Origin of the sequence: Micromonospora sp. DT228 (genome assembly GCF_049841595.1) — a bacterium.
GTDB lineage: Bacteria > Actinomycetota > Actinomycetes > Mycobacteriales > Micromonosporaceae > Micromonospora.
This window is the reverse complement of record NZ_JBNCKO010000001.1, coordinates 522,376-578,828: the sequence shown is the minus strand read 5'-3', so window position 1 is coordinate 578,828 and position 56,453 is coordinate 522,376. Positions and strand designations below refer to the sequence as shown.

Genomic DNA, 56,453 nt, shown 5'->3' with positions numbered 1-56,453 from the left:
CGGCGTTGGTGCCGGCCAGGCCGGTCAGCTCACCGACCGACTCACCACGGCGGGCAGCGGCCCGGCGACCAGGCGCCTGGGCGGGCGTGCTGACCCGAGAGCTGAGGGCGCTGACCAGCGCCTCACAGCCCGCGTCGCAGGCTCGTACGGAAGCGACGGCCTGGCGGACCGTCTCGGCCACCGCGGACGTGAGAGCCCGGTTGACCGCCGCGCGGCGCGGCGTCTCGGAGATGGCGACCCGCAGTGCGGTGACCGCCTCGTTGATTTCCTCGGCGTCGGCGACCCCGTCGGCGGCGAGATGTGCGGCGATCGCATCCGCCGCGACCGACACCTCACGGCCCCGGGCGACGGTGCCGCCGAGCATGCCCGGCTCGGGCAGCGCGTCCAGCACCGCAAGCGAGACCGGCTCGGCCGGGTCCGGATACGCCCGCAGGGCCGCCGGGTAGAGCTCACGCAGCACCTCACGCAGCGCCACGGCGGCGGAGTGTCGACCGCTGGCCAGGGCGGCGTGCGCGGCGAGCACCTGCTTGTAGCCGGCGAGGTCCCGGGGCGCCGGCAGGGTGACCGCGGAGAGCGCGCCCGCCTGCAACGCGCGGGCCAGGCCGACGGCCCGTCGTTCGGCCGGAGGGGACTGCATCTCCTCCAGCGAGTCGTCGTCGGCGAACCGCTCGGCGAAGTCGTCCACCGAGTCGTCGTCGGCAATGGCCAACGGTCGCCCCGCCGCGCTCAGCAGCGAGGTGACCGTGTGGTCGTCACTGTCGGCGGCGATGGCCGCTCCGCTCGGCCCGCCCGACCGCTCCACGAGCAGCGCGACGAGCTGGGCGTAGCCAGCGGCGTCGTCGCTGATCTCGCAGACATGCAGCAGACGGCCTGCGTCGTCGACCACAGCGGACGTCAGCGTCGAACCGGCGGAGGCCGGTCGGTCAGCCGGATCCGCCGAGGCCAGACCGCAGTAAACGCGCACGAGCGCCACGGCGTCGTCCTCCTCCCGGGACAGGTCTTTCCTCTGCCAGCAACTGATGCTCCCCGGTACGGGTCAGTCGCGCCAGTCCACCACCGCAGAGATCTTGCCGACAATGGTGCGCCAACCCAAACTCGCGGTCTGTGCTCCGATCTTCTTCAGCCGTCGTCGACCCATGAAAGCACCGATCCCACCGTTGGCGGTGGCCCGCAGCGCCTCGTCCAGGTCGTCGAGGCTGGAGCCGGCGGAGAGCATGTCCAGGACCGCAGGCAGCCGCAATGCGTACGAGATGTCGCGGGCGATCTCGCCGGCCTCGATCAGCAGGGTCGAATCCCAGGTGTCGTGGCCGCCGCGCAGGTTCTCCACGACCAGGTCGAGTTCGTAGTTGTCCTCGTCGAGCGGAGCGATATCGGCCGGCTCCACCCGTTCGGCCAATTCATTCCAGCTGTCCAGTTGAGACAGATCGTTTGGCGCACCGGACCGGATGAAACTGACCAACGACTCGGGGGTCTTGAACAGCAGCAGCTTGCCCCGGTGGCTGAGGAAGACCGGCACCTCCTCGTCGTCCGCCTCGTCCGGGACGTCCTCGTCCGCCTCGTCGCCCTCGGCCTCGTCCTCGGCCTTGCTGTCGGCGCGGCGGCGCGTCGACTCGTCCTCGTCGCTGTCGGCGAACTCCTCGGCCAGGTCCTCGTCGAGGATGACGACTGTCTCGTCGTCCTCCTCCTCCTCGACGACCTGGCGGCGGGCGAGGAACGGGTCGTCCTGGTCGCGTTCGGTCACATCGGTCGGGGTCAGTGCGCTGGCCGGCCGGTACGCCCGCAGCGTGAAACCGGTGCCGGCGGGCAGGGAGATCTCCACCGGATCGATGCGCAGCTCGTCCCAGAGCGACCTGTCGATCGAAGCCGACGGGCCGTCGGTCTCCGCGGCCTCCTCTGGCTCGGCCGCGTTCGTGGTGTCGTCGAGCTCGGGCTCGTCGGCGTCGGGCCGTTGGGGCGACTGGCGGGCCACGCTGACCTCCGTGTGCTTCGGGTTGCCCACCCGCCGGGGTCTCTGTCCGACGAGTGACTCTGGGCACATACCCTAGTCGGCGGCGCTGGGTGACCGATGCCCGCACCCCGGTGGCCGGTTGGCGCACGGGTTCGACCTGCTGGTGGCCGGCGCTGGCGAACGGGCCGCTCGACAAGTAGCGTAGCTACGTATGAAGGCCCAGTCGCTGCACGGCCATCTCGACGCTCTGCTGCTCGCCGTGCTGGAGCAGGGCGAGCAGCACGGCTACGCCATCATCGAGGCGCTGCGGGAGCGCAGTGATGGCAGCCTGGATCTGCCCACCGGCACCATCTATCCCGCGCTCCGTCGCCTGGAACGCGCGGGGCACGTGGCGAGCACCTGGAGCACCGTCAACGGTCGGGAGCGGCGGACGTACCAGCTCACCGACTCCGGCCGCCGCGCGCTGGCCGGAGAGCGCGCCGGTTGGCACGAGTTCCAACTGACGGTCGGCCGGTTCCTCGACCCCGGCAGCCCGCCCACCCCGGCCTGACCCGGCCGGACCGTGCCCGCCCGCGCCCGACCGCGAGCGGGCGTGAAGGACGTGGGTCAGCGCCGGAGCGGGTCAGAGCGGGCGGGCACGCCGCGGCGCAGAGCAGGCGGCGCGGGTCAGCGGGCGATGGCCAGCAGCCAGCCGCGCGTCGCGCGGGTCAGCGAGAAGTACGCGCCGCCCACCAACACCCCGCCGATGATCATCGGCGGCCAGCTCAGCGCCGCGTCCCAGAGGTTGAGGGACCAGGTGAAGAGGGCGCATCCGGTCACCATGGCGAGGGCCAGCAGGCCGGTCAGGCCGGCGCCCACCGCGCGTTGCGCCATGACCAGGCCCCGTCGTGTCGAACGGGCGCTCGCCGCCACCACAAGCAGACCGGCCACCGCGAGCAGCAGCGTGCTCATCCAGATCAGGTCGACCGAGTTGGAGAGCAGCAGGTAGCCGGCCGGCGGGCGAGGGCCGTCACTCCAGCTCGCCCCACGCCAGGTCAGGTCGCCGGCGGCCATCCCCACCCCGGCGACGGCCAGCATCCGCAGGGACAGGCCCCGCAGCGCGCCCACCGCCAGCTCGGCCTGCCAGGAGGGAAGCAACTGCGCCGGTGAGCCGAACTCGACCACCGCGCGGCGCTGCGCCTCCGTGGGCGGCACACCGCTCTCCTGGTACGCCTCGACGGCGTCCAGCAGCCCGTGCCGGGCCTCGATCAGCAGGTCGGACTTGAGTCGCGCCGGCCCCTGCAACCGGGCGGCCAGGTCCCGCAGGTGCTCGTCGACCAACACATCCTCACAGCGCGGCATGCCACCACCCTGCCACGGACTCCGGAGCCCCGACGTCGGGGAGAACCCTGGTCCGTCCCCGAGCCAGGTCAGGGCGCGAGCGCCAGGTAACCCCGTTCGGCAGCCGCCTGGAGCAGCCACTGGTCGCGGTACCAGCCGTCGGTGGCGACAAGCTCGGCGTGCCGACCGCGCTGGATCACCCGACCGCCGTCGAGGACGATGATCTCGTCCAGCTCGGCGAGCCCGCTGAGCCGGTGGGTGATCAGCAGCACCGAGTGCCCGGTAGGGGTGGCGGCGAGGGCGGACGCGAGCACCGCGTCCGCGGCGGCCGGGTCCAGCCCCTCGGTGGGTTCGTCGAGCACCAGCACCGCCGGCGCGGCGAGCAGGGCCCGAGCGAGCGCCAGCCGTTGCCGCTGGCCGCCGGAGAGCTGTCCGCCCTCCTCGCCGACGAGCGTGTCCCAGCCTGCCGGCTGGGCGTGTACCCACTCCAACAGGCCGGCCGCCGCGGTGGCCGCGGTCAGCTCGTCCTCGCCGGCACCGGCCCGCCCGAGCAGCAGGTTCTCCCGCACCGTGGCATGGAAGACGTACGCCTCGGCGAGCAGCCCGCCGACCGTGCGGGGCAGGGCCTCCTCGGCGTACGCCGACAGGTCTCGACCGTTGAGGGTGACCCGGCCGGACACCGGCCGGACGGTGCCGGTCAGCACAGCGGCCAGGGTGCTCTTGCCGGCGCCGCTCGGGCCGACCACCGCGATCCTCCGCCCGGCCGGCAGGTCCAGGCTGATGCCGTCCAGGGCGGGGGCCGCGCCGGCCCGGTACCGCACGGTCACGTCGTCGAAGCGCAGCGCGGACGGGCCGGTCAGGTCGGTGCTGCCGTCCGTGGCCGGGCGGACCGGCGGGCCGGCGTCGAGCAGGGTGGCCACCCGGGCCAGACCGGGCCGCAGTTGTGTCCACTGTCGGGCCGCCGCGACAAGCGCCAGGGTCACCTCGACGGCGGCCAGCGCGCCGACGGCCAGGACGCCCACCAGCACGCCGGGGACGTCGGCGGACAGCGCGGCCAGCACCACCGCCGCGGCGGTCAACCCGGCGGTCAGCACCCCGGCCGCGTCCACGGCGAACCCGGTGGCGGCCAGCCGGCGTTCGAGTCGGGCCAGCCGTCGGGCACGCTCCTCGGCGGCGTGCAGCGCACCGGCGGTCGCGCCGAACGCGGCCAGGTCGGCGGCGCCGTGGGTGAGGTCGATCGCGTCGGTGGCCAGCGCGCCGCGCAGCGGGGCCACCTCGGCCGCGCTGCGGCGGGTGACCGCTGTCGCCAGCCCGGGCAGCGCCACGCCGGCGACCAGCAGCCCGACGGCGAGCGCTCCGGCGGCCGGCGGCGAGATCAGCGCGGCCCCGGCGACCGCCAGGACACCGACCAGGCCCGCCGCCGAGCCCGGGACCAGCACCCGCAGCAGCAGGTCCTGGACCGCCTCGACGTCGGAGACCAGCCGACTCAGCACGTCTCCCGAGCGGTGTACGGCGTCGCGACGGGCCGCGAGGGTGGCGAAGACCTGGGCCCGGACGTCGGTGATCATGCGGAGCACCGCGTCGTGCCCGGCGAGCCGTTCGGTGTAGCGCAACACGCCCCGACTGATCGCCAGCGCCCGGACCGCGACGATCGCCACGGTGAGCCGGTCCAGTGGGGGTTGACCGGCGGCGCTCATCAACAGCCAGGTGGCCGTGGCCATCAGGGCCAGCCCGGCGAACTCGGTGGCGGCCGCGAGCAGCCCGGCACCGACCAGGCGGCCCAGGTAGGGCCGGGCCAGTCGCAGCACGGCCCGTTCGGCGGTGACCCGCCCATGCGGTGCCGCGTCGACCGGCCCCGCGTCGACCGGCCCCGCGCCTGCCAGGCCCGCTTCGACCGGCCGCGGGTCGACCGGGCCCGACCCGTTTGCCGCGCTCATCGGGGTGCCTTTCCGGTCGGCTCGGGTGTCAGCTCGGTGACGCGACCGTCCTCGACGCGCAGGATCCGGTCGGCGTCGGCGAGCAGCGCCGGCCGGTGTGCGACAAGCACCGCGGTCCGGCCGGCGACAAGCCGGCGGGTGGCGTCGAGCACCACCGCCTCGGCCGCGGTGTCCAGTCGGGCGGTGGGTTCGTCGAGCAGCACCACAGGTGCGGCGCGCAGGAAGGCTCGGGCCAGGGCGACCCGCTGCCGCTGCCCGCTGGACAGTCCGTGGCCGCGTTCGCCGAGCAGGGTGTCCAGGCCGTCCGGCAGACCGGCCACCACGTCGTCCAGGGCGGCGTCGCGCACCGCCGCGGCCAGTACGTCGCGCGGGGTGTCCGGAGCGCCCAGCCGGATGTTGTCGGCGAGCGAGGCGGCGAAGAGGTGGGCCCGCTGCGGCACCCAGGCGAGTTGCCGGCGCCAGGCGTCCGGGTCGGCGGTGGCGAGGTCGACCCCGTCCACGGTGACCCGGCCACTTGTCGGGGTCACGAAGCCGAGCAGCAGGCCGAGCAGTGTGCTCTTCCCGGCGCCGCTGGGCCCGATGACGGCGATCCGTTCGCCGGGCCGGATGGTCAGGGTCACGTCCCGCAGCGCGGTGGTCCGCTCGTACGCCACGGTCACCCCCTCGAACCGGATCTCGCGCCGAGCGTCCGGGGTGGTGGCGCCCTCGGCGGCGCGGGGTGCGACGGGCGCGGCCGAGATGGTCAGCGCCTCGTCCAGCGCGGCGAGCCCCTCCATGCTGGCGTGGAAGCGGCTGCCGGCGGACCGCAGCGGCAGGTACGCCTCCGGGGTGAGCAGCAGCACCAGCAGCGCGGTCTGCAGGGCCAGCCCGCCGCCGAGCAGCCGGATGCCGACCGGCACCGCGACCAGGGCCACCGAGAGGGTGGCGACAAGTTCCAGCACCAGCGCGGAGAGGAACGCGATGCGCAGCGTCTTCATGGTGGCGACGCGGTGTCCGTCGGCCATCCGGCGTACCACGTCGGTCTGTGCTCGGGCTCGTCCGAACGCGCGCAGCGTGGGCAGCCCGGCGACCATGTCCAGGAAGTGACCGCCGAGCAGCGACAGCCGCCGCCACTGTCGTTCGGTGGCGGCCTGCGCCTGCCAGCCCAGCAGCGCGCCGAAGACCGGGATCAGCGGCAGGGTCAGCGCGATGATCACCGCCGAGCTCCAGTCGGCGAAGACGACCCGGGCCAGCACCGCCAGCGGCACCGTCACGCTCAGCACCAACTGCGGCAGGTACCCGGTGAAGTAGGCGTCCAGCGCGTCCAACCCGCGCCCGGCCAGGGTGGCGAGCTGACCGGCGCGCTGCCCGGCCACCCAGCCAGGGCCGTGCCGGCCCACCGCGCCGAGCAGGTCGGCCCGCAGCGTGGCCTTGACCGTGGCGGCCACCCGCGCGGAGACCGTGCCCTGCGCCCAGACCAACGCCGAGCGGGCGGCGACAGCGAGCACGAAGCCGGCCAGCGCCTGTCGATCGAGTCGTCCGTCGACGGCGGTGGCCAGCACGGCCGCGAGCGCCGTGGCCTGCGCCACGATCAATCCGGCGGCGAGCACACCCAGCAGCGCGAGCACGGCAAGATCGCGCCGGGCCGCAGGGACCCGGCGCGGCAGACGCCTGTCGAACGGACGGCGGCTCACCAGTACACCGGTGCCCTACCGTCGGTTCGTCCTCGGAAAACCCACCAGCACATCGCCTGGAAGCCTAGTAGGGCCGGAAGCAGCGGCATCGCCACCCAGCCGAGCAGCCGCAGGGTCGGTGCGCTTGCGGCGGCGTCCGCCACCGCGAGCGAGGCGCCCGGGTCGGTCGTGGACACCAGCACATAGGGCCAGAGGGCGGCGCCGACAAGCACCACCGGCAGCGCCAGGGCCGCGCCGGTGGCGACCAGAGCCCACCCCGGCCGCCGCCGCCTCAGCGCCGCGCGGGCCACCAGCAACGCCGCCACCAGGAGCACCGGCAGGAGTACGGCCACCGCCGGCCGCTGGACCGCGTCGCGTACCCGGGCGGAGAGCAGGCCCACGACGGTGGCCAGCGCGACCGCGGTGAGCGCTACCGGCACCAGCCGGCGGGCCGTGCGGCCGACCACGGCGGCCTCGGCGCTCGGCAGTCGCAGGGTGAGGAAGGTCGCACCGTGCACCGCGACCAGGGCGACCATGGCCAGCCCGGCGGCGGCAGCGAACGGGGTGGCGAGGTGCGACAACCCGGCGACGTGCCCGTCGGCCTGACGGGGTACGCCCTGGAGCAGCGCGGCGAGCACCACACCCCAGCCCAGTGCGGCGAGCGCGCTGCCGATCGTCACGATGCGGTCCCAGCGGGCGCGGATCCGCTCGTCGGCGTGCCGGCTGCGCAGTTGCACGCCCGCGGTGACCAGGATGACGCCGACCAGGGCGCCGGCGACGGCCGGATAGCAGCCGGACAGCAGCTCACCCTCCAGCACCGGAAACGCGCCGAACAGGATGCCCACGGCGGCCACCAGCCACACCTCGTTGCCGAGGAAGAACGGGCCGAGCGCGGTGAGCGAGGCCCGCCGCCCGGCGGGACTTCCGCCGCGCGCGAGCAGCAGGCCGACGCCGTAGTCGTAGCCGGCGAGCACCAGGTAGCTGGCGAAGAAGAGGCCGAGCAGGGCGTACCAGGCGAGGTCCACGGTCTTCTCCTCAGATCCTCAGACGAGTGCGGGTTCGGGACGGGCCGGCTCGCCGGGCGGCGTCGGCGGGCGGCCGAGCGCCGGGTCGAGCGCGCCGCGTTTCGCGTACCGGGCGAGCAGCACCCAGTTGGTGCCGGCGAGGGCGCCCAGCAGCAGGCTGAAGCCGACGAGCGAGGCCAGCATCACCGGGGCGCCGACCGGGGAGACCGCCTGCTCGGTGGGGAGCAGCCCGTACGCCACCCAGGGTTGCCGGCCGACCTCCCGGGAGATCCAGCCGAGGATCACCGCGACGAACGGCAGCGGCAGGGCCAGCAGAATCAGCCAGAGCGGGAAGCGCAGTCGGACGATCCAGTCGCGAAAGAGCAGGGGCAGCAGCAACCAGAGGCAGCCGAGTGTGAGTCCGGTCAGGATCATGAAGCCGAGCCCGACGCTGGCCAGCACCGGTGGGGTGTAGTCGCCGGGGCCGAAGCGCGCGGTCCACTCCGCGATCAGCGCCTGAGCCTCCGGCCCGTTGCCGCCGAACTTGGTCGGCTGCACGCTGCCCACCGGGCCGAACTGGGCGAAACCGAAGCCCTGCACCATGCTGATCGCCAACGCCGAGGTGACCAGACCGACCCGCAACGACGTGCGGAAGAACGCGAAGTCAGGGGTACGCCGGATCAGGTGCCACGCGCTGACCGCCGCCATCAGCATCCCGCCGATCAGCAGCGCCGCCGACACCACGTGCCCGAACGCCATCCCGAAGGTGGGGTTGGTGAGCAGCGCGCCGAAGTCGGTGAGGTGGGCGATCCCGTCGCGGACCTCGTATCCGACCGGGTTCTGCAACCAGGAGTTGGCCACCATGATCCAGAAAGCCGACGCGTACGCGGTGATCGCCACGCCCCACAGAAGGGCGAGGTGGACGCCCTTGCGGAGTCGGTGCCAGCCGAAGATCCACATCCCGAGGAACGTGGACTCCAGGAAGAACGCCACAAGCGTCTCCAGGGCCAGTGGCGCGCCGAAGACGTTGCCGACGTAGCGCGACAGGCCACTCCAGTTCAGCCCGAACTGGAACTCCATCACGATGCCGGTGGCGATGCCGAGCACGTAATTGATCACGTAGAGCTGGCCCCAGTAACGGGTCAGCCGCTCCCACTTCGGGTTGCCGGTGAGGACCCAGGCGGTCTGCATCCCGACCAGCAGGGTGACCAGCCCGAGCGTGACGACCACGAACAGGAAGTGGATCGAGGTGGTGGTGGCGAACTGCAGGCGGGCGAGGAGCAGGGTGTCCATGGCCGGCTCTCCGTAGTGTTGGCTCCCTTGTCGTAGCCACCCTACACGTAGTTTATCTACACGTCTGTCTACTACGCGACGTCGTAAGCAAGTCTACGACATCGCGTAGTAGTTGAGGGTGTCGGCGTAATCGCGCTGCCGGACAGGGTTGCGGGCGCGGCGGCCGGATGGGGTGGCGGGAGGCGCGCGGGTGGGTGCGCGGTGCAGGCGGGGGCGCGCGTGCGTGGGGTGCTGGGGGTTAGCTCAGGAAGAGGGTGACCGGAAGGGCGACAAGCGTGGTGGCGACCGCGAGGGCGGTGGCACCGAGCACCCGGGGCGGCCGGTCGCTGACCAGGAGGCGCTGGACCCGTACATCAAGATCACGGTCGCCCATGCCCAGCGCACCCGCTGGGGTGATGCGGTGGCCAGCGGCGGCGAACCGGCGCAGCGCTCCCGCCAACGGCGCCTCGGCGTGCAGCTCGCGGGCCTTGTCGTCGGCCCGCATCTCGACCAGCAGGGCGACCCGCTCGTGCGCGTCGCGGACCCAGGCGAACCACGGCAACGCGCGGCACAGCGCGGTGAACGGCAGCAGCACCAGGTCGTGCCGCTCGTGGGCGTGCGCGCGCTCGTGACTGAGCACGGCGGCCAGCTCGGCCCGATCCAGCAGGCTCAGCGTGCCGGCGCTGACCACCACCTGCGGTTTCACCCCCGGCAGGCAGTACGCGGCGGCACTCGGATGGTCGAGCACCAGCGCGCCGGGGGCGGCCGGATCGTCCCGGGCGACAAGGGAGAGCAGGTCCCGGTGCCGACGCTGGGCGCGTACGGTGCCGTGGATGCTGCGCACGGTCGTGGTGACCAACACCGCGCCGATGCCGAAGCCCACCCCGACACCGGCCAGGTGGAAGGTGCTCATCCCGGCCGGCAGGGTGCCGTGGCCGAGGTCGTTGGCGAGGGCGAGCAGTGCGCTTCCGGTCGGCAGGTCGTACGTGCTCAGGCCGAGCGCCATCGGCAGGCCCATCGCGGAGAGGCCCAGCGCCAACCCGACGGCCTGCCAGCAGATGATCGCCACTCGGGGGCTGCGCCACGTCCAGGTGGAGCGGGCCAGCACCTGAGCCGTCAGATAGCAGGCCAGCATGGTGGCGGCGAAGTGCACGGCGTAGGCCATGGCGCGCGCCCTACCGCTCCGCTGTCTCGCCGGCAGGTCGCCGGCCCGCCGGCCCGTCCACCCGATCGGTCAGTTCGGCGCCCGACCCGGCCAGGCTCGGCCCGTCTGGTCCGGCGACACCCGTGCCGCCGCCTGTGGTGTCCGGCCCGGTCAGGCTGGCCTCGCTGCCCAGCGCCGCGCGCAGCACCTCGGCCTCGGTGCCGGTGACCGAGCGGGCGAAGCGCACCAGCGCGGCGTCCCGGCTGCCGCCCAGGTCGAGGGCGTCGAGCATGAGTTGGGCGATGTGCGCCTCGCGGCTGGCCGTTGGCCGGTATCGCCAGGCCCGACCTTCCCGCTCGCGCTGCACCATGCCCTTGCCGGCGAGCCGGTCCAGCACGGTCATCACCGTCGTGTACGCCAGCTCACGGCCGTCGAGCGCGTCGGCCACCTCGCGCACGGTCACACCGTCCGACGTGCCGGGGACCACGTCCCACAACACGTCCATCACCGCACGCTCAAGATCGCCCAACCGAGTCACAGCCCAATCCTACCCCCGGTAGTAGACCCCCCACCCACCGCGCCAGTCCACCCACCCCGAACCCCACCCACCCCGAACCCCACCCACCCCGAACCCCACCCACCCCGGATCCCGCTCACCCCGAGTTGATCATGAGGTTGGCCGGCCCCAACGAGGCCAGCTGTCCGGCTAACCCCATGATCACCGGCCGAGGTCGGCGAGAGGTGCAAGATCCGCACAAGAGCAGGGATGTTGCTGCCTCCAGCGCCCCGGAGGCGGCAACATCCCTGAAGTTGCGCAGATCTTGGCCACAACGGCCACAACGGCGGCGCGGCGGCGCGGCGGCACGGCGACACGGTGGGTAGGTGGATCTTGGGTGGTCGGAGGCATGGCAGGGCGCGGCGGGGCCACCCCGCTGGTCGGCAACTCGGCGTCAGGCAGGAGTCGCGAGACGGAACCCCCGTACGGACCCGGCCCAGGTCAGGTTTTCCGGGGGAGCCCGCCCACGCAGGGATCAAGCCTGACCGCCCGGAGTGGGCGGGCTCCCCCGGAAAACCTCAAAGGCCGCGCAAAAACCAAAGGCCGAGAACCGAATCACACCCCCTTGGGGTGCCACACCGTCTTCGTCTCCAGCAGAACTGTCATCCGGGCCAGACCCGGGTCGGCCGACCAGTCGTGGTCGGCCGGGGCGGGGCGGAGCACCCGCTTGAGGTTCTCCGCGGCCTTGACCTCGAGGTCGGTGGCGAACGCGGTGTCGGTCACCCCGGTCAGGTCGATGGCGTTGACGTCCATGTGGGCGGCCAGCGCCGGCGCGGTTTCGGTGATCGCGCCGGTGAGGATGTTGACCACACCGCCGGGCAGGTCGGAGGTCGCCAGCACCTCGGCCAGCGTCACCGCCGCCAGTGGCTCCGACGGGGACGCCGCCACCACCACCGTGTTTCCGCTGACGATCGCCGGGGCGATGACGCTGACCAGGCCGAGCAGCGCCGGGCGCTCGGGGGCGACCACCGCGACCACGCCTGTCGGTTCGGGCGCGGAGAGGTTGAAGTACGGGCCGGCGACCGGGTTGGCCCCGCCGCACACCTGGGCGAGCTTGTCGGCCCAGCCGGCGTACCAGACCCAGCGGTCCACCGCGGCGTCCACCTCGTCGCCGGGGATGCCCAGGGCGACGAACTGTTCGCGGCGGCCCTCCAGCATCTCGGCGGCCCGGTAGAGGATCTGACCCCGGTTGTACGCGGTCGCGCCGGCCCAGCCCTTGACGGCGGCGCGGGCGGCGACCACCGCGTCCCGGGCGTCCTTGCGGGAGGCCAGTGACACATTCGAGGACTGCACGAGATACGACCGTCCCGACTCGCTGCGCGGGAACTTCCCGCCGATGAAGAGCTTGTACGTCTTGCGTACCGCGACCCGCTCAGACATTGAGGTAGCCCTCCAGCCCGTGCCGGCCGCCCTCGCGACCGTAACCCGACTCCTTGTAACCACCGAACGGCGAGGTGGGGTCGAACTTGTTGAACGTGTTGGCCCAGACGACGCCGGCGCGCAGCCGGTCGGCCGTCCACAGGATCCGGGAGCCCTTGTCGGTCCAGATCCCGGCCGACAGCCCGTACGGCGTGTTGTTGGCCTTCTCCACGGCCTCGGCCGGGGTGCGGAAGGTGAGCACCGACAACACCGGGCCGAAGATCTCCTCGCGGGCGATGCGGTGGGCCTGGGTGACGCCTGTGAAGATCGTCGGCGCGAACCAGAAGCCACGGTCGGGCAGCTCGCACGGCGGTGACCAGCGTTCGGCGCCCTCGGCGGAGCCGGCGTCGGACAGCTCGCGGATCCGCTCCAACTGGGCGGCCGAGTTGATCGCGCCGACGTCGGTGTTCTTGTCCAGTGGGTCGCCGACCCGGAGTTGGGCCATCCGCCGCTTCAGCGACTCCAGCACCCGGTCGGCCACGTTCTCCTGGACGAGCAGTCGGGAGCCGGCGCAGCAGACGTGCCCCTGGTTGAAGAAGATGCCGTTGACGATGCCCTCGACGGCCTGGTCGATCGGCGCGTCGTCGAAGACGATGTTGGCAGCCTTGCCGCCCAGCTCCAGGGTGAGCTTCTTGCGGGTGCCGGCGACGGAGCGGGCGATGGCCCGGCCGACCTCGGTGGAGCCGGTGAAGGCGACCTTGTCGACGCCGGGGTGCTCGACCAGGGCGCGGCCGGTGTCGCCGGCCCCGGTGACGATGTTGACCACGCCGGCCGGCAGGTCGGCCTGCTGGCAGATCTCGGCGAAGAGCAGCGCGGTCAGCGGGGTGGTCTCGGCGGGCTTCAGCACCACCGTGTTGCCCGCGGCGAGCGCCGGGGCGATCTTCCAGGCCAGCATGAGCAGCGGGAAGTTCCACGGGATGACCTGCGCGGCCACGCCGATCGGCTGCGGGTTCGACCCGAAGCCGGCATGACCCAGCTTGTCGGCCCAGCCCGCGTAGTAGAAGAAGTGCGCGGCGACAAGCGGCAGGTCGACGTCGCGGGACTCGCGGATCGGCTTGCCGTTGTCCAGCGACTCGAGGACGGCCAGCTCGCGGGAGCGCTCCTGGACGAGCCGGGCGATGCGGTACAGGTACTTCGCCCGGTCGCGGCCCGGCATCGGACCCCAGACCTTGTCGTACGCCTTGCGGGCGGCGCGTACCGCGCGCTCCACGTCGGCAGTGCCGGCCTCGGCGATCTCGGCCAGCACCTCCTCGGAGGCGGGGTTGATCGACTTGAAGCTGCCGCCGTCGGTCGGGTCGACGAACGTGCCGTCGATGAACAGCCCGTACGAGGGCTTGAGGTCCACCACCGAGCGGGACTCGGGGGCGGGGGCGTATTCGAACATCGGCTATCAGTCCAGGGTGAAGTAGTCGGGACCGGAGTAGACGCCGGTCGTCAGCTTGGTGCGCTGCATCAGCAGGTCGTTGAGCAGACTGGACGCGCCGAAGCGGAACCAGTCCGGGTCGAGCCAGTCCGGGCCGACGGTCTCGTTGACCATCACCAGGTACTTGATGGCATCCTTGGTGGTCTTGATGCCACCGGCGGGCTTCACGCCCACCTGCCGCCCGGTCGCCTCGCGGAAGTCGCGGACCGCTTCCAGCATCACAAGCGTCACCGGCATCGTCGCCGCGACCGGGACCTTGCCGGTGGAGGTCTTGATGAAGTCGCCGCCGGCAAGCATGGCCAGCCAGGAGGCCCGTCGCACGTTGTCGTAGGTGGCCAGCTCGCCGGTCTCCAGGATCACCTTGAGGTGGGCGTCCCCGCAGGCATCCTTGGTGGCCACGATCTCGTCGTAGACCTCGGAGTACCGCCCGGCCAGGAACGCGCCCCGGTTGATCACCATGTCGATCTCGTCGGCGCCGGCCGTCACGGCGGCCCGGGTGTCGGCCAGCTTGATCTCCAACGGCGCCTGGCCGGACGGAAATGCCGTCGCCACGCTGGCCAGGTGCACGATGCCGGGTCCGGCCGGCGCGGCGCCGGCCGCCTCAACGGGTCCGCCGGCTGGCCGCCCGGCCCCGGCGGCGCTGCCGCGCAGCACCTCGGCGACGTACGGAACCATCGCCGGGTAGACGCACACCGCGCCGACGTGCGGGCACGTCGGGTCGGCCGGGTCGGGGCGCAGCGCCTTCGCGGCCAGCGCGCGCACCTTGCCCGGGGTGTCCGCGCCTTCCAGGGTGGTCAGGTCGACCATCCGGATCGCCAGGTCGATCGCCTGGGCCTTGGCGGTGGTCTTGATGGATCGGGTGCCGAGCTGTGCCGCCCGCTGCTCCGCGCCGACCTGGTCCACGCCCGGTAGGCCGTGCAGGAAGGTCCGCAGAGCGGTCTCGGATCGTCCCAGCTCGGAGAGCTCCGACCGGGCCGACGTCGTTGTCGCCGTCATGCCCCGAAGTCTACGCACCGGAACGCCAAGTGATCTTGCTCACAGCGGGCCGCCGGACGTGAGCGGCGTCGCTGGTCCGACCGCACCCGCACCGGCGCGCCGTGGGGACCGGTAGGTTGAGCGATCGTGGACGTACACGTCATTGACCACCCGCTGGCGCAGTCGAGACTGACCGCCATGCGGGACACGCGCACCGATTCCTCGACGTTCCGGGCCGCGCTGCACGAACTGACCACCATGTTGGTGTACGAGGCGGCGCGCACCTTCCCCGTCGAGCGGTACCCGGTGCAGACGCCGGTGACCGGCACCGAGGGCACCCGGCTGGCCAACCCGCCGCTGCTGGTCCCAGTGCTGCGGGCCGGCCTGGGCATGGCGGACGCCGCGCTCGGCCTGCTGCCGGAGTCCTCGATGGGCTTCGTCGGCCTGGCCCGCGACGAGGAGACCTACGAGCCACGCGCGTACATGGAGTCGCTGCCCCGCGACCTGGCCGGGCTGCCGGTGCTGGTGCTCGACCCGATGCTGGCCACCGGTGGCTCGCTGGAGCACTCCTGTCGGCTGCTGGCCGACCGCGGCTGCACCGACATCACGGTGCTCTGCGTGCTCGCCGCGCCGGTCGGCATCGAGCGACTGGAGCGCTCGGGCCTGCCGCTGCGCCTGGTCACGGCCTCGATCGACGAGGGGCTCAACGACCGCATGTTCATCGTCCCCGGGCTCGGGGACGCGGGCGACCGCCAGTTCGGGGGCATGCCCCGGTTCTGAGGGCGGTACCCCGGTCGGTGCCGGGTCGGGCGGGTCCGTGCGCGGTGTGCACGGACCCGCTACCGTCTCCGGCCATGACTGGTGTTGCGCTCGCCGAGGAGTTGCTGCTCCTCGCCTACGACGACACGACCGGCAAGGCGACCATGCCCCGAATCAGCCTGGACCTGGGCATGGCCGCCGCGGTGCTGGTCGAGCTGGCCCTGGCCGGCCGGATCGCGTACGCCGACGGATCGTTGGCAGTGATCGACCCGACGCCCACCGGCGAGCCGGTCGCCGACGAGGTGCTGGCCCGGGTCGCGGCCGACACCCCGCACAGCCCGGCTTCCTGGGTGCAGCGCCTGCGACACGGCCTGCGGGACCGGATCCTCGGCGACCTGTGCAGCCAGGGTGTGGTCCGCGACGTCGACGAGACCGAGTTGGGCTTCATCCACGTGCACCGCTACCCGGTCGTGGACGCCTCCGTGGAGGCGGAGACCCGGCAGCGGCTGGCCGAGGCGCTGACCGGCGCGGCGGCCCCGGACGAGCGGACCGCCGCGCTGGCCACCCTGGTGGCGGTGTTGCGGATGGAGTCCGCGCTCGGGGTGAGCGGCGAGACCGCCGCCGACGCGCGCCGCCGGCTGGAGGAGATCGCCACGGGCGCCGGCTTCTCCGGCGAGGTGAGCACCGACGACTCGGTCGTCCGTCCCTCGGTCGGCCTGGTCGTCGCCGCCCTGGGCCGGGCCGTGGACCAGGCCCTCGGCCCGCGCCGCTGACCCCCGCCGGTCACAGCCCCAGAGCTGTGGCGATCTCGCCGCGCAGGGCGGCGACCGCCTGCGCCGCCCTGCTGCGGGCCGCCGGGACGTCACCGTCCACGACCGGCTCCACCACCTCGAGGTACGCCTTGAGCTTCGGCTCGGTCCCGGATGGGCGGATCACTACCCGGGCCACCCCGGTACGCAGGATCACCACGTCCGCCTCGGGTAGCAGGTCCCGGACGCTGTCGACCGGGTGCCCGAGCAGGGTGGTCGGGGTGGCCGCCCGGATCCGGGCCATCGCGTCGGTGATCACCTGGAGGTCGTCCACCCGGGCGGAGAGCTGGTCGGTGTGGTGCACGCCGAACTCGGCGGCCAACTCGTCCAACCGGTCGGTCAACGTGCGGCCCTGGGTCTTCAGGCCGGCGGCCAGCTCGGCCACGGTCAGCGCGGCGGTGATGCCGTCCTTGTCCCGGACGTGCTCGGGGGCGACGCAGTAGCCGAGCGCCTCCTCGTAGCCGAAGACCAGCGGTGCGCTGCCGCCGCCGGCCCGCACGATCCACTTGAAACCGGTGAGCGTCTCGTCGTAGGGCAGGCCCCGGGCCGCGCACATCGCCCGCAGCAGTGACGACGACACGATCGTGGTGGCATAGAGCCCGGTCACCCCACGGCGCATCAGGTGGTCGGCGAGCAGTACGCCCACCTCGTCGCCGCGCAGCATCCGCCAGGTCTGCCCGCCGTCCGCGCTGTCGCGGACGACCACCGCGCAGCGGTCGGCGTCCGGGTCGTTGGCGATGGCGAGGTCCGCGCCCGTGGAGTCGGCCAGCGCGATCAACCGGTCCACCGCCCCCGGCTCCTCCGGGTTGGGAAACGACACAGTCGGAAACGCCGGGTCCGGCTCGGCCTGGTCGGGCACCACACCGGGCACCGGGAAACCGGCGCTGGCGAAGGCGGCGGTGAGCACCGCCGCGCCCACCCCGTGCAGCGGGGTGTACGCCACGGTCAGGTCCCGGGGCCCGTCCGGGTCGATCACGGCGGTGGCCCGTTCCACGTACGAGGCGGCCAGGTCGTCACCGAGCACCTGTCCGGGTGGGCCCAGCGGTACCTGGGTCAGCGGGCCGACCGCCCGGATGGCCGCCTCGATACCGGCGTCGGCGGGCGGCACGATCTGCGCGCCGGCGCCCAGCTCACCGCCCAGCTCCGCGCCGAGGTAGACCTTGTAGCCGTTGTCCTGGGGCGGGTTGTGGCTGGCCGTGACCATCACTCCGGCGACCCCGCCGAGCTGGCGCACCGCGTACGCCAGCACCGGGGTGGGCAGGGGGCGGGGCAGCAGCAGCGCCGGCCGGCCCGCACCGGTGGCCACCTGGGCGGTGCGCTCGGCGAACTGCCGGGAGCCGTGCCGGGCGTCGTACCCGATCACCAGGGGACCGGTGCCACCCTGGGCCGCGAGCCAGCCGACCAGGCCGGCAGCGGCCTGGGTGACCACGGCGAGGTTCATGCCGTTCGGGCCGGCGCGCAGCGGGCCGCGCAGGCCCGCCGTGCCGAAGGTCAGCGGACCGGCGAACCGGTCGGCCAGCTCCGGGGCGCTCGCCGGCAGCCGGTCGAGCACCGCCGTCAGCTCGTCCCGGCTGGCCGGGTCGGGGTCGTCGGCCAGCCAGCGCTGGGCTTGCTCGCGAATGTCGTCGATGTCAGTGGTGTCCGCCGCCATGCCTCTTGATAGCACGGCGGCGGATCACCGCTGGCGGTTCCCTCGGCTCAGCCTGCCCCGGTGAGCTTGAACGTCCTGGCCATCTCGTCGAAGATCGGCTTGCTCGCCGCGAACTTGGCGTCCGTCGAGGTGAGGTAGAACGAGTACGCCTTGCCGCCCTCGGCCACGCCACGCCAGACGCCGTGCCGCATGACGTCGCCCTCGCCGCAGGTGTATTCGAATTCGGCGGCCGGCTTGCTGTCCAGTTCCGTCGCGGTGGCGTTGAGCTGCTGGTACGGCTTGACGCAGGAGGTGCTCCTGGTCTGGAGGCCGTTCGCCGCCGTCTCCGCCCAGCGGTTGGAGTCGGTCGACCACTTCTCGGTGATGATGCGGACCTTGCGGCCGCTGTCCTGCGGGTCGATGTAGTCGGTGTACGAGCCGCCGGTGGCCTTCTTCCACCCCTTCGGCACCATGACCTGGATGCCGCGGGCCGCGTGCTGCTCCATCTCGACGGTGGGGGCCGCCGGGGCGGACGCGGTTGGCTGCGCCGCCGGGGTGTTCGGCGGGGGGTCGTCGCCGCTGGTCAGGGCCACCACGGTGAGCAGCAGCACGACGGCCAACCCGCCGGCCGCGGCGAGCTGCACCTTGCGGGGCCAAGCCTTCACCGTGCCGACGAGCTGACCACCTGTGGCGCGGACCTTGCCGAGAGCGCCGCCGCCCGGCGCGGCGGGTGAGGTGGCCCAGGGCTGGCCGGTGCCGGGCACCGACCACTGGTTGCCACCGCCGTAGGTGCCGCCGATGCGTTGGGTTGCCTCCGGCGCGCTGCCGTATCCGACCTGCTGGGTGGCGTCGGCCGAGTTGCCGTAGCTGACCCGCTGGGTGGCGTCCGGGTGCCCGCCGGCGTCCACCCGCTGGGTGGTGTCGGCGCTGCCACCGTAGGTGCGCCCGGAGGACGGCTGGCCGGTGCCGGGCATCGCGCCGGTGGGCGTGTGCAACGGGCCGGCCAACACGTCGGCGCTTGTCTCGTCGAACCCGGTGGCGCCGGCCGGGGTGGCCGGCTGGGGGCGCTCGCCCCGGCGCAGCGAGGCCAGCCGGTCGGTCAGGGACTCTCCCGGGGCCAGCATCGCCGGGCCACCGATCTGGTGGTCCGGCTTCGGCTCCGGCGGGGACGGCGGCGGGAGGACCGGCACCGGGCGTTGCTGCACCGGCACCACCGCGTACGGGTCGGTGACCGAGTGCACAGCGGTGGCGGTGCTGCCGAGCGGGCCGGCGAGCAACTCGCGCAACATGGCCCGGGAGGTGTGCACGTCCAGCCGCCGGGCCGGGTCCTTCTCCAGCAGGCCCATCAGCACGCGGGTCAGCGGGCCGCTGCGCTGCGGCGGGGCCGGCGGGTCCTCGACCACCGCGTGCATGGTCTCGATCGGGTCACCCTTGTCGAACGGGGGTCGCCCCTCCACCGCCGTGTAGAGCGTCACACCCAGCGAGAAGAGGTCGCTCGGCGGGCCGAACTCCTGGCCCATGGCCCGCTCGGGCGAGATGAAGTGCGGCGACCCGAGCACCATGCCGGGGGTGGTGAGCTGCACGTCGGTGGGCATCCGAGCGACACCGAAGTCGGTGAGCACGCACCGCCCGTCGGAGCAGATCAGCACGTTTGCGGGTTTGACGTCGCGGTGCAGCACGCCGATCGCGTGCGCCACCTCCAACGCGCCGAGCAGCGCTATGCCGATCTTGGCGACGGCGCGGGGCGCGACCGGCCCGTCCTCGATCACCATGTCGGCGAGGCTGCGGGCGTCCAGCAGCTCCATCACGATCCACGGCCGACCGGCCTCGGTGACCACGTCGTACACCTGCACCACCGCCGGGTGCTGGATGGCGGCGGCGGCCCGCGCCTCGCGCAGGGTGCGTTCGTACATGGCGTCGCGGTCGCTGGGGGCCAGCCCTGGAGGCAGGACGACCTCCTTCACCGCCACGTCGCGGCGCAGCAGGGTGTCGGTGGCACGCCACACCGTGCCCATGCCGCCGTTGCCCACCGAGGACCGCAGCGCGTACCGGTCACCGATGGTGGTGCCGGGTGCTGCGCGGCCGTTGGCGGGACTGACGGGTCCGCCGCTCCACGTCGGGATCTGAGTCACAGAAAAGCCACCGGGGGAAATCGAGGGGGGCTGGGACACAACCCCCCTATCTTGCTGGTTCCGACGCCCGATGCGAAAGCCGACGCGACGGACGTTTGTCGAACTCGACAGAAAGTGCCTCGTCGTTCACCTCCTGTCGACGGCTCGGAACGGGCTGTGCGGTATCCCTCACCCGACGACGAGCCGGCGCGTCCTACCATCCGGGGATGAACCAACGGCGGTCAAGCGAGTCCGATTTTCCGATCAAGGGCGTCTACACGGGCGCGGACCTTCCGGAGGACCTGGACTCCCGGCTGGGCGCCCCCGGTGAATTTCCGTACACCCGGGGGGTCTACCCCACCATGTACACCTCCCGTCCGTGGACCATGCGTCAGTACGCCGGCTTCGGCACCGCCACCGAGTCCAACGCGCGGTACCACCAGCTGTTGCGGGCCGGCACGATGGGCCTCTCGGTCGCGTTCGACCTGCCGACCCAGATGGGCTACGACTCCGACGAGCCGATCGCGCACGGCGAGGTCGGCAAGGTGGGCGTCGCCATCGACTCCATCGAGGACATGCGGCTGCTCTTCGCCGACATCCCGCTGGACAAGGTCTCCACCTCGATGACCATCAACGCGCCCGGCTCGGTGTTGCTGCTGCTCTACCAGCTCGTCGCCGAGGAGAACGGCGTGCCCGGCTCGGCGCTCAACGGCACGATCCAGAACGACATCCTCAAGGAGTACATCGCCCGGGGGACGTACATCTTCCCGCCGAAGCCGTCGCTGCGCCTGGTCGCGGACACGTTCGCGTACTGCCGCAAGGACGTGCCGAAGTGGAACACCATCTCCATCTCCGGCTACCACATGGCTGAGGCCGGCGCGACACCCGTGCAGGAGATCGCGTTCACCCTGGCCAACGGCGTGGAGTACGTGCGGGCGGCGCTGGCCGCCGGGCTCGCGGTGGACGACTTCGCGCCCCGGCTGTCGTTCTTCTTCGTGGCCCGCACCACACTGCTCGAGGAGGTGGCGAAGTTCCGCGCCGCCCGGCGGATCTGGGCCCGGCTCATGCACGACGACTTCGGCGCGAAGGATCCGAAGTCGATGATGTTGCGTTTCCACACCCAGACCGCAGGCGTGCAGCTCACCGCGCAGCAGCCGGAGGTGAACCTGGTCCGGGTGGCGGTGCAGGGGCTGGGCGCGGTGCTCGGCGGCACGCAGTCGCTGCACACCAACAGCTTCGACGAGGCGATCGCGCTGCCCACCGAGAAGGCGGCCCGGCTCGCGCTGCGTACCCAGCAGGTGCTGGCGTACGAGACGGACCTGACCGCCACCGTCGACCCGTTCGCCGGGTCGTACGTGGTGGAGGCGATGACCGCCGAGATCGAGGCCGCCGCCCTCGAGTTGATGGAGCGGGTGGCCGATCACGGCTCGGCGGTGGACGCGATCGAGGCCGGGTTCCAGAAGCGGGAGATCGAGCAGTCCGCGTACCGGATCGCGCAGGAGATCGACTCGGGTGAGCGGGTGGTGGTCGGGCTCAACCGGTTCGCCGTGGACGAGGAGGAGCCGTACGAGCCGCTGCGCGTCGACCCGACGATCGAGGCGGCCCAGGCCGAGCGGCTGGCGCGGCTGCGCGCCGAGCGGGACGGCGCGGTCGTGACGCGGGCCCTCGCCGACCTGCGGGCCGCCGCGGAGGGCTCGGACAACGTGCTCTATCCGATGAAGGAGGCGCTGCGGGCCCGGGCCACCGTGGGTGAGGTGTGCGGGACGCTGCGCGAGGTGTGGGGGCTGTACCGGCCCACCGATCGCTTCTGAGCGTCCCGGTCGCGGTGTGTCCGTAGCGCTGGGCGGGTACCGGGTCGGAGGAGCGCGGACGCACACGGTGTGCGCCCGTGGCGGACGGCTCCGTGTGAGCGTCCATCCGGCTCGTCGCGGAGTGTGGTCGGCTAATTGTCGGAGTGTCAGTTCATCACCCCGACTAATGCGACAATTTGCACCAGCATCCGCGCGCGTTCCGCCAGATTCTGAGCCGCCGCGATCGGTTACGCGTTGTAGGAGGTGAGGGGCGGATGTCGGCGTTCGACAGCGATCTACCTGCTGTCCCACACATCTCCGAGCGCTCCGAACAGGGCATATCTGACGCTGCGCGATCTGATCATTACCGTAACGAGGTTGCGCAGCGTCACCGTCGGAGGTCTAGGCTGTCTGCTGTCCCCGATGATCCATCCATCTCTAGTGATCGAGAATTCGACGTGACGAGTGCGTTGACGTTGCCCACGGGTGGCCAGCTGGCGTCCTGGCTGGAGACGCCGCCCGGGTCCCAGCCGCTGCCCGGCGAACTGGACCACCTCCTCGCCCTCCGGGTCCCGGGGCTGATCGCTACGCGCCGTCACCTCCACTCGCACCCAGAGCTCTCCGGCAACGAGTTCGAGACGGCTGCCCTGATCGCCCGGGAGCTCTCGCTGGCCGGGCTCAACCCGCGCCTGCTGCCCAAGGGCAACGGTGTGATCTGTGACGTCAACGGCCGGCCGGACGGCCCCGTGGTCGCGCTGCGCGCCGACATCGACGCCCTGCCCCTCGACGACCTCAAGGACGTGCCCTACCGGTCGACGGTGGAGGGCGTCTGCCACGCCTGCGGGCACGACGTGCACACCACGATCCTGCTGGGCGTCGGCATGCTGCTGGCCCAGCTCGCCGACCTGGGTGAGCTGGACGGGCGGGTCCGACTCATCTTCCAGCCGGCCGAGGAGATCCTGCCCTGCGGCTCGCTGGAGGTCATCGAGGCCGGCGGCCTGGACGACGTGGTGCAGATCTTCGCGCTGCACTGCGACCCGAACCTGCCGGTGGGGCGGGTCGGCCTGCGGGTCGGCCCGATCACCGCAGCCGCCGACAACGTCACCGTCCGGCTCTCCGGCCCGGGTGGGCACACCGCCCGGCCGCACCTGACCGTCGACCTGGTCGACGCGCTCGGCCGGTTGGTCACCGAGGTGCCCGCCCTGGTCAGCCGCCGGGTGCCGGCCAACAGTGGTCTGCTGCTGGTCTTCGGCCACGCCTCGGCCGGCACCCGCTACAACGTCATCCCCTCCGAGGCGAGCGCCTCCGGCACCCTGCGGGTGATGGACCGCGACACCTGGGAGCAGGCACCCAAGATCGTCGCTCAGGTGGTCCGGGACGTGATCGCGCCGACCGGCGCCACCGTCGACCTGGAATACCTGCGCGGCCGGCCGCCGGTCAGCAACGACGCCCGGGCCATCCAGGTGTTGACCGCGGCCACCGCCGCCGCGCTCGGCCCGGACGGCATCGCCGAGACGCCGCAGAGCATGGGCGGCGAGGACTTCTCCTGGTATCTGGAGTACGTCCCCGGCGCCCTCGCCCGGCTCGGTGTGGGCCGCTCGGGTCCCAACGTCGACCTGCACCGGGCAAGCTTCGACGTGGACGAGCGGGCGATCCACGCGGGCGTCCGCGTCATGGTGCAGACCGCGCTGCGGGCACTGGCGGCGGCGCGCTGACTCCAGCGGTCACGACCGGGGCCTTCCTCCGGCGGCGCAGCACCAGCAGCAGCGCCGCCACCGGTACGCCGAACGCCACGAGCCACGGCAACAGCGCCCCCAGCACGGTGAGCAGGACGGTCAACGAGGCGACGAACGCCTTCCAGCCGCCCTTGAGCCCGACCAGGAAGCCGCTCTCGGCCTTCTCCTCGGTGGCCTTCGCCGCCGGCCCGACAAGTGTCACGGTGATCGTGGAGAGGGCGGTCAGGTCGGCCAGTCGCCGCTTCTTGGCCTCCAGCGACGCCAGGTCGGCCTCGCGGCGGCCCAACTCGTTCTCCAACGACACCAGGTCGGTGATCGAGCTGGCGCGGGCCAGCAACCGGCGGGCGCTCTCCACCCGGGCCCGCTGACTGGTGATACGCGCGTCGAGGTCGACGATCGCCTCGGTGGCGTCCTCGGTGCTGATCTCCCGGCTCTGCTGGCTGCCGCGCTTCGCGATCTCGTCCACCACGGCTGTGAACTTCTCCGCCGGCACCCGCAACTGCAACTCGGCCACCGCGTCGGCGCCGGCGCTGCGCCGCTGGTCACCGCCGATGAAGCCACCGGAGCGGGTGACCAGGGCGCTCACCTCGCGGGCCTCGCCGTCCACATCGTCCACCTGCACCCGCATCGAACCGGTGTAGATGATGGCCCGCTGGTCGACGCGCAGGTCCGGCGCCCCGGTGCCGGCCTGCCCGGCCCCGCCCTTCTGCGGTTCACCGGCGACCTCGGGTGCTGCCGCCGCGTTGTCCCGCTGAGCGGCGTCGCCGTGGGCCACCGCGGGGGCGACCGCCTTGTCCGCAGTCCCGCTGTCGTCGGCCCCGCAGCCGGTCAACACCAGCGCCGCCGCCAGTGCGGTCACCGCCAGCAGTCTGCCGCGGTGTCGTATTACCTGTCCGTCCATCCCCGCTCCCTCGTTGTCGTCCGGTGTGGCGATAGCTCGGACGCGGCGCACACGTCGGCTGGTTCCGGCAGACTGCGCTGAGGACATCACGATTCGATAATCGAGGAGTCACGATGCGGCTCACCAAGTACGCCCACTCCTGCCTCCGGGTGGAACACGACGGGGGAGTGCTCGTCGTCGACCCCGGGGTGTTCAGCGACTCCGCGACGGCGTTGGACGGCGCGGACGCGGTGCTGATCACCCACCTGCACGCCGATCACCTCGACCAGGCCGCGGTGCGCCGGCAACTCGACAGGCAGCCGTTCCCGATCTACGGGCCCGCCTCGCTCGCCGAGACCCTGGGCGACGCGGCCGAGGCGCTGCGCCCGGTCACCCCCGGTGAGTCGTTCACCGCCGCCGGGGTCGCCGTCCGGGCGTACGGGGGGCGACACGCCGTGATCCACCCCGACATCCCGGTGGTGGACAACCTCGGCTACCTGATCAACGACGTGGTCTACCACCCGGGCGACTCCCTGGTGGTGCCCGACGAGACACCCGTCGACACGCTCTTCGCGCCGATCCACGCCCCCTGGTCGAAGTTCTCCGAGGTGCTCGACTTCATCCGCGCGGTCGCGCCCCGGCGGGCGTACGCCCTGCACGACGGCCTGCTCAACGACAACGGTCTGCGCGTGCTGAACGGGCAGTACACCGCGCTGTCCGGCACCGAGTACCAGCGGCTGGAACCCGGTAGCCGGGTGGACGTCTGAGGCGATGCCGGGCCCCTCAGCGGAGCTGGTGCAGCAGCTCTACCGCATCCCACCGGACCGGTTCGTGGCCGCCCGGGACGCCGCCGTGGCCGAGGCCCGCCGTGCTGGCGATCCGGGCGCCGCCCGACAGTTGGCCCGGCTGCGTCGCCCGACGGTGGCGGCCTGGCTGGTGAACCTGCTCGCCATCACACGTCCGGAGTTGGTCGCCGACCTGGTCCAGTTGGCCGACGCGCTGCGGACGGCCCAGCGGGAGCTGCGCGGGCCCCGACTACGGGAGTTGTCCGCGCAGCGCCGGGCGGTGGTCGGCGCCCTGGTCGCCGAGGTCCGCAAGCTCGCCGCGGCGGAGCCGGACGCGCCACCGGCCGGTCGGCTTCCGCTGGCCGAGGTGGAGTCGACACTGAACGCGGCGTTCTCCGACGTCGAGGTCGCCGAGCAGGTCCGGGCCGGCCGCCTGCTCCGGGCGGCCAGCTACGCCGGCTTCGGTGAGGTGCCCCGGCCGCAGCTCAGGTTGGTCACCGCCGACGACGAGGAGCCCGAGGAGGAGCGCCCGGCCCGTGGACCGGGTGCCCAGCGAGGGCGTCCCGAGGCGGTAGCCCGCCCCGATCGGGCCGCGGAGCGCGCCGAGCAGGCCGAGCGGACGGCGCAGCGGGCCGCCCGCGCCGAGCGGGCCCGGCAACGTCGTGCCCTGGATCGGGAGTTGGCCCAGGCCCGCACCGACCAGCAACGCGCGGAGGCCGAGCTGGCCGAGGCGGCCGGACAGGAACGGGACGATGCCGCCGTACTCGATGGGATCGAGGCCGAACTGGCCGAACTGGAGCGGCGGCGGGCGGTCGCCGAGCAGGATCTCAGCCGGGCCAAACTCGCGCGGCGGGCCGCCGAACGTGCGGTCACCGTGGCGCGGCGGCGCGCGGGCGAGGTCGAGGCGGCGGTGGAGGCGTTGGCGGCCGAAGAGGGGAATGCGGACGCCGGCGGTGGCGCGGCAGACTGAACAATCGATGGACGACGACGAGTGTGCGGGCCGTCCAGGGCGGGTGACCCCGGATCGGGGCCTCGTCGTGGTCGACGGATCGGGTTGCCCGAGAGGGCCGCTCGGATGACACCGGAGCAGGTCGCTGCCGCCAGCAAGCCGGTCGTGCTCGACCTCGGCGACGCGTTCACCCGGGACCCGGCCACGCTGCGCCGTGCCCGGCTGCTCGGCATCTCCGGCTGGGCGTTCTACATCAGTGGCCGGGCCGGCGCGCTCGGCGACGTCAGGGCCGAGACGGCCGCCGCGGCGCTCGGGTTCATCGCCCCGGACGCGGTCGCCGACGGGTGGGACGCCGCTGCCCGGATCGTCTCGCCGGTCGAGGTGGCGGCAGCGAGCCTCGCCGAGTGTTGCCGGTGGGGCGCGCAGCGGCTCGACGCCCTGCCCGCCACCGAACGCCTGGCGGTGCTCGTCGAGCGGGCGGTGGTGGCGGCGGACGCCAGCGCCATGCCGCTCTTCGCCGCGTGGCGGGCCATGCCGCTGCCGGATCTCTCCGCCGGGGCCCGCGCTGCCGCCGGGCTGCGACTGCTCCGGGAACACTTCACAGGCGCCTACCTGCTGGCGGTACGCGCCGCCGGGATGACCCCGCTGGAGGCCGTGCTGTCCGGGCCGGAGGGGGAGGCCGGGGCGGTGGCCTGCGGCTGGCCGCCGCCCTACCCGCCGATCGGGCCGTTGGTGCGCCGGCGACTCTGGGCGGAGGCGGTGACCAACCGTCTCGTCGCGCCGGCGTTCACGGCCCTCGGCCCGGCTGCCGGCATCGAGCTTGTCGAGTTGCTGCACCGCACCCGGGCCGACCTCGCCGCCGGTGTGTGATTGCCGACCCCGGTCGCACCCAACCCGCGTTCCGGTGCGCGGCGGTAGCAGACTGGGGAGGTGCGATACGCGCTGTTACGCCGACGCGGTGCCGGTGGGGCGGGAGCGCAACTCGGTGACGTAGTCGTCCGGGGCGCCCGCCTTCTCGGCGGCGTTCGCGATCTCGGAGAGATACCACGAGGTCGGCAGGCCGCCCTCGTACCCGTTGAAGACGTAGATCCACGCGGTCACGTCGCCGTCGAGGGTGGAGACCCGGACGTGCAGCTTGCGGTACGTGCCGGCGGTCACTCCCTCGATCTCGTCGAGCTGGCCGGCGTCGTACGGGTGGATGTCGTAGAGCGCGACGAAGACCCGGTCACCGGGCGACTCGACGAGGGTGCTCACCGCGCCCTCCCAGCCGATCACGTCCGCCCCGGCGAAGGTCAGCCGCCAGCCTTCCAGCCAGCCGGTGCCCACCATCGGCGAATGCGGACAGTAGGCGCGCATCCGGGCAGGGTCGAGATTTGAGCCGTAGGCGGCGTGATGACGCACGGCGATGACGATAGCCCGGCGGACGGGTGGGGGAGAATACGACAGTGCGTGTCGAATGCGCTCAGGAGAACAAAGTCACTGTGAAATTGGACGAAGGGCGAACGCTGTGAGCCGGATCGTGATCATCGGTGGGGGGCCGGCCGGGTACGAGGCGGCCCTGGTCGCCGCTCAACTGGACGCCGATGTCACAGTCGTGGAGGCCGACGGTGCCGGCGGGGCCTGCGTGCTCTCCGACTGCGTGCCGTCGAAGACCTTCATCGCCAGCTCGCAAGTGGTGACCGGTTATCGGGACACCGAGGAGTTCGGGGTGCACTCGGACGGCCTGGAGGCGGTCACCGTCGACGCGCGGGCCGTGCACGAGCGGGTCAAGCGTCTGGCGTTGGCGCAGTCCGCCGACATCCACGCCAAGCTGCTCAAGGCCGGCGTCACATTCGTGGCCGGCACCGCCCGGCTCGGCGAGGACGCCCTCGGGCACACCCACCGGGTCGTCGTGACGCCCGCCGACGGCACGGAGGAATACTCCATCGCGGCGACCACCGTGCTGGTGGCCACCGGCTCGACACCCCGCCAGTTGCCCACCGCCGTACCGGACGGTGAGCGCATCCTGACCTGGCGTCAGGTGTACGACCTGCCGGAGCTGCCCGAGCACCTGATCGTGGTCGGCTCGGGTGTCACCGGAGCGGAGTTCGCGAGCGCGTACCTGGCCATGGGGGTCCAGGTCACCCTGGTGTCCAGCCGGGACCGGGTGATGCCGCACGAGGATGCCGACGCCGCGTCGGCGATCGAGCGGGTGTTCCGCAACCGGGGCATGGAGATCCTCAACAACTCCCGGGCCGACGCGGTCCGGCGTACCGCCGACGGCGTCGAGGTGGAGCTGTCCGACGGCCGCCGGGTCACCGGCTCGCACGCGCTGATCACCGTCGGGTCGATCCCGAACACGGCGAACCTGGGCCTGACCGAGTACGGGGTCGAGTTGGGCCGGGGCGGCTACGTGACCGTCGACCGGGCCTCCCGGACCAACGTGCCCGGCATCTACGCCGCCGGTGACTGCACCGGTGTGCTGCTGCTGGCAAGTGTCGCCGCGATGCAGGGCCGGATCGCCATGTGGCACGCGCTCGGCGAGGCGGTGCGTCCGCTGCGGCTGCGGACCGTCGCGGCGAACGTCTTCACCGACCCGGAGCTGGCCACCGTGGGCGTCTCGCAGGACGAGGTGGACGCGGGCAAGACCCCGGCCCGGCAGGTGATGCTGCCGTTGTCCGGCAACGCCCGGGCGAAGATGGACGATCTCTCCGACGGTTTCGTGAAGTTGTTCTGCCGGCCGGCCAGCGGCCAGGTGATCGGCGGTGTGGTGGTCGCGCCGAAGGCCAGCGAGCTGATCCTGCCCATCACCATGGCCGTGGAGAACAACCTGACGGTCAACGAGCTGGCCCAGACCATCACCATCTACCCAAGCCTCTCCGGCTCCATCACGGAAGCGGCCCGCCAGCTAATGCTCCACGAGCTGGAGTAACCCCCCTCCCCCTCGGGTAGATCATGGAGTTGTGGTGGTCGGTTCACACCGTCACGTCCCTCTTGTGGCGCACCACCACTCCATGATCGACGGCTCGGGTCTGGGTGACCGCCACCGTGGCGAGGACCGCTACCTCGGTGAGGATGAGCAGGCGTTCGGCCAGGCCGATGAGCGCCCGGTCGCCGGGGTAGGCGGACCAGATCATGGCCGCCGCCAGGGCCAGGCTGAGCAGGACGAGGGTGCGCAGCGTCCGGGCCGCCGTGGCCAGATCCGGCCGGCGGGCGAGCAGCCAGCCGCCGACCGGCAGCGCCAGGAACGCGACGACCGAGGCGTACCGGTGCAGGTAGGCCGCCGTGGTCATGGCGGTGCCCGGCTCGTTCGTCGGCACGACCGCGGCCAGCAGCAGCCCGCCCGCCCACGCGCTGAGCAGCACCTCCGCGGTCCCGGCGCGCGGTCGGGGTGGGCCGGTGCGGCGCAGCCCCCACAGCAGCGCCACCGTGGCGAGCGCCAGCACCACCATGGCGACGTCGATGACACCGCCCCGGTCGGAGACCGCGAAGTCGCTGATGGTCAGCGCCCACGGGTTGAGGTCGTTGTTGACTTCGAGGTGACCGATCACGGTGAGCAGGGCCGCCAGGGCGATCCCGCCGAGGGCCAGCAGGCCGGTGTTCCGGGTAACGGGCATGCCTCAGCCTGTCGCCGAGGGCACCCGAACCGGATCCGGGAAGCCCACCGACATCGCCCCGAGAGGCCACCCCTAGAGGTACGCCAGTTGCAGGCAATCTTGCGGGGCCGACGGGCCGACACTCAGTCGATGGGGACGTCCACCGCGGCGGCGGCGCGGGCGTGGCGGGCGCTGACCAGAGTCATCGCCCATCCCGCCGCGGCGAAGCCGGCCGCGGCGGCGGTGGCGATGATGGCCAGTCGCCACGCCGACTCGGTGAGCGCGGTGCCGCCGAGGTGCCCCACCAGCGCGCCGTAGGTGGCCCAGCCCAGCGCGGCGACGGCCTCGTAGAGCACGAACAGCCGGTACGGGTAGCGGCTGCGGCCGGCCGAGAAGCAGGCCGCCATCCGACCACCGGGCACGAACCGGCAGAGCAGGATGACGAGCGGTCCGGGTTGGCGGAGCCCCTGGGTCACCCGACTGGCCATCCGGCGGGCCCGGCTCAGCTCGGCGTGCCGGGGTGGCCGTCGGTCCGGTGCGACCCGTCCGAGCAGGTAGCAGGCCAGGTCCCCAGCGAAGACACCGAGTGCGCCGACGGCGATGGTGACCGGCAGGTTGAGCCCGCCGTAGACGGTCAGCGCCCCACTGGTGATCATGATGATCTGGGTGGGGATCACCGGAACGAAGGCGTCCGCGATCAGCAGGGCGAGCAGCACCAGGTACGCCCACGTCGGCGATGCGACGTCAGTCAGTAGTTCGGGCACGCCTGCCACCTCGCCGAATGCGGCCGATTGGGTGTCTTGAGCCTGACGGCGTGTCCGGCGTCACCGAGGACAGGCCCGGCCCGTCGTGACGGTCGACACGACGGGGGCCACCCGGGTACAACGAGGTCGACCGATCTCGGGTGACGGGTTCGCCGCTTGTCCCACCCGTCCGGTACCGGTCGGCGGATCGGCCTACGTCGGCGTACCGTTGACGGGCGCGGCCCATGCCCGTCGGGTCCCCCGTTCCTGACGATTCGGGCCGCCAGGGCCGCCGGCGGGTCCCGCGCCGGCGGCCCACCTCTCTGCTCGCCGCCGTAAATCCGGGTGCGTCCCCGGTTGCCCCGCGAGTACGGTCGCCGTATGCGCAGCGCGGTAGTGGTGACCACGACGCCGGGAATCCCCGGCGTGCCGCTCTGACGTAACCACAGTCGACCAGGCCCCGGGGCGATCCGCCCCCGAGGGCCACGCGCCGAACGGAGCCCAGGTCGCCTCCGGGTCGTACCCGATCCAGGAGCCCGACATGATCGACCACCGTAGGCTCGGCCGTGAGCTGGACCTCTTCGTCTCCGATCCGCTGGCCGGCGCCGGCCTGCCGATCTGGCTGCCGGCCGGCGCCGCGGCCCGGCACGCCGTCGAGGAGTACGTCCGGGAGTTGGAGCGCGGCTCCGGTCACCAGCACGTCTACTCGCCCCCGCTGGGCAAGCGCGAACTCTTCGAACTCTCCGGGCACCTCGGCTACTTCGCCGACGACATGTTTCCGCCGATGCGGCTGAGCGCCGACGACGAGTTCGTGCTCCGCCCCGCCCTCTGCCCGCACCACGCCCTGGTCTTCCGGGCCCGGGGCCGCTCCTACCGGGAGTTGCCGCTGCGGATCGCGGAGCTGGGCGGAATGTACCGCTCGGAGCGCTCCGGGGTGCTCGGCGGGCTGGCCCGGGTACGGGCCATCTCGCTCAACGACGCGCACACCTTCTGCGCCCCCGAGCAGGTGGGCGGGGAGGTCGTCGAGATCCTCCGGCTGATCCGCGCCGCGCACGCCGCGCTCGGCGTCCGCCCGGCCGGCTTCCGGCTCTCGTTGCGCGGGCCGGGGGAGAAGTATGTCGGCGACGACGCGCAGTGGGCCCACGCGGAGGAGCTGCTCCGGGGGGCGCTGGCCGGGGTGGAGTACGTCGAGGCGCCGGGCGAGGCCGCCTTCTACGGCCCGAAGATCGACATTCAGATCGTCGACGCGGCTGGTCGGGAGTCGACCATCTCCACCATCCAGCTCGACTTCGACAAGCCGGAACGGTTCAACCTGTCGTACACCGACTCGGACGGCAGCCGGCGTCGACCGGTGATGGTGCACCGCAGCCTGGTCGGCAGCATGGAGCGGCTCTTCGCGTACCTGATCGAGGTGCACGAGGGCGCCTTCCCGGCCTGGTACGCGCCTGTCCAACTGGTGCTGCTGCCGGTCGACGACGGGCAGGCCGACGCGGCGGCCGACCTGGCCCGTCGGGCCGTCGACGCCGGCCTGCGGGTCGAGGTGGACGGCCACGGCTCGTTGGGTGCCCGGATCCGGGACGCGGCCCGCCGCCGCGTCCCGTACCTCGGGGTGTTGGGTGCCCGGGAGGCGGCCGACGGCCGCCTCGCGCTGCGCCTGCGTGGCGGCCGGGCCCTGGACCCGATGCCCGCCGACGAGGCGTTGGCCCTGATCGGCGGGCAGGTCGCCGCCCGTGCCACCGAGCTGCTCCCGGCGGGCTGACCCACCCGCCGAGCTGGGGTGGGTCGCCGCCGGTCGCGTGGCGCGCACGGCGGCGACCCGCCTCAGGCCTGTTCCATGAGAACTGGCCGCCCTCATGAAACAGGCCTTAGACCGAGGCCGGCTGGGCGGCGGGGTCGGCCGGTTCCTCGTCGGTCACCCCGCCGGTGAACTGGGAGCGGTAGAGCCGGTGGTACGCGCCGTGGGCGGCGAGCAGTTGCTCGTGGGTGCCCTGCTCGACGATCCGGCCGTCCTCCATCATCAGGATCAGGTCGGCGTCGCGGATGGTGGAGAGCCGGTGCGCGATGACGAAGCTGGTCCGGTCCGAACGCAGCGCGGCCATCGCCCGTTGCAGCAGCACCTCGGTACGGGTGTCCACCGAGCTGGTGGCCTCGTCCAGGATCAGCAGCGACGGCTCGGCGAGGAACGCGCGGGCGATGGTGATGAGCTGCTTCTCGCCGGCGCTGACGTTGCTGCCCTCCTCGTCGATGACCGTGTCGTAGCCGTCCGGCAGGCTGCGCACGAACCGGTCCACGAACGTGGCCCGAGCCGCGGCGAGGATCTCCTCCTCGGTGGCGTCCGGCCGCCCGTAGGCGATGTTGTCGCGGATGGTGCCGCCGAAGAGCCAGGTGTCCTGCAGCACCATGCCGATCCGGCCGCGCAGGTCGTCGCGGCGCAACGTCGTGATGTCCACCCCGTCGAGCGTGATCCGGCCGGCGTCCAGCTCGTAGAAACGCATGACCAGGTTGACGAGCGTGGTCTTGCCGGCGCCGGTCGGGCCGACGATCGCCACCGTGTGCCCCGGCTCGGCGACCAGCGACAGGTCGTCGATCAGCGGCTTGTCCCGCTCGTAGCGGAACGAGACGTGCTCGAACTCGACCCGCCCGTGCGGGTCGGTGACCCGGGCCGGCTCGACCGGGTCGGGGGTCTGCTCGTCGGCGTCGAGCACCGCGAAGACCCGCTCGGCCGAGGCCACCCCGGACTGGAGCAGGTTGGCCATCGAGGCCAGTTGGGTGAGCGGCTGGGTGAACTGCCGGGAGTACTGGATGAACGCCTGCACGTCGCCAAGGCTCATCGTGCCGGAGGCGACCCGCAGCCCACCGATCACGGCGATCGCCACGTAGCTCAGGTTTCCGATGAACATCATCGACGGCATGATGATCCCGGAGACGAACTGCGCCCCGAAGCTCGCCCGGAACAGCTCCTCGTTCTTCGCGTGGAACGCGGCCTCCACCTCACGCTGCCGGCCGAAGACCTTCACCAGCTCATGACCGGTGTACGCCTCCTCGATCTGGCCGTTCAACTCACCGGTGTGGGTCCACTGGGCGATGAACTGCTTCTGCGAGCGCTTGGCGATGCGCTGGGTGACGAGCACCGACAGCGGCACCGCGACCAGGGCCACCAGGGCCAGCAGTGGTGAGATCCAGAACATCGCGGCCAGCACGCCGATGACGGTCAGCAGTGAGGTGAGCAGCTGGCTCAGCGTCTGCTGGAGGCTTGTCGAGATGTTGTCGATGTCGTTGGTGACCCGACTGAGCAGCTCGCCACGGGGCTGCCTGTCGAAGTACGGCAGCGGCAGCCGGTTGAGTTTTTCCTCCACCTCGGCACGCAGCCGCAGCACGGTGCGCTGAACCACCCCGTTGAGCAGCCAGCCCTGCCACCAGGCCAGCACGCTCGCGGCCAGGTAGAGCCCGAGCGCCAGCAGCAGCACCCACCCCAGGGCGGTGAAGTCGATGCCCACGCCGGGCACCACGTCCATCCGGGTCAGCATGTCGGCGAAACTGTCGTTGCCGCTGGCCCGCTCCGCGGCGACGGCCTGCTCGACGGTGGTGCCGGCGGTCAGGCCCCGGCCGATCACCCCCGTGAAGATCAGGTCGGTGGCGTGGCCGAGGATCTTCGGGCCGGCCACGCTGAACCCGACGCTCACCACGGCCAACGTGATGATCGCGGCCAGGTGCAGTCGGTGCGAACGCAGCCGGCCGAGCAACCGGCGGGCGGACGGCCCGAAGTTCATCGACTTCTCGGCGGGCATCCCGGCACTCATCCACGGCGGACCACCGCCCGGACGGCCGGGCGGCAGCCGCTTCGGCGTCACCGCGCCTCCTCCGGCGGGCGCCGCGTCCCCTCCGGGCGTCCGCTCGTCGCCGGCCGGCTTCTGACTGGGTACGGCCGCGGTCCGCGGCTCGTCGCGCTCGCTCACGCCGCCACCTCCGTCGTCTGCTGGGACGCCACGATCTCGGCGTACGTCGGGCAGGTCTCCAACAGTTCCGCGTGTCGTCCCACTCCGACGACCCCTCCGTTCTCCAGAACGATGATCTGGTCGGCGTCGATGATCGTGGAGACCCGTTGGGCCACGATCACCACCGCCGACTGCGCGGTGACCGGCCGCAGGGCGGCTCGCAGCCGCGCGTCGGTGCCCAGGTCGAGCGCCGAGAACGAGTCGTCGAAGAGGTAGATCTCCGGTTGCCGGACCAGCGCCCGCGCGATGGCCAGGCGTTGCCGCTGCCCACCGGAGACGGTGGTGCCGCCCTGGGCGATCGGTGCCTCCAGGCCGCCGGGCATCTGGGCCACGAAGTCCCGGGCCTGGGCGATCTCCAGTGCCGCCCACAGCTCCTCGTCGGTGGCGTCCGGGTTGCCGTAGCGCAGGTTGCTGGCGACCGTCCCGGTGAACAGGTACGGCCGCTGCGGCACCAGGCCGATCCGCCGCCACAGCTCGTCCGGCGCCAGCTCACGCACGTCCACCCCGTCGACGAGCACCGCGCCGGCGGTGACGTCGACCAGGCGGGGAATCAGCGACAGCAGTGTCGTCTTGCCGGCGCCGGTGCTGCCGATGATCGCCGTGGTGCTGCCCGGGGTGGCCCGGAAGGAGATGTCGCGCAGCACCGGCTCGACCGCGCCGGGGTACTGGAAGCGCACCCCGCGCAGCTCCAACTCGGCCCGGGTGGCCAGCTCGCTGACCGGCTTGGCGGCGGGGACCACCGAGGATTCGGTGTCCAGCACCTCGACGATCCGCTCGGCGCAGACCGCGGCCCGGGGCACCATCATCAGCATGAAGGTGGCCATCATCACGGCCATCAGGATCTGCATCAGGTACTGCAGGAACGCGGTGAGCGCGCCGATCTCGATCGCGCCCGAGTCGACCCGCTGCGCGCCGAACCAGAGGACCGCCACGCTGGACACGTTCAACACCAGCATGACCACCGGGAAGATCAGCGCCAGCAACCGGCCGGTCCGCAGCGCGGTGGCGGTCAGGTCGGCGTTGGCGACGCCGAACCGGTCCGTCTCGTACGGCTCGCGAACGAACGCGCGGACGACCCGGATGCCGGTGATCTGCTCGCGCAGCACCCGGTTGACCGTGTCGATGCGGGTCTGCATCAGCCGGAAGCCCGGCACCATCCGACGGATGATCGCGCCGAGCGTGATGGCCAGGACCGGCACGCTGACCAGCATCAGCCAGGAGAGTCCGACGTCCTCGCGCAGCGCCATCACCACGCCGCCAACGCTCATGATCGGGGCGGCGACCAGCATGGTGCAGCTCATCAGGACGAGCATCTGCACCTGTTGCACGTCGTTGGTGTTGCGGGTGATCAGCGAGGGTGCCCCGAACCGGGCCACCTCGCGGGCGGAGAAGCGGTTGACGTGCCCGAACAGCGTGGCCCGGACGTCCCGGCCGAAGCCCATCGCGATTCGTGCGCCCAGGTAGACCGCGGCGATCGAACAGACGATCTGGATCAGGCTGACCAGCAGCATCCACCCGCCGGTGTGCACGATGTAGTCGGTGTCGCCCCGCGCCACGCCCTTGTCGATGATGTCGGCGTTGAGGCTGGGCAGGTAGAGCGAGGCCATGGTGCCCACGAACTGGAGCAGCACCACCGCCAGCAACTGTCGTTTGTAGGTGCGCAGTTGGCCGCGCAACAGTCGGATCAGCACGCCGGGTCCTTCGGCTCGGTAGGGCGGCCGGTCATCCGCGGGTCGTCCCCGCTGCCGATGACCTCTAGCAGGAACTCCCGGATCACCTGTGCCTTCGCCGGGTCGGCGTCGACCGAGGTGAGTGGGTGTCCAGATTGGATAACGGCGGTGAGCGCCGCGATTCGGTCCCGGCCGGCGGGGGTGATCGCGAGTCGGACGCTGCGCCGGTCGCTGTCGTCGCGCTGCCGCTCGACGAGGCCTTCGCGGGCCAGCGTGTCCACGATGCCGGTGAGGGTCGCCGGGCGGACGAAGCCCTTCTCGGCGACCTCCCGGTGGGGCAACTCGCCGTGCCGGGCGAGCGTCATCAGGGTCACCATGCCGGCGTGGGTGAGGCCGTGATCCTCGGCGAGGTAGCGGTTCCACCGCTGTCCGACGAGGTGCGCGGCCACCACCAAGAGCCGGCCGAGCGGCACATCCTTGAGAGTGACGAGATCCACGGTCAGCACCTTAGCTCCCTGATAGTCAGGGGCCAAACGAAATAATCGCAGCCGTGACCACGAACACGATCTGCAGGACCGTGCGCTGGGCGAGCGGTGTCACCGGACGTCCGGTGAGGGTCAGCTTCCGGCGGGCGGCCGACACGTTGGCGGGGAACATGGCGAGCATGAGCAGGGCGAGCCCGGCTGCGGCCGGCCAGGCTGTCGCCGGGATCAGCAGCCCGACGGCGCCGACGAGTTCGAGGACGCCGGTGAGGGTCACCAGCAGATCCCTGCTCGCCGCCGCGCTCGACGCGATCGAGGAGGACGGGCAGGCCACGCTGAGCCTGCGTGACCTGGCCCGTCGGGCCGGTGTCTCGCACGCCGCACCCGCGCACCACTTCGGCGACAAGGCCGGCCTGCGCACCGCGCTCGCCACCCAGGGCTTCGACCTGCTGGCCCAGGAGTTGGCGGCGGCGGGTGACGACCTGCTGGCCGCCGGGGTCGCGTACGTCGACTTCGCCGTCCGACACCGCGCACACTTCGAGGTGATGTTCCGGCCCGAGCTGTACCGGGCCGACGACCCTGAGCTGATCGCCGCACGGGAGCGTGCCAGTGCCGCACTGCGGTCCCAGGTGGCAACACTGCCCTCCGGCGGCACGCCCGCCGACACCGACCGGGACGCGCTCGCCGCCTGGTCGATCGCGCACGGCTTCGCGACCCTCTGGCTGGCCGGGGCTCTCCCGGGCCGAGTGGGCGACAACCCCCGGGACGCGGCCCGCGGAGTCCTGAGCCGCCTAGCGCGCGAACCGTTTCAGCCGGACCAGCCGATTGCCGGAAATGATCATCCACCGAGAGGGCATCGCGCATGATTCCCTCGCTCGCCCCGAGAAACGACAGCCGCTCTGCTCTCGGCACCGGCTCCGGCAGCCACCGGACGGGCGGGCGCGTCGAGGCGCCCGCCCGTCCGGCCAAGATCAGAGTGTTTGACCGACTCGGTCGACGATGGCGAGAGCCAGCACGGCCGACGATCCCGCCGACCCACCCACGCCGAGGAAGGCGTAGGTCTCGGGATGGAAGACCAGCACGATCTGTCCCGGGCCGCCCGTCGACGACCAGGTGATCCCGATACCCGATCGGCCCGCGCCGTCCTTGGCGTGCTCCACAGCCCGCAGGCCCGGCGTCGCCGCCGCTGCCTCGTAGAGCGCCGCACGTGATCGAGGGCGTAGGTAGCCCTCGCTGAGGTAGTAGAGGAGGTCCTTGCCGGCAGCATTGGCGTCACCCGGTTCACCGCTGCGATTCTTCGTCAGGAAGGCCCGCATGGCGGCGGCGTCGGTGGGCATGTCGGCACGGTAGGCGGGCGTTGGAACGCACCGCTCGGTCTCGCCCGGCACCACCTGGTCGCCCCTGGTCACCGCGGACCTTCCGTTCCGGCAGCCGGGCAGGATGATCTCCGTGCGGCCATCGGTGGCGGTCTCGATGAGCAGACCGTCCCGGACTCCGTCCACCGACTGCCAACTTTCCCGGATTTCCGGACCCTCCTGGCTGCGTGAGTAGACAAACTGATGTGGCCGGGGATTGACGTCGGGCAGCTCCAGCGCGGCGGCCGCCGCGTTCCGGAGAACCTGGGCCGCATCGGCCCGGGCGGCCGGCGTGCTGCCACCGAGCCGGTCCGGGGCAAGGATCAGAACGGCGGCCAGCGACGCAGCCACGCTGGCCGCCGCCACCCCGCTGAGCACGAGCCGCCAACCGGGCTGCCGCGAGCGAGGAGGCGCCGGAAGTGCGCTCGTCGTCACGGGTACGGAGGCCAGGGTGGTCATCGCGGTCGTCAGCCGGGTACGGGCCGGCTCCAACCGCTCGATCGTCGGCAGCCCGGTCTCGCCACCGAGTTGCTGGAGCAGCCGCATCTCATCCATTGCTCAGTGCCTCCTTGATAGTGCCGGCCGGTTCGCCGCCCAACCGCTCACGGAGCAGCCGGCGGGCTCGGTTGAGTCGTGATCGCACGGTGCCGACCGGAATCGTCAGAGCGGCGGCAACCTCGTCGTAGGTCAGGTCCTCCCACGCGACAAGCAGCAACACGTCGCGGTCTCCGTCGGAGAGCACGGCCAACGCGTCCACAAGGAGTCGACGTAGCGATTGCGCGGTCACCACATTGGCGACCCGGTCGGCGTGCTCCGTCTCGCTCGTCGGGGGGACGTACGCCTGCCGTAGCCGGTACTCCCGTTCCTCATTGCGCCAGTGTTGGCTGACGATGTTGGCTGCGATCCCATACAGCCACGGCCGGGCGTTCGAGTGGGTGACGTCGAATCGATCCCGACGACGAAATCCCGCGAGAAACGTCTCAGCAACCAGGTCGTCCGCCGCCGGCACGCCGAGACGACGGGCCAGGTAACGATGGATGTGCGGCGCGTGTCGGTCGAAGATGACCGAGAAGATCTCCGGTTCCTGCACGGACCGGGCGATAATCGCTCCGTCCGCCATCGCACCGACATCGACATCTTTTGCTCGCCGCAGGTGCTTCATATAAAGCCTTTCGCGGAGCGGATGGGTCACCTGTTATCCGCGTCCGGCGGCCAAACGGTTCATGGGCGGCGCGAGCAGCGCCGGCACGGCGCAGGCCGATCCCGCTCGCCGCGCAGCTCTCGGCACGCCCGCCCGGGCGTCGTTCATAAAGTGGTGGTGGTTTCGCCCATTGCCGCCCGTCGAAAAAAGCGGCGCAACTCCATCGTGACGCAGGCGGGGCCGGGGTTACCAGCTCGTGGGCAGGGGCATTCCTTCGGTGAAGCCGGCGGCGCTCTGCACGCCGACGATCGCCCGCTCGTGGAACTGCGTCAGGTTTCGTGCGCCGGCGTAGGTGAAGGCGCTGCGAACGCCAGCGATGATCTCGTCGATCAGGTCCTCGACGCCGGGTCGGACCGGGTCCAGGTACATCCGCGCCGAGGAGATGCCCTCCTCGAACACCGCCTTGCGGGCCCGGTCGTACGGGCTGTCGTCCGCGGTACGGGCACTGACGGCCCGAGCCGAGGCCATCCCGAAGCTCTCCTTGTAGCGCCGGCCGTCCGGCTCCGTGTACAGGTCGCCGGGGGACTCGTAGGTGCCGGCGAACCACGAGCCGATCATCACGTTCGACGCCCCGGCGGCGAGCGCGAGTGCCACGTCCCGGGGGTGCCGCACCCCGCCGTCGGCCCAGACGTGCCGGCCCAGTTGCCGGGCCGCGGCCGCGCAGTCGAGTACGGCGGAGAACTGCGGCCGACCCACGCCGGTCATCATCCGGGTGGTGCACATCGCGCCCGGCCCGACGCCGACCTTGATGATGTCCGCACCCGCCTCGACGAGGTCGCGTACTCCCTCAGCGGTGACCACGTTGCCGGCCGCGACGGGGACCCCAGGGTCCAGCTTGCGGACCGCCTGGAGCGCGGAGATCATCCGCGACTGGTGGCCGTGTGCGGTGTCCACGACAAGCGTGTCCACCCCCGCCTCCAGCAGCGCTGCGGCCTTTCCGGTCACGTCGCCGTTGATCCCGACGGCCGCCGCGATGCGCAGCCGGCCCCGGTCGTCCACGGCCGGCGTGTAGAGGGTGGCGCGCAGCGCGCCCTGGCGGGTCAGCACCCCGACCAGCCGACCGTCGGCGTCCACCACCGGAGCGAGCCGGCGACGGCCCGCGGAGAGCAGGTCGAAGCCGGTACGCGGGTCGGCGTCCGCCGGGACGGTGTGCAGCTCGGTGGACATCACGTGACGGAGCTGGGCGAACCGATCCACTCCCGTGGTGTCCGCCTCGGTTACCACGCCCATCGGCCGGCCGGCGTCGTCGACCACGATCACCGCGGCGTGCGAGCGCTTGGGCAGCAGGTGGATGGCGTCACCCACGGTCTCCGTCGGGCCCAGGGTGATGGGTGTGTCGTAGACCAGGTGCCGCTGCTTGACCCAGGCGACGACATTCGCCACCACCTCGATCGGGATGTCCTGCGGGATCACCGTGATCGCACCTCGGCGGGCCACCGTCTCGGCCATCCGCCGGCCGGCGACCGCTGTCATGTTTGACACCACAAGCGGGATCGTGGTGCCGGTGCCGTCACCTGTAGACAGGTCGACGTCGAGCCGGGAGCCCAGGTCGGAGCGGGCCGGCGCCATGAAGACGTCGGTATAGGTCAGGTCGTGCGCGGGGGCCGCGCCGTGAAGGAACCGCACCCGGCCATCATTCCCGGCCACGGCCGTCCGCGCCCGCCTCGGTGCCGCAAACCACCCCCGCCGCACTCCTGCCGGCAGGACGAAGTAGCAGGACCGGGGTCAAAGCCCGTCAGGCGATGGTGCAGATGGGAGCGCCGGCGGTGAGCACCGCGCCGACCTCGGCGGTGAGCCCGCTCACCGTGCCCGACTTGTGGGCGTGCAGCGGCTGCTCCATCTTCATCGCCTCCAGCACCACCACCAGGTCCCCCTCGGCCACGGTGTCGCCGTCGGCTACCGCGATCTTGACGATGGTGCCCTGCATGGGTGAGGTGAGCGCGTCGCCGCTGACCGGCGCGCCCCCCTTGGCTGCGCCGCCGCGTCGTCCCGGCTTACGGGTGGCGGGTGCCACGGTGGTCGTACTCCCGCCGAAGCCGGCGGGGAGGCTGACCTCCAGGCGCTTGCCGCCCACCTCGACCACGACGGTGTCGCGCTCGGCCGGCGCCTCGGCGGTGCCGGCGGCGGCGGCGAACGGCGGCACGGTGTTGTGGAACTCCGTCTCGATCCACCTGGTGTGCACGGTGAACGGTTCGGCGGTGAACGCCTCGTCCCGCACGACCAGCCGGTGGAACGGCAGCGCGGTGGCCATCCCGTCGACGACCATCTCGTCAAGCGCGCGGCGGGCGCGCTCCAGCGCCTCGGTGCGCGTCTCACCGGTGATGATCACCTTGGCGAGCAGCGAGTCGAAGTTGCCGCCGATCACGTCGCCGGCCGAGATGCCGGTGTCCACCCGGACGCCCGGGCCGGTGGGCAGCCGCAACGTGGTGACCGTGCCCGGGGCGGGCAGGAAGTTGCGGCCCGGGTCCTCGCCGTTGATCCGGAACTCGATGGCGTGCCCGCGCGGCGTCGGGTCCTCGGTGCTGCGCAGCTTCTCGCCGTCGGCGATCCGGAACTGCTCGCGGACCAGGTCGATGCCGGCGGTCTCCTCGGTGACCGGGTGCTCGACCTGGAGCCGGGTGTTGACCTCCAGGAAGGAGATGGTGCCGTCCCTGCCGACCAGGTATTCGACAGTGCCTGCGCCGTGGTAACCGGCCTCCCGGCAGATCGCCTTGGCGCTGTCGTGGATCTGGGCACGCTGGGCGTCGGTGAGGAACGGCGCGGGCGCCTCCTCCACGAGCTTCTGGTGGCGACGTTGCAGGGAGCAGTCCCGGGTGCCCACCACGATCACGTTGCCGTGCTGGTCGGCGAGGACCTGCGCCTCGACGTGGCGGGGCTGGTCCAGGTAGCGCTCGACGAAGCACTCGCCCCGGCCGAACGCCGCGACCGCCTCGCGGGTGGCCGACTCGAAGAGCTGGGGGATCTCCTCCATCGTGCGGGCGACCTTGAGGCCGCGCCCGCCGCCGCCGAAGGCGGCCTTGATGGCGACCGGCAGGCCGTGGTCGACGGCGAACGCCATCACCTCGTCCGGGTTGGCCACCGGGTCCGGCGTGCCGGGGACCAGCGGCGCGCCGGCGCGTTGGGCGATGTGCCGGGCGGTCACCTTGTCGCCCAGGTCGCGGATCGCCTGCGGGGTGGGGCCGATCCAGGTCAGCCCGGCGTCGATGACCGCCTGGGCGAAGTCGGCGTTCTCGCTGAGAAAGCCATAACCCGGGTGTACGGCGTCGGCACCGGCCCGCGCGGCGACGTCGAGCAGCTTGTCGATGCGCAGGTACGTCTCGGTCGCGCTGTCCCCGCCGAGCGCGTACGCCTCGTCCGCGAGGGTGGTGTGCAGGGCCTCGCGGTCGGAGTCCGCGTAGACGGCGACGCTGCCCAGGCCGGCGTCGCGGCACGCACGGATCACCCGGACGGCGATCTCGCCGCGGTTGGCGATGAGTACCTTGCGCACCTTCGTGGCTCCTCCCCGGCAGGTTACTGACGGGGAGTGTATCGGCCGCCCCGGTCACCCTAACGATCGCTCAGTGTGGAATGCGGCACGCACCATAGTCAAACTTGGCTATTACGCTTGTGCGGTGTCTGCGACTCGAATGATGATCCTCGGTCTGGTGCGGTGGATGCAGCCCGTGCACGGCTATGACGTACGCCGCGAGCTGTTGAGCTGGAGCGCCGACAAGTGGGCGAACGTGCAGCCCGGCTCGATCTACCACGCGTTGCGCAAGCTCACCGAGGAAGGGCTGCTCCGTGCCGTCGCCACCGAGCAGGTCGGAGCCCGCCCGGCCCGGACCACCTACGAGGTGACCGCCACGGGTGAGGACGAGTTCGAGACGATGCTGCGCAACCTCTGGTGGAACCTCAGCGAGCCGTCCGACCCCTTCGCGGTGGCCTTCTCCTTCCTGCCGGCCATGCCGCGCGCCGAGGCCGCGGCGGCCCTGCGCAATCGGGCCAATCTGCTGCGCGCCGGTGTCGAGTCGATGCGCGCCTCGTTGGAATCGGACTGGGTGCGTAACCGCAAGCCCGTGCACGTGGGTTGGATGTTCGAGCTGTGGGCGGCGCGCGCGGAGGCGGAGATGGGGTGGTGCGAGCGGATCGCGGAGCGGATCGACTCCGGAGTGTCGTACCTGCCTGTTGAGCTGGAGGGCGCCGAGGGTTGGTCGGGGTTCAGGGAGCGTCGGGAGTCGCCACCGCCGAAGCAAGCGGAATAATCAACGTTGACTACAAGAGTTATATCGCGTTAGCCTGCTGGCGGCACTGCGGGGGAGTGCGCCGTTCGGCGTCCTCCCCACTCGACGGCCGGCGCGGCCGGCCCGAACGACCAGGAGCGAAAATGATCGAGACCAGGGGGCTGCGGAAGTCGTTCCGCTCCCGCGCGGGTCGAGAGACGAAGACGGTGGACGCCGTGCGGGGCGTCGACCTCACGGTCGCCGAGGGCGAGATCTTCGGCTTCCTCGGCCCGAACGGCGCCGGCAAGACCACCACGCTGCGGATGCTCGCCACGCTCATCGAGCCGGACGGTGGCGACGCCACCATCGCGGGCGCCGACCTGCGCAAGGACCCGGCCGAGGTGCGCCGGCGGATCGGCTACGTCCCGCAGGGCGGCAGCACCTGGGACGAGTCCACCGCCCGCGAGGAATTGGTGCTGCACGCCCGCATGTACGGCATCGGCAAGGCCGACGCGCAGCGGCGCGCCGTCCGCGCCCTGGAGGCCTTCCAACTCACCGAGTACGCCGACCGCGCGTGCAAGACCTACTCCGGCGGCCAGCGTCGGCGGGTCGAGATCGCGCTCGGCATCATCCACGAGCCGAAGATCGTCTTCCTGGACGAGCCGACCACAGGCCTCGACCCGCAGAGCCGCGCGCACATGTGGGACGAGATCCGGCGGCTACGCGGCGACGGCATGACCGTCTTCATCACCACGCACTACCTGGACGAGGCCGACGCGCTCTGCGACCGGATCGCGATCATGGACAACGGCGAGGTCGTGGCCGAGGGCACCCCGGCCGAGCTGAAGCGCGAGATCTCCGGCGACGTGGTGCTCGTCGGTCTCGACCTGGCCGCCACCCCGCAGGCCGCGCAGGTGCTCGACGGCGAGTCGTACGTCAACAAGCTGGAGACCATCGACGAGGGCGGGCTGCGCCTCTACGTCGACGAGGGTGCCGTCGCCATCCCGCAGGTGCTGCGCAGGCTCGACCACGCCGGGCTGGAGTTGCGCTCGATCGAGCTGCACCGACCCAGCCTGGACGACGTCTTCCTCACCAAGACCGGTCGCTCGCTGCGCGAGTCCTGACAACCCGGAGATCACTCATGAAATTCGCCCGTGACACCTGGCTGATCTTCCAACGCCAGACCCAACTCCTGCTGCGCAACCCGGTCTGGGTCTTCGTCGGCGTGTTCCAGCCGGTCATGTACCTGCTGCTCTTCGCCCCGCTGCTCAAGCCGGCACTGAACGCGCCCACCCAGGCCGCCGCCTACAAGATCTTCGTACCCGGCCTGTTGGTGCTGCTGGCGATCTTCGGTGGGCTGTTCCAGGGCTTCGGCCTCATCGCCGAGCTGCGCGCCGGTGTCATCGAACGCTCCCGGGTCACCCCGATCAGCCGGCTCGCCCTGCTGCTCGGCCGCTCGCTGCGGGACGTCGTGTCGCTCGTCGTGCAGGCAATCATCATCACCCTGCTGGCGCTCCTTTTCGACCTGCGGGTGTTCATCGGGGACCTGCTGCTGGCGTACCTGATGCTCGCCCTGATCGCCCTCATGACCTCGGCCGTCTCCTACGGCGTCGCTCTCAAGGTCAAGAGCGAGGACGCGCTGGCTCCCCTGATGAACACGGTGGCGCAGCCGGTGCTGTTGCTGTCCGGCATCCTGCTGCCGCTCACCTTCGCGCCCGGCTGGTTGCAGGGCATCGCCAACTGGAACCCGTTCTCCTGGGCGGTCGACGGCACCCGGGCGCTGTTCGCCGGCGACCTGGCCAGCGACAAGGTCTGGCAGGGCCTCGGCATCACCGCGGTGCTCGCCGCGCTGGGCGTCTACTGGGCCGCTCGCCAGTTCGCCCGCAGCGTCCGCTGACGCCTTGGCTTGGGTCGGCCGGGTCGGCGCGGCGGCCCCGGCTTGATCGACTCGGTTTCCTGGAAGTCGGGGTGTCCTGCGGCCTGGGATGCCGCGACTTCCAGGAACCCGAGGGGATCATGCGGCCGGGCGTTGCGGCTCAGCGCACCCGGGCGAGGGTGAGGCCGTCCGCGATCGGCAGCATCACCTGGTCCACCCGTACGTCGGCCAACACCTCATCGTTGAACGCGGCGATCGCCCGGTCGCCCTCGTCCTGCGGCGCGATGATCCGTCCGCCCCGCAGGACGTTGTCGACCGCGATCACCCCACCCGGCCGCATCCGGGGCACCAACTCGGCCCAGTAGACCGGGTAGCCCGTCTTGTCGGCGTCGATGAACGCGAAGTCCAGGTAGCGCTCGTGCGGCAACTCCCGCAACGTCTCCCCGGCCGGGCCGATGCGCAGCTCGATCCGGTCCTGCACGCCGGCCCGAGCCCAGTAGCGCCGGGCGATGCCGGTGAACTCCTCCGAGATGTCGAAGCAGGTCAGCCGCCCGTCCTCGGGCAACCCGCGGGCGATCGCCAGCGACGAGAGCCCGGTGAACGTGCCAACCTCAACAGCCTGCCGTACGTCGAGCAGCCGGGTGAGGAACGTCAGAAAGGCGGCCTGCTCCGGTGCCACCTGCATGGTGGCGTGTTCCGGCAGCACCGACAGGGTCTCCTCGGCCAGGTCACGAATGATTTCGTCCGGCGGGGAGCCGTGGGCGACCAGGTAGGTGTGCAGCTCGTCAGTCAGCGGGATCGACTTGGTGGTCATGACCGGACGTTACCGAGTGGCTCGACCGACTGGCCTCCCGGCGCGACCTTCGTCCACAGGTCGGTGATCTGTAGGTCGAGTTCCGCGAGGAGGCGACGCAGCAGCGGCATCGACAGCCCGACCACCGTCCCCGGGTCACCCTCGATCCGTTCCACGAACGGCCCGCCCAACCCGTCGATCGTGAACGCGCCGGCCACCGCCAGCGGCTCACCACTCGCCACGTAGGCGGCGATCTCGTCATCGCTGATGTCCGCGAAGTGGACAGTGGTCGAGGCGACGGCCTCCGCGCGCCGCCCGGCGGAAACGTCGATCAGGCAGTGCCCGCTGTGCAGGACGCCGCTGCGCCCCCGCATCCGCAGCCAGCGCCCGGTGGCGTCCGCCGCGTCCGTGGGCTTGCCGAGGATCTCCCCGTCGAAGGCGAGCACGGAGTCACAGCCGATCACCAACGTCCGCTGGCCGGCGTCAGGACTCAGCCGGGTCAACACCGCCTGCGCCTTGAGGCGAGCCAACTCCAGGCACAACTCCTCAGCCCGCTCGGTCACCACCAACGACTCGTCCACCCCACTGACCAGCACATCCGGCTCAATTCCGGCAGCCTGGAGGGACTTACGACGGGCAGGGCTCGCCGAGGCGAGCACGAGGCGGAGCGGCAGGGTCTCAGACACCCACCCGACGTTACCGGTCAACCATCCCCGCAACGACCTCCCGCCACGCACCCGTCCCGACGTCGTCCCCGGGCGCGCTCGACCTGCGTCAACCGAACGCCCAGCCTGATCAACTCGCCGATGCTGAAACCGCGGTATCCCACCGCCCCAGACACCGCAACATCAAGGAACCCGAGTCGATCGCCACATCGCGGATCGATCAGCGACTAATCCTGGGCGGCGGATCATCCCCACGCCGACGCCGCCGCGCCACCACCGCCCATCCAACCCCCACAGCCAAGATCACCCCAAGGGTGGCCAGGCCGCGCGCCGTCGCGCCACCGTCACCCGGCTGAGCATCGGTCGTCGTCGGGCCAGCACCAGCCGGCGCGCTCACAGATTCAAACCCCAGCGGCGGTACGTCCGCCGTCAGCGCCGCCACCAGATCGATCACGCCATAGCCGTACTCGTCGTCACGCCCAGGCGGACCCTTGTCGATCGCCGTTGCCGTCAGCCGGTGCGCCACCTCCCGCGCCGGCAGGTACGGGTACTTGGACCGAATCAAGGCCGCCGCGCCCGCCACAATCGCCGTGGCGCTCGATGTGCCAGTGCCCTTCGAGTACTTTCCGTCGTAACTAGTGCTGTAAATGTCAACAGCGGGAGCAGTCACGTCGATCTTTGGTCCGGTCACCGAGATGGCGGCGTGCAGTCCATCTCGGCCGACGCCGCCAACGGCGATTACGCCCTCTTCGCTTGCCGGGTATCCAAGCGACCCGAAGGGCAAATTACCTGCCGCTGCCACAATGGTAATGTCCGCTGCGAGTGCAGCTTGGACTGCGCGAATTAAGCGTTCAGTCGACGGGCCGTCGCTTGAAATGCTGATCACTTGGACCCTTTTAGATGTGGCGTACTCCAAAGCTGCAGCGAGATCATCTGCTTCGCCGTAATTATCTGCCGCAGCCGCCTTTATTGGAAGAATCTTGGATTTCGGTGCAACGCCAAGAGCGCCACTGTTTCCGCCTCTGCCATGTGCGGCGATTAGCCCTGCCATGCTCGTGCCGTGACTGTTTGAGTCAATCTGGCCATTCCCCGAGCCTCCCGCCACAGTGTCGATGCCCTGAAGTAGGTTGTCTCTAAGGTCAGGATGCGGATCTACACCGGTATCAGGCACCGCAACGACGACTCCGTCGCCTTGGCTAATGGTCTGCGCTTTAGTGAGGTCGAGGTAGCGGAGGTGCCACTGGTCCCCCCGAATGCGTTCGGTCTCATTGGGCTGGTGGGTGTGGTGTGTTAACTGTGAGCTCGTGTCCTCTGACGGAGCTGTGGCGGTCATGGGCGAAATTAGCGCGATAAGTGCAAATTTGGCAATTAATGTCATTGCCGCGGGAAGCCGATAGCCGGACCAGGATCAATGTGTCCCTCGTCATCGGGTGGCCGCACCACTGGCGCGACCCCATTCTCAGTCTCCCATGGATTGTCGGGATCCCAATACGGTGAGGTGTTCTCCGGTTGCCTGCGACCATTTGGTTGAGCAGGGCTCGGCTGTGCACCGGTGGGATTTGCCAATCCGGGAGCGCCGCCCCAAGGCGGGAAACTCTGTGCTGATGAGAAGTTGCGACCCGCACCAGGTCGAGACCCTGCTCCTCCGCTAGGGGAAGTGCCGGCTCCACCGCCCCCGATCACGCCGCCGATTGGGTTGACGCGGCGGGGCGAACTCGGTCCTGCTCCTGGCTGGCCCAGGTTAATTCCTGGTGGGCCCCCGATAAGGCCTCCGTGTGGCATGGGGTGGGGGGAGGCGGGTGGTATCGGTCGTTGGGGAGGTTTGTTCTGCCCACCTGGTGGAGTGCCGATTGGCCCTGCCTGAGTGTGTGGCGAAAGTCCGCTAAGGGGCCGAAGGGGGAAGTTGGACGGCGGCCCCGCAGGAGCGCTAAGGGGTGCTGTGGGGGGATTCGTATATCCAGGCGGAGTCAGATTGACCGTCGTCGGGATTGAGCCTGAACTTATTCCGCCCAGGATCGGACCAACTCCCGAAGAAGTCTGAAGAGGCACTTGGCCTACAGGTGCTGACTTCGAGGTTTGCAACCGTGCTGCCGGCACCATCGGCACAGCAACAACCGGGGGGATAAGCGGACTCTGGGTGCTGGTCCCATATATGTCCGGATCGTTTGGCTGATGGCCAGGTCGACGAGGCGGTGGGGGTGGTTTTTGGAGGGCTGCTTGGGCTTGTTGGAGTTCGCCGCTGAGGCTGAACATCGCCGCTCGTGCCTGAGTATTGAGCCGTTCCAGGTCCGCGTCGGTGACCGGCGCTTCGGTGACCCGATTGCCCATCACCGCCTTCGGGTCGGTCGCCATCGACTCGAACGCCTGCTTCTGTTGGGACTTGGTCGCGTACTCCTCGTGGATTTTGCGGAGCGCGGCGCGGGTGGTGCCGATGGCCTGGGTGGCGGCGGAGAGTGCGGTGTAGTTCGCGGCGGCGGCGTTGTGGGTGCGCTGCACCTTGTCGATCAGCTCGTCGAGTTCGGCCAGGTAGGTGCTGGAGGCGGCGCTGGTTTCGGGTGGCCACGCCTCGGCGAGCCCGCGCCGGTATTCCTGAAGGCGGCTGAGGTGGGTCTGCGCCAGGTCGCAGACCTTGCGCCAGCCGGCGACCTGCTTCCAGTGGTTGTCGGTGTCGTGGTCCTGGAGGCAGGCCCACATGCTGTTGACGTCCATCAGGTGCCAGTCGGTGAGGCCGGAGGTGCGGCCGGTGCCCCGTTCGATCATGGCAGCACCACCGGTCCTTCGGCGTCGGGGCCGGTCGGGTCGGTCAGCATCGGTGTGGGGCCGCCGGGCAGCATGCTGGTCGGGTCGGCGAGGGCCTGTCGCACGTCCACCACGCGGGCGGCGGTGAAGGCGTCGCTGTCGGCGTATCTGGTGGCGACCTGGTCGGCGGCGGCGGCGAGATGGCCGGTGGCGCCGCGGACGGCGTAGACCATGTCGGCGGTGGCCTGTTGCGTCTCGTGGTGCGCGTGCAGGAACGTGACCAGCTCGACGAAGGCGTCGCACGGGTTGGGCAGTCGTGCGGACATGTCCTCGGCGATGTACGGAAGGTGCGGCGCGTAGTTGCTCTCGACCTCGGCGGCGAGCCGGTCGGCGAACTCTCTGAGCTGGCTGATGTCGGCCTCGATGCCGCCGTAGCCGCGCAGCCAGGGCGCTGGCCGGTCCTCTTCGGGGATCACGGGCCCTCCCTAACTGTCACGACACCGTCTCCCTGAGTGAGGGTAACGGCTGCGCGCGCCCCTGGCAGCCCCCGCCGGAGGGTCGGGTCAGCGAGGCAGGCCGGCGGTGCGCCACCCACCGGAGCTGGCCGGGCGAGCGCTGCGCGCCCAGACGGACGTGGTCGTCGGCGTGGGCGCGGCGGCGGGGCGGGTTCGCACGATGATCGCCCCTACCAGCGCGGCCAACTCCTCCGCGGTGGGCACGCCCCGGACGACCCGGAACAGCGGCTCTTCGGCAGACATGACGCCAGGGTACGCGGCGCGAAGTTGCGGGAAGCGCACAGTGGCGTGCCGGCGGTGTGAGCGTCGGCGGGTCCGGGTACCGTCTCAGCGATGTCGAACGCGCTTCCCCAACTTGTCGCTGACCGATACCGGCTTCTGACGCCGCTCGGCCAGGGTGGCATGGGCAGGGTGTGGAAGGCGCGCGACGAGGTGCTGCACCGGGATGTCGCCATCAAGGAGTTGGTGCCGCCTCCCGGTCTCACCGATGAGGAGCGCCGCGAGATGCGCGAGCGCTCGTTGCGAGAGGCGCGGGCCATCGCCCGGCTCAACCACGCCAACGTTGTCCGCATCTTCGACGTGCTGCGCACCGACGGCGATCCGTGGATCGTCATGGAGTACGTGGCGTCGAAGTCGTTGCAGGACACTCTCGCCGAGGACGGCCCGGTGTCGGTGGCCCAAACGGTGGAGATCGGCCTGGGCGTGCTGGGTGCGCTCAGTGCCGCGCACAAGGCGGGCGTCATGCACCGCGACGTCAAGCCCGGCAACGTGTTGCTCGGCGACGACGGCCGGGTGGTGCTTACCGACTTCGGTCTCGCCACCATCCCGGGCGACCCCAACGTGACCCGCACCGGGATGGTGCTGGGCTCACCCGCGTACATCTCGCCGGAGCGGGCCCGGGACGGCACCGCCGGCCCGGAGGCGGATCTGTGGTCGTTGGGCGCGACGCTCTACGCGGCGGTCGAGGGCAAGTCTCCCTACGCGCGGCCGTCGGCGATCGGCACCCTCGCGGCGCTGGCGACCGAGCCGATTCCGCCGCCGAAGAACGCCGGTCCGCTCAAGGCCGTGCTCAACGGGCTGCTCCGTAAGGATCCGCACGAGCGGATCACCGCAGAGGTGGCGGAACGCCTGCTGCGCCGCGCCGGTGGCAAGCGTGCGCGCGGGATCTCGCTGCTGGATGGCGTACGCCGGCCGGGGCCGAACGGTCCGCGCGAGCCGCGCCCGCCGCACGTCCCCGCCCCGCGGCCGGCCGAGAGTGTCGACCGGCCGGTGTCGCCGCCGCCGGCTGCTACCTCCGCTGCTGCCGCGACCACCTCCGCCGATGCCACGCCGACGACAGTCGTTCCCTCCGGCGAGCACTCCGACCCGACCGCACCGGTGCCAGCCGACCCGACGGCACCGGTGCCAGCCGACCCGACAGCGGCGGTGCCGGCCGAGCCGACCGCCACGATCGACCGCCCGTCCGATGCCGAGCCGACCGCGAAGGTCACGGCCGCACCCGACACGAGCGGCGACGGTACGACGAGCATCGACGACGGTACGGCGAACGTCGACGACGAACCGACTGTGGTCGACGGCCCGCCGGTGGCGCCGGAGCAGCGCAAGCCGACGACGTCGACGTCGCTCATGCCGCCGGTGGGTCCGGCCGGTCGTGCGGCGGTCCCGCCGTCGGACGGCACGAAGCCGAACAACACCCGACGCAACGTGCTGATCGGGGCTCTTGTGGCCCTGCTGCTGATCGGCCTCGTGGTGATCGTGCCGATGCTCACCAAGGGCGACGACAACGAGACCCCGCAGACCGGCCCGACGACCGGTGCGGCCGCGACGTCGGCGCCGGCGCAGTCCTCGGCTCCGGCGGCGCCTCCGCCCACCACGGGCGCACCGAGTGCCTCGCCCACGCCGTCGACCGACCCGAACGCGCTGCAGGCGGGTTGGACGCTGCACGAGGGGCCGACCTTCTCCATCCCGCTTCCACCCGGCTGGAGCGGCCGTCAGACCAGCAAGGACACGGTCGTCTTCAACCAGCCCAATGGGCCTGGCATAATGCTGGTCCAGTGGACCCCCACCCCGAAGAAGGACGCGGTCGCCGACTGGAAGGCGATCGAACCTGACCGTCGGGATCTGGTCAGCAACTACCAGTTGGTGGGCAACATCAAGGCCTGCGACTGGTACCGGACCTGCGCCGACTGGGAGTGGCTGGAGACCCGGGGCGGCAGCCGCATCCACGTGCGTAACCGGGGCTTCGTAACCGCCACCAACCGGGGTTTCGCCATCCGGTGGGAGATCGCGGAGAAGGACTGGCAGGCCAACCTCGCCAACTTCGACCAGGTCGTCAAGGGCTTCAAGCCCGATCGGGTCAACTGACAGGCGTTCCGCACCTGCGCGAACCTCTCTCGCATGTTCTTGCGTCGTTCGGGGTATCTGATCTCCAACGACGGAGGGAGGTGCGACATGGGTTACCGATACAGGAACGCCCGGCCCCGGCTGGCACTGTGGATGCTCGTCGCACTCGGCGATGTGGCACTGCTGCTGATCAGCGTTGGGCTTCCGGTACTCGTCGCGCTGTTCGGCGTCGTTGCCATCACCGTTGGTGCGGTGGGCGTCCGGCGGCTCAGCCGGCGGGACGCGCTGGTCCGCGAGGATGCTCCGGTGATGGTGCCGACGTTGAGCCGACGGCGGGTCTGACCCGTACCCGGTGGGTGGCGGCAGCCGGACCGATTGTCAACCGTGTGGTGACCGTCGATCCCGCTGCCGCCAACGGCCCGATCAGGTGTTGTTGGCCAGCGCGATCAGTCGACTGCGGTCACCGTTCCAGTAGTTGCGGTCCACGTTGCCGCTGATCCCGGAGACGACGCCGGTGCTCGTGTACTGCCAGAAGCTCCACACCGACGCGCCGGCCGGCAGGGCGCCGGGCGCGCTCGACCAGCGGGCCAGCCAGAGCGGGTGGTTCGCCCACGGGCCGGTCCAGCTGCCGGTGCACTGGTTCCACCAGCTCGTGGTGGTGTAGATGACGGCGTACCGGCCGGTGCGGGAGCGGTAGGTGTTCAGGAAGTCCTGCACCCAGTTGCGCATCCCGGTGGTGCTCAGGCCGTAGCAGTAGCCGCCGCTGTACGGGTTGGCCTCGATGTCCAGCGCCGCCGGCAGGGTGCGGCTGTCCGCCGACCAGGCGCCGCCGTTGGAGGCCAGGTAGTTGGCCTGGGTGGAGCCGGCGGAGATGTTGGGCCGGGCGAAGTGGTACGCCCCGCGGATCACCCCGGCGTTGTACGAGTTGACGTAGTTGGCGTTGAAGTTCGGGTCCTTGTAGGTGCTGCCCTCGGTTGCCTTGATGAAGGCGAACTGGATGCCCGCGTTGCGGACGCTTGTCCAGTTGATGCTGCCCTGGTAGCGGGACACGTCGATGCCGGGTGTGGTGGCGGCGGCCGCCGGTCCGGCGGTCGCGACCAGGGCCGCCGCCGCGGTGGCGAGGACGGTGAGGCCGGCCGCGAACGCGCGGCGCAGCGATGACGAGGTACGGGCCATGAGTGCCTCCAAGGACGTTGCTCTATCGACAACCATCTTTGGAGGTAAGTGCCCTAGATCACAAGGGTGACTGAAAAAAGCTTCATCGACGAGTGTCGGTCGCACAGGTGACCGGAGCGGAACGAATCAGCTCAGGGTGGCCGGGTCGAGCTGCCAGCGGAACGGCTCGACGACGCTCAGCGTCTCGCCGGCCTTGGCCACCTGGTCCTCGACGTAGTGCTCACCGTCGAGCCGGTGCAGCCGCAGCGAGTGACCGTCGCCGTCCTGCTCGACCAGCAGGTACCAGGGGATTCGCGCGATGGCGTAGAGCTGCATCTTGACCAGCCGGTCGGCGGCGGCGTTGCCGGGCGAGACGATTTCGCCGACGAGCACCACCCGGTCGGGGTCGAGGAAAGTGCCGTCCTCATCGACATCGGTCACGACGAGGTCCGGAATGACGACTCGATCGATGCCGAGCCGGACGTTTATCGCGTCGTAGACCGACAGGCCGTGGAGGTCTGCCGCTGCTTCGATGCTGTTCGCCAGTCGGCGCGACACCCGCTGGTGCCGTCGGCTCGGGGCAGGGCTCACCAAAAGGCTCCCGTCGAGCAGCTCGATCCGGTCCGGCGTTTCGCCCAAGGCGAAGTAGTCGGCCTCGGTCCACAGGCCGATGTGCGGCTCCAGGGGCGCTGCGCTCACCCGCGTTCACCTCCCGCTCGACTCGCCACCCGATCAGTCTCCCAGGATACGAGGCGGTGCTCCGGAAGCGACACGGAACGCCGCCGGTAGGCTCGCGCCCCATGATGTCGATCGACGGGCTGGGCGAGACCTGGGACACGCTGTTCGGCGCTCAGCCGGACCCGCCCCCGCTGCTGGTGCTGATCACCGCTGCCGTCGCGCTTGTGGTGGTGTCCACCCGGCTGCCGTGGCGGATCGCCCGCAACGCCATCACCATCGCGCACGAGGGCGGGCATGCGCTCGTCGCCCTGCTCACCGGACGCAAGCTGCGCGGCATCCGGCTGCACTCGGACACGTCCGGGCTGACGCTCTCCGCCGGCCGTCCCACCGGGCCGGGCATGATCCTCACCCTGCTCGCCGGGTACGTCGCCCCGCCGCTGGTCGGGCTGGCCGGCGCCTGGCTGCTCGGCGGCAACCGGATCACCCTGCTGCTCTGGGTGGCGGTGGTGCTGCTGCTGGCCATGCTGGTCATGATCCGCAACGTCTTCGGGGTGGTGTCGCTGCTGGTCACCGGCGCACTTGTGTTCGCTGTCTCGTGGTACGCCACGCCGCAGGTCCAGGCCGCGTTCGCGTACGTCGGGGTGTGGTTCCTGCTGCTCGGCGGGGTGCGACCGGTGGTGGAGCTGCAACGGCTGCGGTCGCGGGGCCGGATGCCCGCCTCCGACGCCGACCAACTCGCCGGACTCACCCCGTTCCCGCCGCTCTTCTGGGTTGGCGTCTTCGCCGTGGTCAACCTGGCCGCCCTGGTCGCCGGCGCCCTGCTGCTGACCGGACCGATCCTCACCAGCGCCGGCCTCACGGTCTGACCCAGCGGGCAGAATGGGGCGATGCGATACGTGATCATCGGGGCGGGTGCGGTCGGTGGGACCATCGGCGTACGGCTGGCCCAGGCCGACCGGGACGTGACAGTGGTGGCCCGTGGTGCCCACCTGGACGCGATCCGGGCGCGCGGGTTGACCCTGCGGCAGCCTGACGGCGAGGTCACCGCCCGGCTCGCCGCCGTGGACGGGCCCGACGACCAGCCGCTGCCGGCGGACACGGTGCTGATCCTCACCGTCAAGTCGCAGGACACCGCCGGAGCGCTGGCCGCCTGGGTGGACGCCCCGGTGGCTGGTGGGGGCACGGCGGGCGAGCGGCTGTCGCTGGTGACCGCGCAGAACGGGGTGGCGAACGAGCGGGCCGCGCTGCGGCTCTTCGCCGACGTGCACCCGGTCTGCGTCTGGCTGCCGGCCACCTACCTGGACCCGGGCGTGGTGGTGGCGAACGGCTACCCGCACCCGGGGATGCTCCACATCGGGCGATACCCGGAGGGCGCCGACGACACCGACCGGGCGATCGCCGCCGATCTGAGCGCCGCCGGGTTCGTCGCGCCGGTCCGCGACGACGTGCTGCGCTGGAAGTACGGCAAGCTGCTCAGCAATCTCGGCAACGGCCTGCAGGCGCTGCTCGGTCGGGACATCCCGGACGTGTTTGTCGAGCGGGTACGCGCCGAGGGTGTCGCCGCGCTCGCCGCCGCCGGCATCGCGCACACCTCGCCGCCGGAGGAGAAGGCCGAACGCGGCGACCTGGTGCAGCAGCGCCCGGTCGACGGCGAGGCCCGCTCCGGTGGCTCCACCTGGCAGAGCTTGGCCCGGGGCACCGGTTCGACCGAGGTCGACCACCTCAACGGTGAGATCGCGCTGCTCGGTCGGCTGCACGGCGTACCGACGCCGGTGAACGTCGCGGTCCAGCGGGCCGTCCGCCGGGCGGTCCGGGAGCGGATCGGGGCCGGCGGGTTCCCGCTCGCCGAACTGGAGAAGATGATTCCCTGATCTCGGCAACCGACGACCCGACCCGGCGCGTGTTCCCTGCGACCGACACGGGGAGGTAGCGGGTGCCGGACAGCGACGGGTTCGACGAGTTCTACACGGGGAGCCGGCAACGGCTGCTCGGGTTCGTCTACGCCCTGACCGGCGACCGGGTCGAGGCTCAGGACGCCGTGCAGGAGGCGTACATCCGGGCGTGGCAGCGCTGGTCGACGGTCCGGGGGTACGACGACCCGGAGGCGTGGGTGCGGGTGGTGGCCAGCCGGGTCGCGGTCAGCCGGTGGCGCAGCCTGCGCAGTCGTGCCCGCGCGTACCTGCGGCACGGGGCCACCGAGACCGTTCCTGGTCCGGGCACCGACACCGTCGAGGTGGTCGCCGCCCTGCGCCGGCTGCCCGAGGAGCAACGCGTCGCCATCGCCCTCTACTACCTGGTCGGCATGCCGGTCGCCGACGTGGCGCGGGAAACCGCGGCCCCGGTGGGCACCGTCAAGGCCCGCCTCTCCCG

The 56,453-nt window shown here is 71.5% G+C and carries 52 protein-coding genes and 1 pseudogene (2 of these 53 only partly in view); 20 read left to right on the top strand and 33 right to left on the bottom strand.

Features of this window, described 5'->3' with window-relative positions; translation table 11 throughout:
• Together ACLQ29_RS02520 and ACLQ29_RS02515 are read right to left on the bottom strand one after the other, a co-directional pair.
• Positions 1–997 carry the 5' end (the start) of a transposase gene (locus tag ACLQ29_RS02520; protein ID WP_425770159.1) on the bottom strand. 1,481 nt of this gene lie to the left of the window's left edge, so 997 of the gene's 2,478 nt are visible here — the first part of the coding sequence; the start codon lies at positions 995–997; its stop codon lies beyond the left edge, outside the window.
• A 39-nt stretch (positions 998–1,036) separates the two neighbouring features.
• Positions 1,037–1,999 carry a DNA primase gene (locus ACLQ29_RS02515; protein WP_425770035.1) on the bottom strand — a complete coding sequence of 321 codons (963 nt, stop codon included), beginning with the start codon at positions 1,997–1,999 and terminating at the stop codon, positions 1,037–1,039.
• 160 nt (positions 2,000–2,159) lie between these two features.
• Between ACLQ29_RS02515 and ACLQ29_RS02510 the strand changes: the two genes are divergently transcribed.
• Positions 2,160–2,498: a PadR family transcriptional regulator gene (locus ACLQ29_RS02510; RefSeq protein ID WP_393366254.1), complete on the top strand. Its 339-nt coding sequence runs from the start codon at positions 2,160–2,162 to the stop codon at positions 2,496–2,498.
• Between the two features lie 116 nt (positions 2,499–2,614).
• Here ACLQ29_RS02510 and ACLQ29_RS02505 read toward each other — a convergent pair whose 3' ends face one another.
• The 10 genes from ACLQ29_RS02505 to deoC form a co-directional block, all read right to left on the bottom strand.
• Positions 2,615–3,289 (bottom strand): permease prefix domain 1-containing protein, encoded by a 675-nt coding sequence (locus ACLQ29_RS02505; RefSeq protein ID WP_425770034.1) that lies wholly within the window; start codon positions 3,287–3,289, stop codon positions 2,615–2,617.
• A gap of 68 nt (positions 3,290–3,357) precedes the next feature.
• Entirely contained in the window at positions 3,358–5,205 is a 1,848-nt protein-coding gene (gene cydC / locus ACLQ29_RS02500) for a thiol reductant ABC exporter subunit CydC (protein WP_425770033.1), read from the bottom strand.
• On the bottom strand, positions 5,202–6,878 hold the full coding sequence (gene cydD, locus ACLQ29_RS02495; protein WP_425770032.1) for a thiol reductant ABC exporter subunit CydD: 1,677 nt from the start codon (positions 6,876–6,878) through the stop codon (positions 5,202–5,204). The genes cydC and cydD overlap by 4 nt, the downstream gene beginning before the upstream one ends.
• A complete protein-coding gene (locus tag ACLQ29_RS02490; protein ID WP_425770031.1) occupies positions 6,875–7,882 on the bottom strand; it encodes a cytochrome d ubiquinol oxidase subunit II in 1,008 nt (335 codons plus the stop codon). Before ACLQ29_RS02490 ends, cydD begins: the two co-directional genes overlap by 4 nt.
• 18 nt (positions 7,883–7,900) lie before the next feature.
• Positions 7,901–9,154: a cytochrome ubiquinol oxidase subunit I gene (locus tag ACLQ29_RS02485; RefSeq protein ID WP_425770030.1), complete on the bottom strand. Its 1,254-nt coding sequence runs from the start codon at positions 9,152–9,154 to the stop codon at positions 7,901–7,903.
• A gap of 238 nt (positions 9,155–9,392) precedes the next feature.
• Positions 9,393–10,298 (bottom strand): M56 family metallopeptidase, encoded by a 906-nt coding sequence (locus ACLQ29_RS02480; protein ID WP_355031910.1) that lies wholly within the window; start codon positions 10,296–10,298, stop codon positions 9,393–9,395.
• 10 nt (positions 10,299–10,308) lie between these two features.
• Positions 10,309–10,815, bottom strand: coding sequence for a BlaI/MecI/CopY family transcriptional regulator (locus tag ACLQ29_RS02475; protein ID WP_425770029.1), 507 nt, complete (start codon positions 10,813–10,815; stop codon positions 10,309–10,311).
• Positions 10,816–11,388: 573 nt separating this feature from the next.
• A complete protein-coding gene (locus ACLQ29_RS02470; protein WP_425770028.1) occupies positions 11,389–12,213 on the bottom strand; it encodes an aldehyde dehydrogenase family protein in 825 nt (274 codons plus the stop codon).
• Positions 12,206–13,636 carry an aldehyde dehydrogenase family protein gene (locus ACLQ29_RS02465; protein ID WP_425770027.1) on the bottom strand — a complete coding sequence of 477 codons (1,431 nt, stop codon included), beginning with the start codon at positions 13,634–13,636 and terminating at the stop codon, positions 12,206–12,208. Before ACLQ29_RS02465 ends, ACLQ29_RS02470 begins: the two co-directional genes overlap by 8 nt.
• 6 nt (positions 13,637–13,642) lie before the next feature.
• A complete protein-coding gene (gene deoC, locus ACLQ29_RS02460) occupies positions 13,643–14,671 on the bottom strand; it encodes a deoxyribose-phosphate aldolase (protein ID WP_425770026.1) in 1,029 nt (342 codons plus the stop codon).
• 126 nt (positions 14,672–14,797) lie between these two features.
• On the opposite strand from deoC, the gene upp reads away from it, so the two are divergent.
• Positions 14,798–15,430, top strand: coding sequence for a uracil phosphoribosyltransferase (gene upp / locus ACLQ29_RS02455; protein WP_425770025.1), 633 nt, complete (start codon positions 14,798–14,800; stop codon positions 15,428–15,430).
• 74 nt (positions 15,431–15,504) lie between these two features.
• Positions 15,505–16,182, top strand: a complete 678-nt coding sequence (locus ACLQ29_RS02450; protein ID WP_425770024.1) for a GOLPH3/VPS74 family protein — start codon at positions 15,505–15,507, stop codon at positions 16,180–16,182.
• A gap of 10 nt (positions 16,183–16,192) precedes the next feature.
• Here the strand turns inward: ACLQ29_RS02450 and ACLQ29_RS02445 are convergent, their stop codons facing one another.
• The gene (locus ACLQ29_RS02445) at positions 16,193–17,869 is read right to left on the bottom strand and encodes a phospho-sugar mutase (RefSeq protein WP_425770023.1); all 1,677 of its coding nucleotides are present in this window, start codon (positions 17,867–17,869) and stop codon (positions 16,193–16,195) included.
• 47 nt (positions 17,870–17,916) lie between these two features.
• On the bottom strand, positions 17,917–19,980 hold the full coding sequence (locus tag ACLQ29_RS02440; protein ID WP_425770022.1) for a serine/threonine-protein kinase: 2,064 nt from the start codon (positions 19,978–19,980) through the stop codon (positions 17,917–17,919).
• A 206-nt stretch (positions 19,981–20,186) separates the two neighbouring features.
• Here ACLQ29_RS02440 and ACLQ29_RS02435 point away from each other — a divergent pair, with 206 nt between their 5' ends.
• A complete protein-coding gene (locus tag ACLQ29_RS02435; protein WP_425770020.1) occupies positions 20,187–21,770 on the top strand; it encodes an acyl-CoA mutase large subunit family protein in 1,584 nt (527 codons plus the stop codon).
• Positions 21,771–22,207: 437 nt separating this feature from the next.
• The gene (locus ACLQ29_RS02430) at positions 22,208–23,464 is read left to right on the top strand and encodes an amidohydrolase (RefSeq protein ID WP_425770019.1); all 1,257 of its coding nucleotides are present in this window, start codon (positions 22,208–22,210) and stop codon (positions 23,462–23,464) included.
• On the opposite strand, the gene ACLQ29_RS02425 is transcribed toward ACLQ29_RS02430, so the two are convergent.
• Positions 23,421–24,386 (bottom strand): DUF4349 domain-containing protein, encoded by a 966-nt coding sequence (locus tag ACLQ29_RS02425; protein ID WP_425770018.1) that lies wholly within the window; start codon positions 24,384–24,386, stop codon positions 23,421–23,423. The two genes, ACLQ29_RS02430 and ACLQ29_RS02425, sit on opposite strands and share 44 nt — an antisense overlap.
• Positions 24,387–24,499: 113 nt before the next feature.
• Here ACLQ29_RS02425 and ACLQ29_RS02420 point away from each other — a divergent pair, with 113 nt between their 5' ends.
• The 3 genes from ACLQ29_RS02420 to ACLQ29_RS02410 all read left to right on the top strand — a co-directional run bounded on the left by ACLQ29_RS02420 (position 24,500) and on the right by ACLQ29_RS02410 (position 26,969).
• On the top strand, positions 24,500–25,132 hold the full coding sequence (locus ACLQ29_RS02420) for an MBL fold metallo-hydrolase (protein WP_425770017.1): 633 nt from the start codon (positions 24,500–24,502) through the stop codon (positions 25,130–25,132).
• 4 nt (positions 25,133–25,136) lie between these two features.
• Positions 25,137–26,120, top strand: coding sequence for a hypothetical protein (locus tag ACLQ29_RS02415; protein WP_425770016.1), 984 nt, complete (start codon positions 25,137–25,139; stop codon positions 26,118–26,120).
• Positions 26,121–26,225: 105 nt separating this feature from the next.
• Positions 26,226–26,969 (top strand): SCO6745 family protein, encoded by a 744-nt coding sequence (locus ACLQ29_RS02410; protein ID WP_425770015.1) that lies wholly within the window; start codon positions 26,226–26,228, stop codon positions 26,967–26,969.
• Between the two features lie 75 nt (positions 26,970–27,044).
• On the opposite strand, the gene ACLQ29_RS02405 is transcribed toward ACLQ29_RS02410, so the two are convergent.
• Positions 27,045–27,500: a gamma-glutamylcyclotransferase gene (locus ACLQ29_RS02405; protein ID WP_130407236.1), complete on the bottom strand. Its 456-nt coding sequence runs from the start codon at positions 27,498–27,500 to the stop codon at positions 27,045–27,047.
• A 106-nt stretch (positions 27,501–27,606) separates the two neighbouring features.
• Between ACLQ29_RS02405 and ACLQ29_RS02400 the strand changes: the two genes are divergently transcribed.
• The gene (locus ACLQ29_RS02400; protein WP_393366335.1) at positions 27,607–29,010 is read left to right on the top strand and encodes an NAD(P)H-quinone dehydrogenase; all 1,404 of its coding nucleotides are present in this window, start codon (positions 27,607–27,609) and stop codon (positions 29,008–29,010) included.
• Between the two features lie 43 nt (positions 29,011–29,053).
• Here the strand turns inward: ACLQ29_RS02400 and ACLQ29_RS02395 are convergent, their stop codons facing one another.
• A complete protein-coding gene (locus ACLQ29_RS02395) occupies positions 29,054–29,695 on the bottom strand; it encodes a DUF998 domain-containing protein (RefSeq protein ID WP_425770014.1) in 642 nt (213 codons plus the stop codon).
• A 122-nt stretch (positions 29,696–29,817) separates the two neighbouring features.
• Positions 29,818–30,438, bottom strand: a complete 621-nt coding sequence (locus tag ACLQ29_RS02390; protein ID WP_425770013.1) for a DedA family protein — start codon at positions 30,436–30,438, stop codon at positions 29,818–29,820.
• Between the two features lie 520 nt (positions 30,439–30,958).
• Here ACLQ29_RS02390 and thrS point away from each other — a divergent pair.
• A complete protein-coding gene (gene thrS / locus ACLQ29_RS02385; protein WP_425770012.1) occupies positions 30,959–32,176 on the top strand; it encodes a threonine--tRNA ligase in 1,218 nt (405 codons plus the stop codon).
• A gap of 106 nt (positions 32,177–32,282) precedes the next feature.
• Here the strand turns inward: thrS and ACLQ29_RS02380 are convergent, their stop codons facing one another.
• The 4 genes and pseudogenes from ACLQ29_RS02380 to ACLQ29_RS02365 all read right to left on the bottom strand — a co-directional run.
• Complete coding sequence (locus ACLQ29_RS02380) at positions 32,283–34,205, bottom strand: ABC transporter ATP-binding protein (protein ID WP_425770158.1); 1,923 nt, start codon at positions 34,203–34,205, stop codon at positions 32,283–32,285.
• A gap of 164 nt (positions 34,206–34,369) precedes the next feature.
• A complete protein-coding gene (locus ACLQ29_RS02375) occupies positions 34,370–36,103 on the bottom strand; it encodes an ABC transporter ATP-binding protein (protein ID WP_425770011.1) in 1,734 nt (577 codons plus the stop codon).
• A complete protein-coding gene (locus ACLQ29_RS02370) occupies positions 36,097–36,588 on the bottom strand; it encodes a MarR family winged helix-turn-helix transcriptional regulator (RefSeq protein ID WP_425770010.1) in 492 nt (163 codons plus the stop codon). Before ACLQ29_RS02370 ends, ACLQ29_RS02375 begins: the two co-directional genes overlap by 7 nt.
• A 16-nt stretch (positions 36,589–36,604) precedes the next feature.
• Positions 36,605–36,844 (bottom strand): annotated as a pseudogene (locus ACLQ29_RS02365) (DoxX family protein); the annotation flags it as partial.
• On the opposite strand from ACLQ29_RS02365, the gene ACLQ29_RS02360 reads away from it, so the two are divergent.
• Entirely contained in the window at positions 36,831–37,430 is a 600-nt protein-coding gene (locus ACLQ29_RS02360; protein ID WP_425770009.1) for a TetR/AcrR family transcriptional regulator, read from the top strand. The pseudogene ACLQ29_RS02365 and the gene ACLQ29_RS02360 overlap by 14 nt on opposite strands.
• 105 nt (positions 37,431–37,535) lie before the next feature.
• On the opposite strand, the gene ACLQ29_RS02355 is transcribed toward ACLQ29_RS02360, so the two are convergent.
• The 4 genes from ACLQ29_RS02355 to ACLQ29_RS02340 form a co-directional block, all read right to left on the bottom strand.
• Positions 37,536–38,474 carry a CU044_5270 family protein gene (locus ACLQ29_RS02355; RefSeq protein WP_425770008.1) on the bottom strand — a complete coding sequence of 313 codons (939 nt, stop codon included), beginning with the start codon at positions 38,472–38,474 and terminating at the stop codon, positions 37,536–37,538.
• Positions 38,467–39,081 (bottom strand): RNA polymerase sigma factor, encoded by a 615-nt coding sequence (locus tag ACLQ29_RS02350; protein ID WP_425770157.1) that lies wholly within the window; start codon positions 39,079–39,081, stop codon positions 38,467–38,469. Before ACLQ29_RS02350 ends, ACLQ29_RS02355 begins: the two co-directional genes overlap by 8 nt.
• A gap of 225 nt (positions 39,082–39,306) precedes the next feature.
• On the bottom strand, positions 39,307–40,746 hold the full coding sequence (locus ACLQ29_RS02345) for a GuaB1 family IMP dehydrogenase-related protein (protein ID WP_425758255.1): 1,440 nt from the start codon (positions 40,744–40,746) through the stop codon (positions 39,307–39,309).
• Between the two features lie 109 nt (positions 40,747–40,855).
• Complete coding sequence (locus ACLQ29_RS02340) at positions 40,856–42,607, bottom strand: acetyl/propionyl/methylcrotonyl-CoA carboxylase subunit alpha (RefSeq protein WP_425770007.1); 1,752 nt, start codon at positions 42,605–42,607, stop codon at positions 40,856–40,858.
• Between the two features lie 139 nt (positions 42,608–42,746).
• Here ACLQ29_RS02340 and ACLQ29_RS02335 point away from each other — a divergent pair, with 139 nt between their 5' ends.
• From ACLQ29_RS02335 to ACLQ29_RS02325, 3 genes are all read left to right on the top strand, one after another.
• On the top strand, positions 42,747–43,361 hold the full coding sequence (locus tag ACLQ29_RS02335) for a PadR family transcriptional regulator (RefSeq protein ID WP_425770156.1): 615 nt from the start codon (positions 42,747–42,749) through the stop codon (positions 43,359–43,361).
• A 122-nt stretch (positions 43,362–43,483) separates the two neighbouring features.
• Positions 43,484–44,443: an ATP-binding cassette domain-containing protein gene (locus tag ACLQ29_RS02330; protein ID WP_425770006.1), complete on the top strand. Its 960-nt coding sequence runs from the start codon at positions 43,484–43,486 to the stop codon at positions 44,441–44,443.
• A 17-nt stretch (positions 44,444–44,460) separates the two neighbouring features.
• Positions 44,461–45,216, top strand: coding sequence for an ABC transporter permease (locus ACLQ29_RS02325; RefSeq protein ID WP_425758252.1), 756 nt, complete (start codon positions 44,461–44,463; stop codon positions 45,214–45,216).
• A 139-nt stretch (positions 45,217–45,355) separates the two neighbouring features.
• Here ACLQ29_RS02325 and ACLQ29_RS02320 read toward each other — a convergent pair whose 3' ends face one another.
• The 3 genes from ACLQ29_RS02320 to ACLQ29_RS02310 form a co-directional block, all read right to left on the bottom strand.
• Positions 45,356–46,009, bottom strand: coding sequence for an O-methyltransferase (locus ACLQ29_RS02320; RefSeq protein WP_425770005.1), 654 nt, complete (start codon positions 46,007–46,009; stop codon positions 45,356–45,358).
• Positions 46,006–46,674, bottom strand: coding sequence for a Maf family protein (locus tag ACLQ29_RS02315; protein ID WP_393366365.1), 669 nt, complete (start codon positions 46,672–46,674; stop codon positions 46,006–46,008). Before ACLQ29_RS02315 ends, ACLQ29_RS02320 begins: the two co-directional genes overlap by 4 nt.
• Before the next feature lie 199 nt (positions 46,675–46,873).
• The gene (locus ACLQ29_RS02310; RefSeq protein WP_425770004.1) at positions 46,874–48,031 is read right to left on the bottom strand and encodes a S8 family serine peptidase; all 1,158 of its coding nucleotides are present in this window, start codon (positions 48,029–48,031) and stop codon (positions 46,874–46,876) included.
• A gap of 933 nt (positions 48,032–48,964) precedes the next feature.
• On the opposite strand from ACLQ29_RS02310, the gene ACLQ29_RS02305 reads away from it, so the two are divergent.
• Positions 48,965–49,117, top strand: a complete 153-nt coding sequence (locus ACLQ29_RS02305; protein WP_425770003.1) for a hypothetical protein — start codon at positions 48,965–48,967, stop codon at positions 49,115–49,117.
• Positions 49,118–49,409: 292 nt separating this feature from the next.
• Here ACLQ29_RS02305 and ACLQ29_RS02300 read toward each other — a convergent pair whose 3' ends face one another.
• Both ACLQ29_RS02300 and ACLQ29_RS02295 read right to left on the bottom strand, forming a co-directional pair.
• On the bottom strand, positions 49,410–49,868 hold the full coding sequence (locus tag ACLQ29_RS02300) for a hypothetical protein (RefSeq protein WP_393366369.1): 459 nt from the start codon (positions 49,866–49,868) through the stop codon (positions 49,410–49,412).
• A gap of 87 nt (positions 49,869–49,955) precedes the next feature.
• Positions 49,956–50,150, bottom strand: a complete 195-nt coding sequence (locus ACLQ29_RS02295; RefSeq protein ID WP_425770002.1) for an acyl-CoA carboxylase epsilon subunit — start codon at positions 50,148–50,150, stop codon at positions 49,956–49,958.
• Positions 50,151–50,240: 90 nt separating this feature from the next.
• Between ACLQ29_RS02295 and ACLQ29_RS02290 the strand changes: the two genes are divergently transcribed.
• Positions 50,241–52,271: a protein kinase domain-containing protein gene (locus ACLQ29_RS02290; protein ID WP_425770001.1), complete on the top strand. Its 2,031-nt coding sequence runs from the start codon at positions 50,241–50,243 to the stop codon at positions 52,269–52,271.
• Positions 52,272–52,358: 87 nt separating this feature from the next.
• Positions 52,359–52,592 (top strand): hypothetical protein, encoded by a 234-nt coding sequence (locus tag ACLQ29_RS02285; RefSeq protein WP_425770000.1) that lies wholly within the window; start codon positions 52,359–52,361, stop codon positions 52,590–52,592.
• A gap of 81 nt (positions 52,593–52,673) precedes the next feature.
• Here the strand turns inward: ACLQ29_RS02285 and ACLQ29_RS02280 are convergent, their stop codons facing one another.
• Together ACLQ29_RS02280 and ACLQ29_RS02275 are read right to left on the bottom strand one after the other, a co-directional pair.
• Complete coding sequence (locus tag ACLQ29_RS02280) at positions 52,674–53,426, bottom strand: GH25 family lysozyme (protein WP_425769999.1); 753 nt, start codon at positions 53,424–53,426, stop codon at positions 52,674–52,676.
• A gap of 126 nt (positions 53,427–53,552) precedes the next feature.
• Positions 53,553–54,104 (bottom strand): Uma2 family endonuclease, encoded by a 552-nt coding sequence (locus tag ACLQ29_RS02275; protein ID WP_425769998.1) that lies wholly within the window; start codon positions 54,102–54,104, stop codon positions 53,553–53,555.
• 101 nt (positions 54,105–54,205) lie between these two features.
• On the opposite strand from ACLQ29_RS02275, the gene ACLQ29_RS02270 reads away from it, so the two are divergent.
• The 3 genes from ACLQ29_RS02270 to ACLQ29_RS02260 all read left to right on the top strand — a co-directional run.
• On the top strand, positions 54,206–54,949 hold the full coding sequence (locus ACLQ29_RS02270; RefSeq protein WP_425769997.1) for a M50 family metallopeptidase: 744 nt from the start codon (positions 54,206–54,208) through the stop codon (positions 54,947–54,949).
• 21 nt (positions 54,950–54,970) lie between these two features.
• Complete coding sequence (locus ACLQ29_RS02265) at positions 54,971–55,954, top strand: ketopantoate reductase family protein (protein WP_425769996.1); 984 nt, start codon at positions 54,971–54,973, stop codon at positions 55,952–55,954.
• Positions 55,955–56,016: 62 nt separating this feature from the next.
• Positions 56,017–56,453: the 5' portion of a sigma factor-like helix-turn-helix DNA-binding protein gene (locus tag ACLQ29_RS02260; protein WP_425769995.1), read on the top strand. 64 nt of this gene lie beyond the right edge of the window; only the first 437 of its 501 coding nucleotides appear in the window; it begins with the start codon at positions 56,017–56,019; its stop codon lies beyond the right edge, outside the window.

Bases quoted from the DNA above. Each gene is read 5' to 3' on its own strand.
- ACLQ29_RS02510 (WP_393366254.1), top strand. From the start codon at position 2,160: ATGAAGGCCCAGTCGCTGCACGGCCATCTCGACGCTCTGCTGCTCGCC.
- ACLQ29_RS02505 (WP_425770034.1), bottom strand. From the start codon at position 3,289: ATGCCGCGCTGTGAGGATGTGTTGGTCGACGAGCACCTGCGGGACCTG.
- cydC (WP_425770033.1), bottom strand. From the start codon at position 5,205: ATGAGCGCGGCAAACGGGTCGGGCCCGGTCGACCCGCGGCCGGTCGAA.
- ACLQ29_RS02485 (WP_425770030.1), bottom strand. From the start codon at position 9,154: ATGGACACCCTGCTCCTCGCCCGCCTGCAGTTCGCCACCACCACCTCG.
- ACLQ29_RS02480 (WP_355031910.1), bottom strand. From the start codon at position 10,298: ATGGCCTACGCCGTGCACTTCGCCGCCACCATGCTGGCCTGCTATCTG.
- ACLQ29_RS02470 (WP_425770028.1), bottom strand. From the start codon at position 12,213: ATGTCTGAGCGGGTCGCGGTACGCAAGACGTACAAGCTCTTCATCGGC.
- ACLQ29_RS02465 (WP_425770027.1), bottom strand. From the start codon at position 13,636: ATGTTCGAATACGCCCCCGCCCCCGAGTCCCGCTCGGTGGTGGACCTC.
- deoC (WP_425770026.1), bottom strand. From the start codon at position 14,671: ATGACGGCGACAACGACGTCGGCCCGGTCGGAGCTCTCCGAGCTGGGA.
- ACLQ29_RS02450 (WP_425770024.1), top strand. From the start codon at position 15,505: ATGACTGGTGTTGCGCTCGCCGAGGAGTTGCTGCTCCTCGCCTACGAC.
- ACLQ29_RS02445 (WP_425770023.1), bottom strand. From the start codon at position 17,869: ATGGCGGCGGACACCACTGACATCGACGACATTCGCGAGCAAGCCCAG.
- ACLQ29_RS02435 (WP_425770020.1), top strand. From the start codon at position 20,187: ATGAACCAACGGCGGTCAAGCGAGTCCGATTTTCCGATCAAGGGCGTC.
- ACLQ29_RS02425 (WP_425770018.1), bottom strand. From the start codon at position 24,386: ATGGACGGACAGGTAATACGACACCGCGGCAGACTGCTGGCGGTGACC.
- ACLQ29_RS02420 (WP_425770017.1), top strand. From the start codon at position 24,500: ATGCGGCTCACCAAGTACGCCCACTCCTGCCTCCGGGTGGAACACGAC.
- ACLQ29_RS02415 (WP_425770016.1), top strand. From the start codon at position 25,137: ATGCCGGGCCCCTCAGCGGAGCTGGTGCAGCAGCTCTACCGCATCCCA.
- ACLQ29_RS02410 (WP_425770015.1), top strand. From the start codon at position 26,226: ATGACACCGGAGCAGGTCGCTGCCGCCAGCAAGCCGGTCGTGCTCGAC.
- ACLQ29_RS02395 (WP_425770014.1), bottom strand. From the start codon at position 29,695: ATGCCCGTTACCCGGAACACCGGCCTGCTGGCCCTCGGCGGGATCGCC.
- thrS (WP_425770012.1), top strand. From the start codon at position 30,959: ATGATCGACCACCGTAGGCTCGGCCGTGAGCTGGACCTCTTCGTCTCC.
- ACLQ29_RS02380 (WP_425770158.1), bottom strand. From the start codon at position 34,205: ATGCCCGCCGAGAAGTCGATGAACTTCGGGCCGTCCGCCCGCCGGTTG.
- ACLQ29_RS02355 (WP_425770008.1), bottom strand. From the start codon at position 38,474: ATGGATGAGATGCGGCTGCTCCAGCAACTCGGTGGCGAGACCGGGCTG.
- ACLQ29_RS02350 (WP_425770157.1), bottom strand. From the start codon at position 39,081: ATGAAGCACCTGCGGCGAGCAAAAGATGTCGATGTCGGTGCGATGGCG.
- ACLQ29_RS02335 (WP_425770156.1), top strand. From the start codon at position 42,747: ATGATGATCCTCGGTCTGGTGCGGTGGATGCAGCCCGTGCACGGCTAT.
- ACLQ29_RS02330 (WP_425770006.1), top strand. From the start codon at position 43,484: ATGATCGAGACCAGGGGGCTGCGGAAGTCGTTCCGCTCCCGCGCGGGT.
- ACLQ29_RS02325 (WP_425758252.1), top strand. From the start codon at position 44,461: ATGAAATTCGCCCGTGACACCTGGCTGATCTTCCAACGCCAGACCCAA.
- ACLQ29_RS02320 (WP_425770005.1), bottom strand. From the start codon at position 46,009: ATGACCACCAAGTCGATCCCGCTGACTGACGAGCTGCACACCTACCTG.
- ACLQ29_RS02310 (WP_425770004.1), bottom strand. From the start codon at position 48,031: ATGACATTAATTGCCAAATTTGCACTTATCGCGCTAATTTCGCCCATG.
- ACLQ29_RS02295 (WP_425770002.1), bottom strand. From the start codon at position 50,150: ATGTCTGCCGAAGAGCCGCTGTTCCGGGTCGTCCGGGGCGTGCCCACC.
- ACLQ29_RS02290 (WP_425770001.1), top strand. From the start codon at position 50,241: ATGTCGAACGCGCTTCCCCAACTTGTCGCTGACCGATACCGGCTTCTG.
- ACLQ29_RS02285 (WP_425770000.1), top strand. From the start codon at position 52,359: ATGGGTTACCGATACAGGAACGCCCGGCCCCGGCTGGCACTGTGGATG.
- ACLQ29_RS02280 (WP_425769999.1), bottom strand. From the start codon at position 53,426: ATGGCCCGTACCTCGTCATCGCTGCGCCGCGCGTTCGCGGCCGGCCTC.
- ACLQ29_RS02270 (WP_425769997.1), top strand. From the start codon at position 54,206: ATGATGTCGATCGACGGGCTGGGCGAGACCTGGGACACGCTGTTCGGC.
- ACLQ29_RS02265 (WP_425769996.1), top strand. From the start codon at position 54,971: ATGCGATACGTGATCATCGGGGCGGGTGCGGTCGGTGGGACCATCGGC.